The sequence below is a fragment of the Ruegeria sp. I1 genome, assembly GCF_056532675.1.
Map to the genome: position 1 here is coordinate 111,039 of NZ_JBQFNM010000010.1, position 57,235 is coordinate 168,273.

Annotated in this window: 52 protein-coding genes, 2 tRNA genes and 1 riboswitch (2 of these 55 only partly in view); of the genes, 33 read left to right on the top strand and 21 right to left on the bottom strand. The window is 59.2% G+C overall.

The window, feature by feature from the left end; translation table 11 throughout:
* A protein-coding gene (gene recQ, locus ACR0DH_RS17380) for a DNA helicase RecQ (RefSeq protein WP_480550976.1) crosses the window boundary here: on the top strand, positions 1–1,139 show its 3' portion. The gene continues 901 nt to the left of window position 1, outside the view; only the last 1,139 of its 2,040 coding nucleotides appear in the window; its start codon lies beyond the left edge, outside the window; the stop codon is at positions 1,137–1,139.
* Between the two features lie 133 nt (positions 1,140–1,272).
* Complete coding sequence (gene yaaA / locus ACR0DH_RS17385) at positions 1,273–2,043, top strand: peroxide stress protein YaaA (RefSeq protein ID WP_480550974.1); 771 nt, start codon at positions 1,273–1,275, stop codon at positions 2,041–2,043.
* 82 nt (positions 2,044–2,125) lie between these two features.
* Here the strand turns inward: yaaA and ACR0DH_RS17390 are convergent, their stop codons facing one another.
* Positions 2,126–4,315, bottom strand: a complete 2,190-nt coding sequence (locus ACR0DH_RS17390) for a response regulator (RefSeq protein ID WP_480550972.1) — start codon at positions 4,313–4,315, stop codon at positions 2,126–2,128.
* Positions 4,316–4,430: 115 nt separating this feature from the next.
* Between ACR0DH_RS17390 and ACR0DH_RS17395 the strand changes: the two genes are divergently transcribed.
* Positions 4,431–9,854 carry an alpha-2-macroglobulin family protein gene (locus ACR0DH_RS17395; protein WP_480550970.1) on the top strand — a complete coding sequence of 1,808 codons (5,424 nt, stop codon included), beginning with the start codon at positions 4,431–4,433 and terminating at the stop codon, positions 9,852–9,854.
* A gap of 36 nt (positions 9,855–9,890) precedes the next feature.
* Positions 9,891–11,927, top strand: a complete 2,037-nt coding sequence (pbpC, locus tag ACR0DH_RS17400) for a penicillin-binding protein 1C (RefSeq protein WP_480550968.1) — start codon at positions 9,891–9,893, stop codon at positions 11,925–11,927.
* Positions 11,928–11,938: 11 nt separating this feature from the next.
* Here the strand turns inward: pbpC and ACR0DH_RS17405 are convergent, their stop codons facing one another.
* From ACR0DH_RS17405 to ACR0DH_RS17420, 4 genes are read right to left on the bottom strand one after another with little or no spacing between them, the layout of a single operon-like run.
* Positions 11,939–13,981: a hypothetical protein gene (locus tag ACR0DH_RS17405; RefSeq protein ID WP_480550966.1), complete on the bottom strand. Its 2,043-nt coding sequence runs from the start codon at positions 13,979–13,981 to the stop codon at positions 11,939–11,941.
* Positions 13,978–16,740, bottom strand: a complete 2,763-nt coding sequence (locus ACR0DH_RS17410; protein WP_480550964.1) for a DUF4159 domain-containing protein — start codon at positions 16,738–16,740, stop codon at positions 13,978–13,980. The genes ACR0DH_RS17405 and ACR0DH_RS17410 overlap by 4 nt, the downstream gene beginning before the upstream one ends.
* Entirely contained in the window at positions 16,737–17,612 is an 876-nt protein-coding gene (locus tag ACR0DH_RS17415) for a DUF58 domain-containing protein (protein WP_480550962.1), read from the bottom strand. Before ACR0DH_RS17415 ends, ACR0DH_RS17410 begins: the two co-directional genes overlap by 4 nt.
* Positions 17,609–18,616 carry an AAA family ATPase gene (locus ACR0DH_RS17420; RefSeq protein ID WP_480550960.1) on the bottom strand — a complete coding sequence of 336 codons (1,008 nt, stop codon included), beginning with the start codon at positions 18,614–18,616 and terminating at the stop codon, positions 17,609–17,611. The genes ACR0DH_RS17415 and ACR0DH_RS17420 overlap by 4 nt, the downstream gene beginning before the upstream one ends.
* 64 nt (positions 18,617–18,680) lie before the next feature.
* Here ACR0DH_RS17420 and ACR0DH_RS17425 point away from each other — a divergent pair, with 64 nt between their 5' ends.
* Entirely contained in the window at positions 18,681–19,259 is a 579-nt protein-coding gene (locus ACR0DH_RS17425) for a DUF1285 domain-containing protein (RefSeq protein WP_480543484.1), read from the top strand.
* On the opposite strand, the gene ACR0DH_RS17430 is transcribed toward ACR0DH_RS17425, so the two are convergent.
* On the bottom strand, positions 19,256–20,197 hold the full coding sequence (locus tag ACR0DH_RS17430; RefSeq protein ID WP_480550958.1) for a DMT family transporter: 942 nt from the start codon (positions 20,195–20,197) through the stop codon (positions 19,256–19,258). The genes ACR0DH_RS17425 and ACR0DH_RS17430 overlap by 4 nt on opposite strands.
* Before the next feature lie 172 nt (positions 20,198–20,369).
* Here ACR0DH_RS17430 and ACR0DH_RS17435 point away from each other — a divergent pair, with 172 nt between their 5' ends.
* On the top strand, positions 20,370–21,125 hold the full coding sequence (locus ACR0DH_RS17435; protein WP_480550956.1) for a hydroxypyruvate isomerase family protein: 756 nt from the start codon (positions 20,370–20,372) through the stop codon (positions 21,123–21,125).
* 70 nt (positions 21,126–21,195) lie between these two features.
* Positions 21,196–21,426, top strand: coding sequence for a DUF2798 domain-containing protein (locus ACR0DH_RS17440; RefSeq protein ID WP_480550954.1), 231 nt, complete (start codon positions 21,196–21,198; stop codon positions 21,424–21,426).
* 13 nt (positions 21,427–21,439) lie between these two features.
* Here the strand turns inward: ACR0DH_RS17440 and polA are convergent, their stop codons facing one another.
* From polA to ACR0DH_RS17455, 3 genes are all read right to left on the bottom strand, one after another.
* Positions 21,440–24,235, bottom strand: a complete 2,796-nt coding sequence (polA, locus tag ACR0DH_RS17445; RefSeq protein ID WP_480550952.1) for a DNA polymerase I — start codon at positions 24,233–24,235, stop codon at positions 21,440–21,442.
* A gap of 70 nt (positions 24,236–24,305) precedes the next feature.
* A complete protein-coding gene (locus ACR0DH_RS17450) occupies positions 24,306–24,776 on the bottom strand; it encodes a hypothetical protein (protein ID WP_480550950.1) in 471 nt (156 codons plus the stop codon).
* Between the two features lie 82 nt (positions 24,777–24,858).
* Positions 24,859–25,035 carry a zinc-finger domain-containing protein gene (locus ACR0DH_RS17455; RefSeq protein ID WP_170533977.1) on the bottom strand — a complete coding sequence of 59 codons (177 nt, stop codon included), beginning with the start codon at positions 25,033–25,035 and terminating at the stop codon, positions 24,859–24,861.
* A gap of 87 nt (positions 25,036–25,122) precedes the next feature.
* Between ACR0DH_RS17455 and ACR0DH_RS17460 the strand changes: the two genes are divergently transcribed.
* Positions 25,123–26,064 carry an ABC transporter ATP-binding protein gene (locus ACR0DH_RS17460; protein ID WP_480551159.1) on the top strand — a complete coding sequence of 314 codons (942 nt, stop codon included), beginning with the start codon at positions 25,123–25,125 and terminating at the stop codon, positions 26,062–26,064.
* A 20-nt stretch (positions 26,065–26,084) separates the two neighbouring features.
* Here ACR0DH_RS17460 and ACR0DH_RS17465 read toward each other — a convergent pair whose 3' ends face one another.
* On the bottom strand, positions 26,085–26,549 hold the full coding sequence (locus ACR0DH_RS17465) for a DUF1203 domain-containing protein (RefSeq protein ID WP_480550948.1): 465 nt from the start codon (positions 26,547–26,549) through the stop codon (positions 26,085–26,087).
* Between the two features lie 153 nt (positions 26,550–26,702).
* Here ACR0DH_RS17465 and ACR0DH_RS17470 point away from each other — a divergent pair, with 153 nt between their 5' ends.
* Together ACR0DH_RS17470 and ACR0DH_RS17475 are read left to right on the top strand one after the other, a co-directional pair.
* Positions 26,703–27,116, top strand: a complete 414-nt coding sequence (locus tag ACR0DH_RS17470; RefSeq protein WP_480550946.1) for a group III truncated hemoglobin — start codon at positions 26,703–26,705, stop codon at positions 27,114–27,116.
* Positions 27,117–27,261: 145 nt separating this feature from the next.
* Complete coding sequence (locus ACR0DH_RS17475; RefSeq protein WP_480550944.1) at positions 27,262–28,200, top strand: DMT family transporter; 939 nt, start codon at positions 27,262–27,264, stop codon at positions 28,198–28,200.
* A gap of 45 nt (positions 28,201–28,245) precedes the next feature.
* On the opposite strand, the gene ACR0DH_RS17480 is transcribed toward ACR0DH_RS17475, so the two are convergent.
* Both ACR0DH_RS17480 and ACR0DH_RS17485 read right to left on the bottom strand, forming a co-directional pair.
* Positions 28,246–28,971 (bottom strand): NYN domain-containing protein, encoded by a 726-nt coding sequence (locus ACR0DH_RS17480; RefSeq protein WP_480550942.1) that lies wholly within the window; start codon positions 28,969–28,971, stop codon positions 28,246–28,248.
* Positions 28,972–29,066: 95 nt separating this feature from the next.
* The gene (locus ACR0DH_RS17485) at positions 29,067–30,179 is read right to left on the bottom strand and encodes an S-(hydroxymethyl)glutathione dehydrogenase/class III alcohol dehydrogenase (RefSeq protein WP_480550940.1); all 1,113 of its coding nucleotides are present in this window, start codon (positions 30,177–30,179) and stop codon (positions 29,067–29,069) included.
* Between the two features lie 130 nt (positions 30,180–30,309).
* On the opposite strand from ACR0DH_RS17485, the gene ACR0DH_RS17490 reads away from it, so the two are divergent.
* Entirely contained in the window at positions 30,310–30,597 is a 288-nt protein-coding gene (locus ACR0DH_RS17490; RefSeq protein ID WP_480550938.1) for an I78 family peptidase inhibitor, read from the top strand.
* 13 nt (positions 30,598–30,610) lie between these two features.
* Here ACR0DH_RS17490 and ACR0DH_RS17495 read toward each other — a convergent pair whose 3' ends face one another.
* On the bottom strand, positions 30,611–31,336 hold the full coding sequence (locus tag ACR0DH_RS17495; RefSeq protein ID WP_480550936.1) for an SDR family NAD(P)-dependent oxidoreductase: 726 nt from the start codon (positions 31,334–31,336) through the stop codon (positions 30,611–30,613).
* A 186-nt stretch (positions 31,337–31,522) separates the two neighbouring features.
* Between ACR0DH_RS17495 and ACR0DH_RS17500 the strand changes: the two genes are divergently transcribed.
* Genes ACR0DH_RS17500 through ACR0DH_RS17520 form a run of 5 tightly spaced genes read left to right on the top strand, consistent with a single transcriptional unit; the run spans position 31,523 to position 35,732 of the window.
* Positions 31,523–32,857 carry an NAD(P)/FAD-dependent oxidoreductase gene (locus ACR0DH_RS17500; protein WP_480550935.1) on the top strand — a complete coding sequence of 445 codons (1,335 nt, stop codon included), beginning with the start codon at positions 31,523–31,525 and terminating at the stop codon, positions 32,855–32,857.
* Positions 32,808–33,356, top strand: a complete 549-nt coding sequence (locus ACR0DH_RS17505) for a hypothetical protein (protein ID WP_480543509.1) — start codon at positions 32,808–32,810, stop codon at positions 33,354–33,356. The genes ACR0DH_RS17500 and ACR0DH_RS17505 overlap by 50 nt, the downstream gene beginning before the upstream one ends.
* Complete coding sequence (locus ACR0DH_RS17510) at positions 33,356–34,579, top strand: MFS transporter (protein ID WP_480550933.1); 1,224 nt, start codon at positions 33,356–33,358, stop codon at positions 34,577–34,579. The genes ACR0DH_RS17505 and ACR0DH_RS17510 overlap by 1 nt, the downstream gene beginning before the upstream one ends.
* Positions 34,576–35,193, top strand: a complete 618-nt coding sequence (locus tag ACR0DH_RS17515) for a DUF3833 domain-containing protein (protein ID WP_480550931.1) — start codon at positions 34,576–34,578, stop codon at positions 35,191–35,193. Before ACR0DH_RS17510 ends, ACR0DH_RS17515 begins: the two co-directional genes overlap by 4 nt.
* Positions 35,190–35,732 (top strand): DUF3833 domain-containing protein, encoded by a 543-nt coding sequence (locus tag ACR0DH_RS17520; RefSeq protein ID WP_480543515.1) that lies wholly within the window; start codon positions 35,190–35,192, stop codon positions 35,730–35,732. The genes ACR0DH_RS17515 and ACR0DH_RS17520 overlap by 4 nt, the downstream gene beginning before the upstream one ends.
* A 17-nt stretch (positions 35,733–35,749) precedes the next feature.
* Here ACR0DH_RS17520 and ACR0DH_RS17525 read toward each other — a convergent pair whose 3' ends face one another.
* Complete coding sequence (locus tag ACR0DH_RS17525; protein ID WP_480550929.1) at positions 35,750–36,361, bottom strand: FMN-binding negative transcriptional regulator; 612 nt, start codon at positions 36,359–36,361, stop codon at positions 35,750–35,752.
* A 54-nt stretch (positions 36,362–36,415) separates the two neighbouring features.
* A riboswitch (FMN riboswitch) is annotated at positions 36,416–36,563 on the top strand.
* A gap of 70 nt (positions 36,564–36,633) precedes the next feature.
* Between ACR0DH_RS17525 and ACR0DH_RS17530 the strand changes: the two genes are divergently transcribed.
* From ACR0DH_RS17530 to cobO, 5 genes are all read left to right on the top strand, one after another.
* Complete coding sequence (locus ACR0DH_RS17530; protein WP_480550927.1) at positions 36,634–37,074, top strand: 6,7-dimethyl-8-ribityllumazine synthase; 441 nt, start codon at positions 36,634–36,636, stop codon at positions 37,072–37,074.
* Between the two features lie 143 nt (positions 37,075–37,217).
* Positions 37,218–38,318 (top strand): chorismate synthase, encoded by a 1,101-nt coding sequence (aroC, locus tag ACR0DH_RS17535; RefSeq protein WP_480550925.1) that lies wholly within the window; start codon positions 37,218–37,220, stop codon positions 38,316–38,318.
* Complete coding sequence (locus ACR0DH_RS17540) at positions 38,302–38,964, top strand: HD domain-containing protein (RefSeq protein ID WP_480550923.1); 663 nt, start codon at positions 38,302–38,304, stop codon at positions 38,962–38,964. The genes aroC and ACR0DH_RS17540 overlap by 17 nt, the downstream gene beginning before the upstream one ends.
* 54 nt (positions 38,965–39,018) lie before the next feature.
* A complete protein-coding gene (locus ACR0DH_RS17545; RefSeq protein WP_480550921.1) occupies positions 39,019–39,954 on the top strand; it encodes a DMT family transporter in 936 nt (311 codons plus the stop codon).
* A gap of 57 nt (positions 39,955–40,011) precedes the next feature.
* A complete protein-coding gene (gene cobO, locus ACR0DH_RS17550; RefSeq protein ID WP_480550919.1) occupies positions 40,012–40,611 on the top strand; it encodes a cob(I)yrinic acid a,c-diamide adenosyltransferase in 600 nt (199 codons plus the stop codon).
* Between the two features lie 42 nt (positions 40,612–40,653).
* On the opposite strand, the gene ACR0DH_RS17555 is transcribed toward cobO, so the two are convergent.
* The 5 genes from ACR0DH_RS17555 to ACR0DH_RS17575 form a co-directional block, all read right to left on the bottom strand.
* On the bottom strand, positions 40,654–40,875 hold the full coding sequence (locus ACR0DH_RS17555) for a hypothetical protein (RefSeq protein WP_480550917.1): 222 nt from the start codon (positions 40,873–40,875) through the stop codon (positions 40,654–40,656).
* Between the two features lie 200 nt (positions 40,876–41,075).
* A complete protein-coding gene (locus ACR0DH_RS17560; protein ID WP_480852697.1) occupies positions 41,076–42,644 on the bottom strand; it encodes an alkaline phosphatase D family protein in 1,569 nt (522 codons plus the stop codon).
* Positions 42,645–42,778: 134 nt separating this feature from the next.
* Positions 42,779–43,144, bottom strand: coding sequence for an SPW repeat domain-containing protein (locus ACR0DH_RS17565; protein ID WP_480550914.1), 366 nt, complete (start codon positions 43,142–43,144; stop codon positions 42,779–42,781).
* A gap of 109 nt (positions 43,145–43,253) precedes the next feature.
* Positions 43,254–44,204, bottom strand: a complete 951-nt coding sequence (locus ACR0DH_RS17570) for an AraC family transcriptional regulator (RefSeq protein ID WP_480550912.1) — start codon at positions 44,202–44,204, stop codon at positions 43,254–43,256.
* Between the two features lie 126 nt (positions 44,205–44,330).
* Positions 44,331–45,197 carry a branched-chain amino acid aminotransferase gene (locus tag ACR0DH_RS17575; RefSeq protein ID WP_480550910.1) on the bottom strand — a complete coding sequence of 289 codons (867 nt, stop codon included), beginning with the start codon at positions 45,195–45,197 and terminating at the stop codon, positions 44,331–44,333.
* A 159-nt stretch (positions 45,198–45,356) separates the two neighbouring features.
* Between ACR0DH_RS17575 and ACR0DH_RS17580 the strand changes: the two genes are divergently transcribed.
* From ACR0DH_RS17580 to dxs, 6 genes are all read left to right on the top strand, one after another.
* Positions 45,357–45,869 carry a MarR family winged helix-turn-helix transcriptional regulator gene (locus ACR0DH_RS17580; RefSeq protein ID WP_480550908.1) on the top strand — a complete coding sequence of 171 codons (513 nt, stop codon included), beginning with the start codon at positions 45,357–45,359 and terminating at the stop codon, positions 45,867–45,869.
* Entirely contained in the window at positions 45,866–46,567 is a 702-nt protein-coding gene (locus tag ACR0DH_RS17585) for a response regulator (protein ID WP_480550906.1), read from the top strand. The genes ACR0DH_RS17580 and ACR0DH_RS17585 overlap by 4 nt, the downstream gene beginning before the upstream one ends.
* 69 nt (positions 46,568–46,636) lie before the next feature.
* Complete coding sequence (locus ACR0DH_RS17590) at positions 46,637–47,563, top strand: histone deacetylase family protein (protein ID WP_480550904.1); 927 nt, start codon at positions 46,637–46,639, stop codon at positions 47,561–47,563.
* Positions 47,560–47,802 (top strand): exodeoxyribonuclease VII small subunit, encoded by a 243-nt coding sequence (locus ACR0DH_RS17595; RefSeq protein ID WP_170534025.1) that lies wholly within the window; start codon positions 47,560–47,562, stop codon positions 47,800–47,802. Before ACR0DH_RS17590 ends, ACR0DH_RS17595 begins: the two co-directional genes overlap by 4 nt.
* Entirely contained in the window at positions 47,803–48,669 is an 867-nt protein-coding gene (locus tag ACR0DH_RS17600; RefSeq protein WP_480550902.1) for a polyprenyl synthetase family protein, read from the top strand.
* A gap of 16 nt (positions 48,670–48,685) precedes the next feature.
* Positions 48,686–50,614 carry a 1-deoxy-D-xylulose-5-phosphate synthase gene (gene dxs, locus ACR0DH_RS17605; RefSeq protein WP_480550900.1) on the top strand — a complete coding sequence of 643 codons (1,929 nt, stop codon included), beginning with the start codon at positions 48,686–48,688 and terminating at the stop codon, positions 50,612–50,614.
* Positions 50,615–51,150: 536 nt separating this feature from the next.
* Here the strand turns inward: dxs and ACR0DH_RS17610 are convergent.
* Positions 51,151–51,226, bottom strand: a tRNA-Thr gene (locus ACR0DH_RS17610).
* 181 nt (positions 51,227–51,407) lie between these two features.
* Between ACR0DH_RS17610 and ACR0DH_RS17615 the strand changes: the two genes are divergently transcribed.
* The 4 genes from ACR0DH_RS17615 to arsB are packed head-to-tail and all read left to right on the top strand — an operon-like array spanning position 51,408 to position 55,516.
* Positions 51,408–52,235 (top strand): arsenate reductase/protein-tyrosine-phosphatase family protein, encoded by an 828-nt coding sequence (locus ACR0DH_RS17615; protein WP_480550898.1) that lies wholly within the window; start codon positions 51,408–51,410, stop codon positions 52,233–52,235.
* Between the two features lies 1 nt (position 52,236).
* Positions 52,237–53,235: an ArsJ-associated glyceraldehyde-3-phosphate dehydrogenase gene (locus ACR0DH_RS17620; protein WP_480550896.1), complete on the top strand. Its 999-nt coding sequence runs from the start codon at positions 52,237–52,239 to the stop codon at positions 53,233–53,235.
* A complete protein-coding gene (gene arsJ, locus ACR0DH_RS17625; protein WP_480550894.1) occupies positions 53,232–54,497 on the top strand; it encodes an organoarsenical effux MFS transporter ArsJ in 1,266 nt (421 codons plus the stop codon). Before ACR0DH_RS17620 ends, arsJ begins: the two co-directional genes overlap by 4 nt.
* Positions 54,494–55,516, top strand: coding sequence for an ACR3 family arsenite efflux transporter (gene arsB / locus ACR0DH_RS17630; protein ID WP_480550892.1), 1,023 nt, complete (start codon positions 54,494–54,496; stop codon positions 55,514–55,516). The genes arsJ and arsB overlap by 4 nt, the downstream gene beginning before the upstream one ends.
* Before the next feature lie 3 nt (positions 55,517–55,519).
* Here arsB and ACR0DH_RS17635 read toward each other — a convergent pair.
* A tRNA-Arg gene (locus ACR0DH_RS17635) sits at positions 55,520–55,596 on the bottom strand.
* A gap of 115 nt (positions 55,597–55,711) precedes the next feature.
* On the opposite strand from ACR0DH_RS17635, the gene ACR0DH_RS17640 reads away from it, so the two are divergent.
* Together ACR0DH_RS17640 and ACR0DH_RS17645 are read left to right on the top strand one after the other, a co-directional pair.
* Positions 55,712–56,737 carry a LacI family DNA-binding transcriptional regulator gene (locus tag ACR0DH_RS17640; protein WP_480550890.1) on the top strand — a complete coding sequence of 342 codons (1,026 nt, stop codon included), beginning with the start codon at positions 55,712–55,714 and terminating at the stop codon, positions 56,735–56,737.
* A 4-nt stretch (positions 56,738–56,741) separates the two neighbouring features.
* Positions 56,742–57,235 carry the 5' end (the start) of a winged helix-turn-helix domain-containing protein gene (locus tag ACR0DH_RS17645; RefSeq protein ID WP_480550888.1) on the top strand. Its footprint extends 721 nt past the window's final position, so only the first 494 of its 1,215 coding nucleotides appear in the window; its start codon is at positions 56,742–56,744; its stop codon lies beyond the right edge, outside the window.

The window sequence follows — 57,235 nt, forward strand, 5'->3', positions numbered from 1 at the left end:
ATGCGGACCTGCCCAAATCCATCGAAGCCTATTATCAAGAGATCGGACGTGCAGGCCGCGATGGTGGCCCGGCCGAAACGCTCACGTTGTTCGGCCCCGACGACATCCGCCTGCGCCGGTCGCAGATCGATGAAGGGCTGGCCCCGTCTGAAAGGCGCATGGCCGATCACGCGCGTTTGAATGCACTGCTGGGGTTGGCTGAAGCTTTGAAGTGTCGCCGTCAAACCCTGCTGGGCTATTTCGGAGAACAGGCCGAACCCTGCGGCAAATGCGATCTGTGCGATACCCCGCCTGAGGTTTTCGATGGCACGACACCGGTGCGCATGGCCCTATCTGCGATCTTGCGCACTGAGGAATGGTTCGGTTCAGGCCATCTGATCGACATTCTTTTGGGCAATGAAACTGACAAAACACGCGCGCGCCGCCATGACACGTTGTCCACTTGGGGGATCGGCAAGGACTGGTCCCGACCACAATGGCAAGCGATCTTCCGGCAGATGATGGGGCATGATCTGGTGCGCCCCGACCCCGAACGCCACGGCGCGCTGCGTATGACCGAGGCAGCGAAACCCATCCTGAAGGGTGAGGCGCAGATTGATCTGCGCAAAGACACGATCCGCAAAGCCACGCGCCGTCCTGCGGTCAAGGCGATGGTGACCGAGGAAGACGCGCCATTGCTGAGCGCGCTCAAAGCCAAACGCCGGGCCTTGGCGGAATCCGCTCGTGTTCCGGCTTATGTCATCTTCCCGGATCGAACCCTGATCGAAATGGCCGAAAAGCGCCCGATGACGCTGGATGATATGGCCCGGATTGGCGGGGTCGGTGCGAAGAAGCTGGAACGCTATGGCGACACGTTTCTTGAGGTAATCGCGGGCGAGGCCGCTGCAGTTCACCCCGCGCGCCGCAAATTGGCGGGCCGAGATCAGGGTGAGATTTATGACCGTTTGCTAGAGGTACAGTCCCAGTTGTCACGTGGTCCGGATGGAATCGACAAACCACTGACTTGCTCTGCCTCGCAACTGGCGAAGGTGGCGCAGCTACGCCCGGATGACCCGCGCGGGATCGAACAGGTGCTGGGCGACCGCCGTCACGAAAGGTTTGGTGCGGCCTTTCTGGACGTGCTGAGGGATGCGAGCTAGGTCGTTTCGCGTTTCAATGGCGTCTAAAGACGCTGCCTCTCCCTGCGGTCGACCGCGCCTTTCGACAAAAGCTCTTTTGGTAAAACGCAAAACGACCTAGATACCGCAGGACAGGCAAGGAAAGAGGGCGGATATGCTGGTAGTGATTTCCCCGGCCAAGCGGCTGGACTGGGCAGAGCGGGATGTTGAGGTCACGTCACCCGATTTTCAGGACGACGCAATCCGACTGTCAAAAACCACCCGCAACCTAACCCTTGGCGATCTGAAAAAGCTGATGGACCTCAGTGATGATCTGGCGCGTCTGAACCGCGACCGCTATCGCGCCTTTGCCGACGCGCCTGAGGCTGACACCACCCGCCCCGCCGCGCTGGCGTTTGCTGGCGACACCTATCAGGGGCTTGAAGCTGCGTCACTGGATGCGGATGAGATGGCCTGGGCGCAGGATCACCTGCGCATTCTGTCCGGCCTCTATGGCGTGTTGCGCCCCTTGGATGCAATTCAACCTTATCGATTGGAGATGGGCAGCAAACTGAAGACGCGCCGTGGCAAAAACCTTTATGAATATTGGCGCGACCAGCTGAGCAAGGCGCTGAATACGCAGGCCGAAGAGGTTGGCAGCGGTATTCTAGTCAATTGCGCCAGTCAGGAGTATTTTGGCGCAGTGGACCTGAAAGCCCTGAAACTACGCGTCATCACGCCGGTCTTTATGGAAGACAAGGCGGGCAGCCCGAAAATCGTGAGCTTCTTTGCAAAGAAAGCCCGCGGTGCGATGGCGCGATACATTGTTCAACACCGCCTGACCGATCCGCAGGCGTTGCTGGAGTTTGACAGCGGTGGATATGCTTATCGTGCGGATTTGTCGGAGGCGGACAAACCGGTTTTTGTACGGCCTTATCAGGCCTGATACGTCGGGCAAGCGGTTGGAGCGAGGGGCCAGCCCCTCGCGCTCCCCGAGGTATTTTTGAACAGAAGAATGCGAGGCAATTTCAGTCCGTTTCAGGTGTGATCGGAGCAACGCCACCGGGGAGATGATCCAGGATCATCTGATGGATCAACTTTTTATGCAGCGGTTTGGTCAGGTAGTGATCAAGCCCCGCTGACAGAATACCTTGATCATCCCCCGCCATGGCATGGGCAGTCAGCGCGACGATAGGCACATGCCGCCCGGTTTCAATCTCTTGCCTGCGGATCTCAGCGGTGGCCTGTTTGCCATCCATTTTCGGCATCGAAATATCCATGAAGATCAAGTCGGGGGTAAAATCGTGATAGGCCTCAACCGCCTCGATCCCGTTTCCGGCAAAGCGCAGTTCGATATTCAGATCCTTTACCATCTTCTTCAGGATCAGTTGGTTGGTGCGATTGTCCTCGGCTGCCAGAACACGCATCAACCTGCCCCCTTCGGCGCGGAGTTCGGGGTCTGGCTCGGCTGAGGGGTCGGGGTTGAGCGCCGCGCTGCCCAGTGCGATCAGGCGGCTATACAGTTCGGAGCGAGGGATGGGTTTTTGCAAAACGCCTTCGATCAGCTGCCGGGCGGGATTGGCGTGGATGACACCCGGATTGGCTGACATGATCACCAGTGGTAGATCGGCCCAACCGCGATTTTTCAGCGTTGTTGCCAATTCCAGCCCGTCCATATCTGGTAGATCGTGATCGCAAAGGATCAGATCGATCGATCGATCCAGTTTTGACAGCGCTTCGCTACCTGATGCGCAGACGGTGACCTTAGCGCCCATCCGGCTGAGTTGTTTTTCAAGGATCGCCCGGTTCACGGCCAGATCCTCGACCACCATGACGTTCTTCAGACGTCCGTCCAGATCAGGCGGCACGGGTTGCGGACCTTCCGCTGCAGGCAGAGAGATACGGAACCCAAAGCACGAGCCCTGCCCCAGCTCACTTTCTACCCAGACCGTGCCGCCCATCATCGTGATCAGACGTTTGGTGATGGCCAGGCCCAGACCTGTGCCCTCAAACTGGCGGTTGCGTTCGTCTTCGACCTGATTGAACTCTCCAAAAATATGCCCGATTTTGTCGGCTTCGATCCCGATCCCGGTATCCTCGATCGCAATGTGGATGTCGCAGTGCTGCTGATCGGGATGGGGCACGCCGGTGACGCGGATCAGCACATGCCCTTCGGTCGTGAACTTGACTGCATTGCCCACCAGGTTGGTCAGCACCTGCCGCACCCGCCCCGGATCACCGACAAAAAGCGTGGGCAGGAACAGGTCATAATCCACCAGCAGGGTCAGGCCTTTGTCGCGCACGCTGGGCTGCAACAGCATCGCAACCTCAAGAATACAGCGTTCCAGATCGAACTTTTCAGGATGCAGGATCAGCTTGTCGGCTTCGATTTTCGAGTAATCCAGAACATCGTTGATAATGACCAGCAAAGCCTCACCTGAGTTGCGGATCGTATTGACGTAAAGGCGTTGTTCTTCGTCCATCGGCGTCTCGGAGAGCAACTCGGTCATGCCGACGATACCGTTCATCGGCGTGCGAATCTCATGGCTCATATTCGCAAGGAAAGCCGATTTGGCGCGGTTCGCAGCTTCGGCCCTGTCGCGGGCGGCCTGCAACTCGGCCTCATGCCGTACCGAGGCGGTGATGTTCAGCGCCAGGCTCACCACATCGCCCCCGCTGCCGCGTTGGTCGATCAGGCGGATGTACTGGCCGTTCCACAGCTGGACCACCTCGGGCGGAGGGTTGGAACGCGTCCAACGCCTTTGCATACGGGAACACCATTCGGTTGCGCTTTCCCGACCAATATCCACAATCCCTTCGCTGGTCAGCAGCTCCAGAATACGCATGTATGAGATACCCGGCGTGACCTCATCCAACCCTTCGAACACGCTCAGATAGGAGGTATTGGCACTGATTAGCCGGCTGCCGCCATCAAAAAAGGCAAACCCGTCCTGAATGGTCTGGATCGAATGCCACAAGCGCCGTTCAGCCACTTCGATCTTGGCATTGGCGACCGTCAGGTCGGATTTGACCTTTTCATTCTCGTCCCGGACCGTCTCAACCTCGGCCTGGGTTTCGCCAATGCGCTTGGTCAGGGCCATGGCGTGGCGACCCAACTTGCGATTGGCCGAGGACAATTCCGCCTGTTTCAGTTCCAGCATCCGCTCGGCCGCAAGGCGCGCGCGTCGTTCTTGTGCCAGCTTCTGTGCAAGACTCATTGCGTTCGATCCCGTTCGTTCCATGCGCAGCATCCCGCCAACCGGTGAAAAAGTGTTTAAGCCGTTGCGTGACTGGCAGGCCGCGTGCGAGGCTACGTTGGAATAGGAGGTCGTCATGCACCGCTTTGTTTTGATTTCAATTGCTTACATCATTTCGTTCCTGATCCTGCCGATAGCGTCCTTTGCCCAAACCGCAATTCCTGAATTTCGCTATGTCACCACGCGGGATGCTGATTTCTATGGCTCGGATCTGGATGCGCTGTTCGATACAGATCTGGCGTCCTGCATTCGGGCCTGCTCGGCCAATCAAAGCTGTACGGCCTTTACCTATAACACCCGGTCGGATGCCTGTTTTCCCAAAAGCGGCGTCAACCGACAGGAAGAGTATCAGGGCGCTTTATCAGCGCAGAAAGTTCCAACCTCGGATCAGATCCTAATATTGGGGAAAACGCGGACTGAGGCGCTGGACTTCCTTAGTCGGAAAGACCTTAACCGAGCGGCAAAACAGGCCCGGGACCTGGGGTTTACTCACAACGCGGGGGGCCGCGATCTGCAGACTTTGCTGGAGGCCGCGCGAACCGCCGAAAACAATCGCTTGGCGATGCTGTGGACCGGGGCCGGCGTATCGCTGAGCGACGCGCCGGACCTGTGGGTCGAATATGCCCGGTTGCTGCAGGTCGCCAATCCGCCCGCGAATGGCAGTCGATTTGAACAGCGTCAGCGCGCGGTCGATGCCGCAATCAACGGGTATCTTCGGGCCGATGCACCGGCCACACAGATTGCCGCCCTGATGACACTTGCCAACGCGCTGGAAGCCGTGGATCGCGGGCGCGACATGGTCTCGGCCCTGCGGCTGGCCGAACAGGTGCAACCGCGCGAGGATGTGCTGGCCGCCCTGGACCACGCCATTGGAAAGTATGGCTTTCGTGTCATCGACAGTACCGTTGAAAGCAACGCCGCCGCGCCGCGCATCTGCGTTGAATTTTCCGAGCCTCTGGTCAAGGCCGGGGTCGACTATGACCCGTATGTGCAGCGCAGCGATGAGGGGCTGGTGGTTCAACTGGACGGCAAATCCCTGTGCGTCGATGGCGTGGCCCACGGTCAGCGCTATCGCCTTGCGTTGCGTGAGGGGCTTCCTGCCGCATCCGGAGAGGTTCTGAACCGCACGGTTGAGCTGACGCATTATGTGCGAGACCGCGCGCCATCGGTTCGGTTTCCGGGCCGCAGTTATGTTTTGCCCAAGGCCGCAGATGCCGCGCTGCCGGTTGAAACCGTCAACACGCCGACGCTGGACCTGACCCTGCGGCGCGTCAGTGACCGCAACCTGATCCGCGCGGTGCAGCAGGATTTCTTTGGCCGTCCGCTCAGCGAGTGGCAGGAACGGGCGTTCTCGGATGAAATCGCCGAGGATATCTGGAGCGGAACCGCCGAAGTTGCGAACCAGCTGAACCAGACCATGACCGCCCGCCTGCCCATGGCTGAAGCGATTGCCGATCAACCAGCCGGAATCTATGCGCTAACAGCGCGCGTACCGGGGGCTGATCCCTACGACGATCCCGGCGCGACCCAGTGGTTTGTGCTGACCGACCTGGGGATCAGCACTGCGCTGGGCATCGATGGGCTGCATGTCACTGTGCGTGGGTTGGCAGACGCCATGCCGAGGGAGGGGATCGATGTTTCGCTGATCTCAAACGCCAATGCGGTGATTGCCAAAGGTCAGACCGATGGCGGCGGCTATATTCGGTTCGAACCCGGTCTGACACGCGGTACGGGCGGCAGCGCGCCTGCGCTGGTTATGGTATCCAATGGCGACGCGGATTTCAGCTTTCTGTCCCTGACCGACCCGGCCTTTGACCTGTCGGATCGCGGGGTCGAGGGGCGCGCACCTGCCGGACCCGTCGATGTGTTCCTGACGACCGACCGTGGGGCCTATCGCGCTGGTGAGGTAATTCATGTCACCGCCCTGTCGCGGGACAGCACCGCGCAGGCGATTGACGGCCTGCCGCTGACAGTGATCCTGTCTCGCCCGGATGGGGTTGAATATCGACGCGCCGTCTCAGATGGCGGGGTTGCTGGTGGGCACGTCTTTGCCCTGCCCGTTGCCGCAGATGTACCGCGTGGGGCGTGGAAAATCGAGGTCAAATCTGACCCCAAAGGCGATGCACTGGCCCGCCAGACCATTCTGGTCGAAGACTTTTTGCCCGAACGCATCGACTTTGACCTGTCGCTGCCGGATGCGCCGTTGCGCCCGGGCGACACGCCTCCCTTGCAGATCGACGCGCGGTATCTGTTCGGCGCGCCTGGGTCGGATCTGAGCATTGATGGTCAGGTGATCGCCCGCCCTGCTAACACCGTTCCCGGCTATGAGGCGTATCGCTTTGGCCGCTACGATGCCGAGACATCAACCCGCAGCAGCTATTTCGGCGATGCCCGCACCGACGCAGCGGGACAAGCCACCATTGCCGTGGAAATCCCCGTGTTAGAGACTGATGGTGCACCCGTCGAGGCTGTGGTCATTGCGCGCCTTGCCGATGGATCGGGCCGCCCGGTCGAACGCCGCCTGACCGCGCCTGTGCAATCTGCGCAGGCGATGATCGGGGTCAGACCACTCTTTGAGGATGTGCTGCAACAGGGTACCGAGGCGGCGTTTCAGATCATCGGTCTGTCACCCGATCTGACGCCGGAACCCATGCGCCTGCGCTGGACGCTGAACAAGGTCGAGACCCGCTATCAATGGTATCAGCTTTATGGAAACTGGAATTGGGAACCGACCACGCGTCGCACGCGCATCGCCACCGGCGAGATTGAGACGACAGCAGACCCGATAAACCTGTCGCAACCTGTCGATTGGGGTCATTATGAGCTGGTCGTCCAGCGCCTGGATGGCGCTTACGCGGAAACGGCGGTCGAGTTCTCCGCGGGTTGGTATCAGGCCGCGGATGCCTCGGTCTCACCCGACCGGCTTGAGATGTCGCTGGACCGCAACAGCTATCGCCCCGGTGAGACCGCGCAGCTGCGCATCGTTCCTCGGATGGCCGGAGTGGCGCAAATTGAGGTTCTATCCAACCGGGTAATCCATCGCCAGATGGTCGAGGTGTCCGAAGGCGAAACCGTGATCCCGCTCGAGGTGAACGAGGACTGGGGTGCAGGTGCCTATGTCACCGCAACAGTGATCCGCCCAATGGATGTCGCCGATGGCCAGAACCCTGCGCGCGCCATGGGCGTGGCCCATGCAACGGTCGAACCGGTGGGCCGTACACTGGAGGTGGCAATTGACGTGCCCAGTGTGACCTCACCTCGACAAGCGCAAAAGGCTATTGTTAGGGTCGAAAATACTCGCGAGGACGATCCTGTTTGGCTGAGTTTGGCCGCTGTGGACGTGGGTATCCTGAACCTGACCGGGTTCGAAAGCCCGGACCCGCAGGGCTACTATTTTGGCCAGCGACGTCTGGGCGTTGATCTGCGAGATGTTTATGGTCGATTGATCGACGGTATGAACGGCGCGATGGGAACCGTGCGTTCGGGCGGAGACAGTTCGGGAATGCGGCGGCAATCCCCTCCGCCAACACAGGACCTGATGGCTGTGTTCAGCGGGCCGGTTCAGGTCGACGCCAACGGCGAGGTCGAAATCGACATCCCGCTGCCCGCCTTTAACGGCTCCGTGCGCCTGATGGCGGTGGCCTGGTCCAACGCCGCCGTAGGTCAGGCCGAGGCCGAAATGATCGTCCGCGACCCGGTTGTTGTCACCGCCAGCCTGCCGCGTTTTCTGGCCCCCGGCGATGAAAGCCGGATGTTGCTGGAGGTCGTGCATGCCGATGGCCCCTCGGGCGAAATGGCGTTGGGGCTGACATCCTCTGCCAGATTGGAACTGGGCGATGCACCCACCAGCTTTGTCCTGGACGAAGGCGGCAGGGCGACATTCGAAATCCCCATCCGCGCTCTTGCGGTCGGAGACCCGGAGGTCAGCGTTGCAATCTCGACACCGGATGGACGTGATCTGGAACAGACCCTGCGGATGCCAATCCGCGCAAATGACCCTGTTGTGGCTCAAACACGGCGGTTTTCGCTGGGTGAAGGCGACAGCTTCCTGTTCACGCAGGATGTCTTTGACGGCTTCCAACCGGGATCGGCCAAGGCGATCCTCTCCGCAGGCGCTTTGGCGAGGTTCGACACGCCCGGCCTGTTGGATCAGTTGAACCGCTACCCCTATGGCTGCACCGAGCAGATCACCAGCAAGGCGCTGCCGCTGCTCTATCTGTCATCGGTCGCGCAGGCGACCGGGCTGGGCGATGGGCCGCTGGTGGATCAGCGCATCAACGACTCGATCCGCAGCATCCTGACGCGGCAATCGTCGAACGGTGCTTTCGGCCTCTGGCGCGCGAACAGTGGGGATTTCTGGCTGGACGCTTATGTCACCGACTTCCTGTCGCGCGCCCGTGCACAAGGTCACGCAGTACCCGACCGGGCCTTTGCACAGGCCATGGATAACCTGCGCAACCGCATCAACTATGCCCCCGACTTCGACAAGGGTGGTCAGGACATTGCCTACGCTCTGATGGTGCTCGCGCGTGAAGGAGCCGCCTCGATGGGAGACCTGCGGTATTATGCCGACGCCAAGGGGGACGCATTCGATACCCCACTGGCAGCGGCGCAATTGGGAGCCGCTCTGGCGTCATACGGCGATCAGACCCGCGCGGATGCCATGTTCACCCGTGCGGCCCAAATACTGGACCAACGACCTGAACAAGGGCAATCCCTCTGGCGTGCGGATTATGGCACCAATTTGCGCGATGCTGCCGGTCTACTGACGCTGGCTGTGAATGCGGGCAGTCAGGCTGTGGACCGCAACGCCCTGATCCAGCGTGTCAGCGCTGGCAGGCAGTATCTGTCCACGCAAGAGGCCTCTTGGTCGCTGCTGGCCGCCCATGCGCTGGTCTCGGACCCGTCCGGGTCTGGGTTGAGTGTGAATGGCGCTCCGGTCTCAGGCCCATTTGTTCAGGTTCTGGAAAGCGTGCTGGCGGATGAGTTGAACATCACCGCCACGGACGCGAACCCAACCGACATCACCCTGACCGTCACGGGCATTCCGACCATACAGCCGCAGGCGGGCGGCACCGGCTATGCGATCGACCGGGCCTACTATTCGATGGACGGCGATCCGCTTGACCCGACCTCGTTCACCACTGGCGACCGGTTCGTCACCGTTCTGACGGTCACGCCCTTTGAAAATGGCGGCGCGAGGCTGATGGTGGATGATCCGCTGGCCGCCGGTATCGAGATCGACAACCCAAGCCTGCTGCGCTCAGGCGATGTGCGGGCGCTGGACTGGTTGGACCTGTCTGAGGCCAGACATACCGAGTTCCGCTCGGACCGTTTCCTGGCGGCTGTTGATCTGTCCGGCGGCGAGACTGTGACGCTGGCCTATGTTGCCCGCGCGGTCACGCCCGGCACCTTCCACCACCCGGCAGCATCGGTCGAGGACATGTATCGCCCGCAAAACCGTGCTCGGACCGAGACGGGTCGGGTCGAAGTTAAGTGATCCCGCGTCAAGCATATCAAAACGCAAGGCACCGAGATGCCTAGACGCGCCACATTGCTAATGGCGTTGGCTGGTGCGCTCTACCTGACCGCCTTTGCGCGAGATCGAGCAGCGGACTGGGTAGACGCGACCATCCTGCCCCCGGTGCTGACCGAAACCTCGGTCGAGATGCTGGACCGCAATGGCGCTTTGCTGCGCGCCTTCCCGGTCGAGGATGGCATCTGGCGGATGCAGCCCGGCCCGGTTGATCCTCGCTTTGTCGACATGTTGATCCGGTATGAGGATAAGCGGTTCTGGTCTCATTCCGGCGTCGATCCAGCTGCGATGATCCGCGCTGCGGGTCAAGCACTCTGGAATGGCCGCGCAGTCTCGGGCGGATCGACCCTGACCATGCAGGTTGCGCGGCTGATCGAGGATGGCCCCACTGGACGATGGAACGGCAAACTCCGCCAGGTTAGGGTCGCATTGGCGCTGGAGCAGCGCCTGACCAAGCAGCAGATTCTGGACCTTTATCTGGTCCACGCTCCCTACGGCGGCAATCTGGAGGGTATCCGCGCAGGCGCGCGGGCGTGGTTCGGGAAAGACCCGACGCGATTGACGGCTGCGCAAGCCGCCCTGCTGGTGGCCCTGCCGCAAGCGCCTGAAACCCGCCGGCCGGATCGGGCAAATACGAATGCGGAAAAAGCCCGCAATCGCGTTTTACACCGGATGCAGCGGCATGGAGTTCTGTCGCCAGACGACATGCAGGCGGCGCTGATTGAAGCGGTTCCCACGCTGATGCGCCCCTTCCCACGCCATGCGCCGCATCTGACCGATCACGCGTTACGCGCGCGTCCCGAGGCCCAGACCCACGATCTGACCCTGGATGCGCGCCTTCAATCCCGGCTAGAGGGATTGGTGGCTCAAACGGCCTCCGAAGTGGGTCCGCGTATCTCGGGCGCGCTGATCGTGGCCGATCATCGCAGCGGTGACATACTCGCCTCGGTCGGATCAGCGGGCTATCAGGACGCGCGCCAGGGATTTGTCGATATGACCCGCGCGGTGCGTTCGCCCGGATCGACGCTCAAGCCCCTGATCTATGGCATGGCCTTTGATCAGGGGTTGGCCCATCCTGAAACCCTGATCAGCGACAGCCCGGTGATGTTCGGACGCTACGCCCCGCGCAATTTCGACGGTATGTTTCGTGGCGATATCCGGGTTCGCGACGCGCTGCAATTGTCGCTGAACATCCCCGTCGTGCGGCTGACCAATGAACTGGGCCCAGCCCGTGTCATGGCCGCCCTGCGCGATGCTGGAACGCAGCCGAAACTAAGTGGTGGAGCTCCGGGTTTGGCGATCTCGCTGGGCGGCGTCGGGCTCAGCCTGCGGGATCTGGTACAGCTCTATGCGACGCTGGCAGCGGGGGGTCAGGGGCCAGTTCTATATCACGATATGCTGTCTAGCCGGGCACAGACCACGCGCACCCTGTCAGATGTCGCCGCGTGGCAAGTGGCCGATATTCTGTCCGGGCTGGCACCCCCTTCGGGTGCTGCAGCGCAGGGGTTGGCTTACAAAACCGGCACGTCTTACGGGCATCGTGACGCTTGGGCGGTCGGCTTTGACGGGCAGCATGTCATCGGGGTTTGGTTGGGCCGTGCTGATGGCACCCCGGTGCCCGGCGCCTTTGGCGGAGAGCTGGCGGCCCCCCTGTTGTTTGAAGCCTTCGGGCATCTGAAACCCGCCCCCACACCCTTGCGCCCGCCGCCGCCATCCACTTTGATCCTTGGCGCGGCTGAATTGCCCCAGCCTTTGCAACGGTTCCAACCGCGCAGCGCCGCGTTTGAGAAAGATCCAAGCGCGCCTGATCTGGTATTTCCGCCCAACAACGCCATGTTAGAGACGAACGGAGCCCCCCTGACCGTCAAACTGCGCGGCGGAGTTGGCCCGTTTTCCCTGTTGGCTGATGGGGTTCCGGTGCTGACAGATCAACGGCAACGAGAGTTTGATATCCCAAATCCCGGTCGCGGGTTTTCACACTTGGTGGTGGTAGATGCACGCGGCGCGTCTGATCAGGTCTCGATCCAGGTCGATTAAGGTGTGAACACTTACCGGCGACCTTCGCGCAGCCAGCCGCCCAACAGGAACCCACCCGCCAGCAGCAGCACCAACCAGGGGGGCAGCAGCCCGGCCTGGGTAACATCGCGCGTTTCATACGCCTCGCGCGGCGTCAGACCAATCCAGCCGCGCCCGGCCGCCGGTCGCCCGGCCCGGACGTTGCGGACCGTAGGCACACCATCCTCCAAACGGATGACGCCGCCACGCATCTGATCAATCACCGGTTCCAGAACGTCGCCCGTTGCGATGGTCTGCTCAAACTCCTTTGGTGCGGCGGGGCCCAGCCCGATCACAGCCATCAGGTCGCCCTCCTGCAAGCGATAAAGACCAATCTCAGGCCCGAAATACTGCGCTTCAAACCGACCGGGCGTGACCTCATCAAGTGTCATCTCAAGCGTTTCGCCATTAGGGCGGGTGATCGTCACCGGGCCAACCTCTTCTTCGAGGGTCTGACGGATGATGCGCATCGACTGGCCATTGGCCTCGGCCCATAGCGCCTCTTCCTCCAGCTCGGGCTCTTTCATCATCCAATGAGCCAGACGGCGCAGCAATTCCAGCTGCGGCCCGCCGCCCTCGAACCCCCGGCTCCAGAGCCAGGCGTGATCCGATGCCAGCATGGCAACGCGCCCTTCACCCACCCTGTTCAGAACCAGCAGCGGGCGCTCCTCGACCCCTGTCATCAAAACCTGACCCTCGCGATGCTTCACGTCGATCTGGCGCAGCCATGCGCCCCAATCCTCGGAATCACCCAGATTGGTGGTCACGGGATGGCGATGCCCCAGATCGCTGACCATAGGCACATAGCGTTCTTCGATCACGCGCGCGGTTGGCTGCGCCGGTAAGATCGACGCGAGCGGTGAGCGAAAAATACTGTCCGCAGTGGCAAAATCAGGACCCGCTGCAATCAGCACTGCGCCGCCATCGTTGATATAATCGGTCACGTTGTCCAGATAGATCGCGGGCAAGATGCCGCGTCGTTTGTAACGATCAAAGATGATCAGATCGAAATCGTTGATCTTTTCCAGAAACAGCTCTCGGGTCGGGAAGGCAATCAGCGACAACTCATCGACCGGCACGCCATCCTGCTTCTCCGGAGGGCGCAAGATGGTAAAGTGAACCAGATCAACGGAACTGTCTGATTTCAACAGGTTCCGCCACGTGCGACCGCCCGGATGCGGTTCACCCGACACCAGCAGCACCCGCAGCCGATCACGGACACCATTCATCTGGATCAGCGCGGTGTTATTGCGATCCGTCAGCTCACCCTCGGCCTCGGGAACCGTGAACTGGATGACATTGCGCCCGCCATGGGGCAGCGTGATGGGCAGTTCCACATCCATGCCAATCGGAATGGTGAACTGCTGCGGTTCACCGCCGTCGACGGAAATCTCAAGCGGTGCATTTGCGGCACCAACCGGTGCGGCGCCACTGTCTTCGACCCGCAAAGTCAGTGTTACAGGTTCGCCGATAATAGCAAAGGCAGGCGCGTTGCGGACGATCAGCCTGCGGTCCCAATCGTTTTCGCGCCCGGTTTGTAGCAGATGCATCGGTGAAGGCAGGTCGGGCGCTTGATCGACGTCGTGCACGATCCCATCCGAGACAACAAGGATACCGGCAATCCGCGCACGCGGTTCTTCGGCCAGCGCCGTGTTCACCGCGGCCATCACCTGCGTGCCTTCATCCCCATCCCCGTCGCCAACACGGATGCGGCGCAGCTCGGTATTGTCGCGCGAGTCGATCTCGGCGGCCAGCGCCTCAGCGGCCTCGGCGGTCTGATCCGCACGATCTGAGAGTGTCTGACTGGCGCTTTCATCTTCGATCATAAGAACGATATCGGTCAGCGGCGCGCGATCTTCGACCTGATACACCGGACCGGCCAGAGCAGCGATCACGACCAGAGCGGCCAAGCCGCGCAGCGCCCAACCGGACAGGCCGCGCCAAAGGGCCAGAACGATCCCGCAGACCGCAATCGCGGCAACAACGGCCAGCACGGGCCATGGTATCAGCGGATCAAAGATGACGGTTCCGGTCATTGTCCCAACCTGTCCAGCAGAGCAGGCACGTGGACCTGATCGGATTTGTAGTTTCCAGTCAGCACATGCATCACCAGATTGACCCCAAAGCGGTTGGCCAGTTCGCGCTGCCGCTCGCCCGCATAACCGCGTCCCACCGGCAGCAACGCCTGCCCGTTACGGTCCACCGCCCAGGCCCCGGCCCAGTCGTTGCCGCCGATCACCACCGGCGTCACGTTGTCATTGAGGTTACGGAAGGGCATCCCCTCAATTTGTTCTGCATCCAGCGGCGCAGCTTCAACCCAGACCTCAGTGCCCGCATAGCGGCCCGGAAAATCCTGTAACAGATAGAAGGTCCGGGTCAGGACGTGGTCGCGGGGAATAGGCTCTAGCGCCGGGATATTTAGCGGGGCGGCCAGCTGTTGCAGCTTGCGCCCATTTGGGCTGGAAGCGCCGAACCCGGCAATATCCGCATCGCGCGTATCGAACAGGATCATGCCACCTGACCGCAGATAAGCGTTCAGCTTGGCATAGGCCTCGGCTGAAGGTTGCGACTGATCGGGGGTGATCGGCCAATAGAGCAATGGGAAAAAGGCCAGCTCATCGCGTTCCAGATCCACGCCAAACGGCTCTGCCGGCTCCACAGATGTGCGGAAGAACAGCGTCTGCCCTAAGCCACGCAGACCTGCCTGCGCGATGTCGTCCACCCGCGCATCGCCGGTCAGAACATGTGCCAGAACCAACTCTTGTGTCGCGGCGAGAGCGAAATCCGTATCATCCGGCGTTTGCGCCTGCGCCTCGGGCACCAAAAGCAAGGCCCCCAACGCAACAGCCGTTGCTTTGGCCAGACCCAACCGGCCTGACAGGGCAAGCGAGGCAATCACATCCACGGTCAGAAGGATCAGCGCAAGGCTGAGCAGCAAACCACCCAATGGCGTCTCGGTCGTTACTTCCTGTCCTTTGATTGGAACACCAGCGGGCCAGACAACCGGGCGCAGGGTTGCATCCTCGGCCAATACATTGCGGGCCAGCTTTTGCTTACCGCTTTCGTAGAGACCGGGGCGGATATCAGGACCAATTTGCCCAGAGACCAGTTCAACACCATCCACACCCGCCAGGGTGCCCGCGTCGGACAACGTACCAAAGCCGTCCATGATTTGCACAGGCTCCCACGTGGTGCCTTGTAGCTGATCCACCTGCCGTGATTTCGCCGCCGAGGCCACCGCCAGACGATCCAGCATTTCCACGAACAGACCCGAGAGTGGCAGGCTGGACCATTCAGCATCTGCGGTCACATGGAATAGAACCACCTGCCCCAATCCCAATGCCTTGCGGGTGACCAGAGGCGTGCCATCCGACAACGACGCAATCACCCGATCCGCCAAGTTAGGGTCAGGTTGTGCCATGACTTGGGTCGAAACGACAACGTCACCGGGTATCTGCAGCCCGTAAAAGGGCGACGCTTCTGGAAATGGCGCCAGTGTCTTGGCCTCGCCCCAACTCATCGCGCCGCCGACAGTGCGCCCACCGCTGCGCAGGCGCACAGGCAGCAACGTGTCCTCTTCGTCGCGGCCCAGATCGCTGGCTGCCATGCGCGGTCCGGCAAAGCGCAGCAACAGGCCACCCTGTTCGACCCAGTCGATCAGACCCGCCTGTTCGGTGTCGGACATCTGCGCCACGTCGGACAGAACGATCACATCCGGGTTTGCAGGCAGAACCTCTAGCAACCCACCCTCGACAAAATCCGCCGTGGGGATCAGAACTTGGGTTAGATAGTGTAGCGGCGACAGCAGCTCCAGCCCTTCGCGGTTCACCGTTCCGGCAATCAGCGCGACCTCGCGCCGGCGCAGGCTGTCATCGGTTAGTGTGACTGCCCCTGCCGATTTCTGGCCCTGAATCTCGAACCGAGTGATCCGAGCGCGCAGTTCCGATGGCAGCGCAAGTTCGATCTGCGCGTCAGTCGCGCCTGCCTCAAAAGCCAGTTCTACAGATTGTAGAACGCGCGCGGTGCCCGCAGGGTCACGGCCCTGCGCCAGAATGGTCACGGTTTCCTCGGGGCCCGGCTCGGCCCGCAACACCGTGATCTGAATGACACCATCCTGATAGGCCGCCGGAAGGATGGCCAATGCATCCGATGGGGATTGGTAAACTGTCACGTCACCGCGCGATTGCAGCGCTGACACCAAACCCTCATGGCCGTCATAGGTCAGCCGATCACTGAACCAATGCGTGTCAAATCCTCCCTCGACCTGATCCAGCCCGGCTATGACCTGTTCGATCTGCGCCTCAGTCGGCTGCCATGGGTTGGGAACCAGGCCGGGCAGGCGGTTGCGCCATGCCTCTGCCGCCTGAAACACGGGCGGTACCGGTTCGGTCAATCGCAGGATCGAGACAGGACGGCTTGAGCGGCCCGCCTCGGTCAATTGCGCATCGATCTGGTCAAGCGTCGAGGACCACCGTGTAGCCCCGCCCCAGCTGGCATCCAACACCAGCAACAAAGGCCCGGTGCCCGTTTCATCGCGTGAAGGGTTCAGGACCGGACCCGCCAATCCAATAATGATCGCTGCCGCTGCCAGCATACGTAACAAGAGCAGCCACCACGGGGTGCGGTCCGAGACGCTCTCGTCATCCTTCAACCCCAGCAGCAATGTCACCGCCGGGAACAAGCGCCGGATCGGCGCGGGGGGCACGGCACGCAGGATCAACCACAGGATCGGCAAGGTCAGCAGACCCAACAGCACCCATGGCGCGGTAAAGCCGATGCCCGCCAGAACCGTCATCGCGTGCCCCCGTCCAACGCGCGATAGAGCCAAAGCAGCGCCGCCTGCGCGCTATCGCTGGTGTGATGCAGACCCAACTGCCACCCCGTCGCGCGGCACAGCCGCGTCAACGCATCCTTGCGCTGCGCCAATCGGTTCAGATAGCGATCGCGCAGGTCTCCGGCTTTTAGTGTTTCATGGCGAGCTGTTCCACCAACGCTTTCGAAAATGGTACGGCCGAGATAAGGAAAGCTCTCCTCGCTTGGGTCCAGCACCTGCAAGATCACACCGCGTACACCGCGGTCAGCGGCTTTGGTCAGCGCCAGTTCAACCTCGTCCATCGGGCCAAGGAAATCCGAGATAAACACCGCACGCGCATGCGGGATCATGGCACGGTGTTCAGGCGGGGCATAGTCTGCCTGATCATCCTCGGACCAGGCTTGAGCCAAGCGGATGATCTGCGCATTGCCGCGTCGGGGCGGCAAGGTCGTCCCCGTTAGCCCAACACGTTCACCGCCGCGCACCAGCAAGATAGCCGTAGCCAGACCCAACAGACGCGCCCTGTCCGATTTCGTCGGCAAGCCTTTATCAGAAGCAAACCGCATTGACGCGCCCTGATCGACCCACAGCATCACCGATTGCGCAATCTGCCATTCGCGCTCCCGCACAAATTGCTGGTCCCCTCGCGCTGATCGGCGGTGGTCGATCATCCGGCGGCTATCTCCGATCTGAGCCGGGCGATATTGCCAGAAATCATCGCCCATACCTGATCGCCGCCGACCATGGTCGCCCAATAAAACGGTTCCGGCCAGATGTTCGGCGCGCGCCAACAGCGGCGGCAGCCGGGACGCCTCGGCCTCAGATCGCTCTCGAAGGGTTAGCGCAGCATTCACGCCGCAGCCTCGGTTCGGATCAAACTGGCAGCGGTAGACTCGATGAGGTCTGACAAGCTGTCGCCCCGCGCCCGCGCCGCAAAGTTCAGTGCCATCCGGTGGCAAAGCACCGGGCGGGCCATATCCAATACATCTTCGGCATTCGGCGCTAAACGCCCTTGAAGCATGGCCCGCGCTCGAACTGTCATCATCAGCGCCTGCGCCGCACGAGGGCCGGGCCCCCAAGCAACGGTTTCCTTGACCCGCTCGGACACGCCCGCTTCATCCGGGCGGAACGCGCGAACCAGATCGAGGATCAGTTCGACAACTGACTCCCCCACCGGCATACGACGCAACAGGACTTGCGCGGCCAGCAGTTCCTCTTTGGTGAAAATCTGATGCGCATCATCTTCTTCGACGCCTGTAGTGGCCAGCAGAATGTCCCGCTCGGTCTGACGATCTGGGTATTCGACGTCGACCTGAACAAGAAAACGGTCCAGCTGCGCCTCGGGCAGCGGATAGGTGCCCTCCTGTTCAATCGGGTTCTGTGTCGCCAGCACATGGAATGGTGTCCCGAGTGAGCGATCCTCGCCCGCCACGGTCACAGTCCGCTCCTGCATCGCCTGAAGCAGGGCCGATTGCGTCCGAGGGCTGGCGCGGTTGATCTCATCCGCCATCAGCAACTGGCAAAAGATCGGGCCTGAAATGAACCGGAAATGACGGCTGCCGTCATCAGCGGTATCCAGAACCTCGGACCCCAGAATATCGGCAGGCATCAGATCGGGCGTGAATTGGATGCGATTGCCGTGCAGGCCCATCACTGTTGACAGAGTCTCGACCAATCGCGTTTTACCAAGACCCGGCAAACCGATCAGCAGGGCATGTCCACCGCACAACAGAGCCGTCAGGGTCAGGTCCACGACCCTCTCCTGCCCGATGAAGCGGCGGGTGATCGAGGCCTTGGCCTCTTGCAACTTGGTTTCCAGCGCTTCGATCTCGGATACGAGGTCGGCAGGTTCGGTCATGACTTTCCCTTCCGTGGACTATTATAGATGAAGTGTATCGCGCTAAGAGGAAATGGCAAAAGCAATGAGCGGACAAAAACCCGTGAAACCTTCGCCGGATGGTTTGGCTGCATCAGTCAAAGCGGCCAAAACCAAGGGTTTACCGCCCGTTCACCTGTGGAATCCTCCGTTTTGCGGCGATCTGGACATCAAGATCGCCAAAGATGGTTCTTGGAGTTACTTAGGGTCGCCCATCAACCGGTTCGAGCTTGTGAAGCTTTTTTCCTCAATTCTTAAGAAAGAAGACGGCAAATACTACCTCGTCACCCCGGTCGAGAAGGTGGGAATCACTGTCGAGGATGCGCCGTTTCTTGCGGTCGACTTCGACCAGACAGGGGATGGCCTGTCGCAAGACCTGACATTTACCACCCATGTGGGCGATACGGCCATCGCCGGGCCGGATCACCCGATCCGCATTGTCATCGATGCGGAAACAGAGGAACCCGCACCCTACGTATTGATCCGAAACAACCTTGAAGCACGCATTGACCGCAAAAGCTTCTACCGACTCGTGGATATTGGTACCAAGCATGATGGCTGGTTTGGCGTCTGGTCGGGTGGGCAGTTCTTTCCGCTAATCTCAGCCTCAGATCTACCGGACTAAACGGTATGCGCCACCTTGCGGTCCTGCGCCAGCACCACAGCCACGGCCACGATCCCTGCGCCCAGCGCGCGAGTCCAGTTCCAGTCATCCCCCAACATCAGCATGATCAGCATCACGTAGAAAGGCGCTATGTTGATGTGGAATGAGGCCAATGCAACGCCCAGCTTCCCAACGGATCCAACGAACAGTACCTGACTGAGGCCCATTGCAACCAACGCATAAATTCCGAGCATTCCGATCTGTTGAACATCGATCTGTGCCGTTGGCATTACATCCACACCCAATTGTCGCGCAACGAAGAACAGCAATACAGCAACAATCAATCCGCCAAAAAATGTGATGGTACTGCGGCCTGTCTGGCTAAGGTCAGGGAAATCTCTCGCAGTTGCCATTGTCGCCCAGCAGAACAGCCCGGTCGAGGCTACGGCACAAATAGCGCCCAACCCCAGCTGCGCCGGGGCCACCGCACTGGTGGCGATCAGACCGCCTATGATGGACACCACCACACCCAACGCAAAATTCCAGCGTAACCGCCGTGTTCCAGTTGCCAACTCGATCAATGTGGCAAACAACGGTGCGCAGGATGCGATGATGGCCACTGTTACCGGATCTGTCAGCTTTTGCGCCAAAATGATCAGGAACATACCGGCGCCAAGCATCCCCCCAACAAACATTGCATGCCCCCATCGGGCACGCAAGACGCGCGATTGGCCGTCGATCAGAATCCAAATTGGCAACATGACAGCCACAGCGAGCGCCAGTCGTGCAACGAGCAACGCAACTGGTGGCCAAGTTTGTAACAAGACCTCAGCCGCGGGAAACCCGGCAGCCCATGTCAACATAGACGCAACCGCCAGCCCATTGCCTGGCAAGGCCGAGCTGCGCCCACCAGACACAGGTAAAGATGTCCCGCGCACGGGGTCTGGGCTCATCGCCATTGGATCGAACCTTCATAAAAAACGGCGCTCGAAAATGATTCGCCGTGTCGCCTAGAATTTCGATGATTTGCGCGGTCCGTTCTGGTCGATTTTCGACAATCTGTCGTTTTCAGTCTCTTTCCTGAAAACCACCCGCCCGTTAGAGTTTGCGAACCAAACCCCGGGACCACTCATGCCCAGATTTGCCGCCAATCTTTCGCTGCTCTTTACCGAGTTGCCGTATCTCGACCGTTTCGAAGCCGCCGCACAGGCCGGCTTCAAGGCCGTCGAGATTCTGTTTCCCTATGATCTGGCAGCCAAGGAAACCCGCCGCGCCTTGCTGGCGAACGGGCTGGAGCTGGTTCTGATCAATGCCCCTCCGCCCAACTACACGGGCGGCCAGCCGGGCTATGCGGCGGTGCCGAAGGGCGAGGCTCGGTTCCAATCTGACATCCGGCGCGTCCTGCGCTATGCAGAGCTGTTGCGCCCTCAGACGATACATATCATGTCCGGATATGCCTCCGGGCCTAAGGCCATGGAGCGTCTCATACAAAACCTGCAATGGGCAGCAGACGTCGCACCAAACCAGCAATTCACCATCGAACCGCTGAACCCGGTGTCACAACCCGACTACTTTCTGAACGACTACGCGCTCGCGGCTGAGGTGCTGGATCAGGTGGACCGTCCCAATATTGGCCTGCAATTTGACAGCTTCCACGCGCAGATGATCCATGGGGATGCGCTTGCCATATGGCAGAAATATCAGGACCGCGTGACCCACGCCCAGATCGGCGCCGCCCCAAACCGGTCAGAGCCGGGCGATGGCTCGATCGACTTTCCCGCCCTGTTCAACGCCATCGACAACAGCGGATACGACGGCTGGGTCAGCGCCGAATACAATCCAACGACGCCCCGCACCGTGGACTCGCTGGGCTGGATGGCGCGCTAACATACCCGTTACTGGCATTTTCTGCGAAGATATCGCACAGCTTGGCGCGGTGAATGAACGGATGATACCGATGACCCACGCCCGACTGTCACATATTATGTTCTGCCTGATCATGTCAGGACTGATGTCCTGCATCGTGACCGGGATTGCCACGGTCAAGGCCATCGGATTTGGGCCGGGCACCTTTGGGGATTGGATGGCGGCCTGGGCCTTTTGCTGGCCTATCGCCTTCACCGTCATCGTGATCCTTGGACCCAGTGTCAAACGGCTGGTCGATCGTCTGGTCAGGCCCAAGGCCTGATGAGCGGCGTGCCCTAGTGCGCTTCGGCCCAGTTTGCCCCGCGCCCGGCATCGACATCCAGCTTCACATCCAGCTTCACCGCCGGGTCCGAGGCCCCCTCCATCACATCGCGCGCCACCTCGATCAGCCGATCAACACCGTCCTCAGACACTTCGAACAGCAATTCGTCATGCACCTGCAACAGCATCTTGGCGGGCAACCCTTGAATCGCATCCGGCATCCGCACCATCGCGCGCCGGATCACATCCGCCGCCGTACCTTGGATCGGCGCGTTGATCGCAGCCCGGCGCGAGAAACCCGCATGCGGCCCTTTGGCATTGATCTCAGGCGTGTGGATTTTGCGCCCAAACAGGGTCTGCACATAGCCGTGCTCTTTCGCAAAGGCGATGGTGTCGTCCATATAGGCGCGAATACCAGGGAAGCGTTCGAAATAGCGGTCGATGAATCCCTGTGCCTCGGCCCGCGGAATACGAAGGTTGCGCGCCAGGCCAAAGCCCGAGATGCCGTAGATCACACCAAAGTTGATCGCCTTGGCCTGACGACGGATATCCGGCGTCATCTCATCCAATGGCACATCGAACATCTCGGACGCGGTCATCGCGTGAATGTCCAACCCGTCGGCAAACGCCTGTTTCAAGGCGTCAATCCCGGCAATATGTGCCAGAATGCGCAGCTCGATCTGGCTATAGTCGAGGCTCACCATCACATTGCCCGGCTCGGCGATGAACGCCTCACGAATGCGGCGGCCTTCCTCGGTCCGGACGGGAATGTTCTGCAGGTTCGGATCGGTCGAGGCCAAACGGCCCGTGTTCGCCCCAGTGATCGAATAAGACGTATGCACGCGGCCCGTGTCCGGATTGATATGGGTCTGCAGCGCATCCGTGTAGGTCGATTTCAACTTCGACAGTTGCCGCCAGTCCAGTACCCGGCGCGGCAATTCATGCTCGGTCGCCAGATCCTCAAGAATATCCGCCCCGGTCGAGTACTTCCCGGTTTTCCCCTTCTTGCCGCCTTCCAGACCCATCTTGTCGAACAGGATCTCACCCAACTGTGCGGGCGAGCCGACATTGAAGTTCTGACCGGCCAACCCGTGAATTTCAGCCTCTAGTCCGGCCATTTTCTGCGCAAAGGCATTCGACATCCGACTGAGGACATCGCGGTCCACCTTGATACCGTGCATCTCCATTTCTTTGAGAACCGGCACCAGCGGGCGTTCCAGCGTTTCATAAACCGTCGTCACCTGAACCTGATGCAGCTGCGGCTTGAACAATCGCCACAGGCGCAGAGTAATATCCGCGTCCTCGGCGGCATAAGCGGTGGCCTCATCAATCGGCACCTTGTCGAAGGTGATCGCCGATTTGCCCGAGCCCAGCAGCGGTTTGATCGGGATAGGAGTATGGCTTAGATAGCGCTCGGACAGAGTATCCATCCCATGTCCATGCTCACCGCCATGCATGGCGTTGGACATCAGCATCGTGTCATCGATCGGAGCGATATCGATGCCATAGCGCGCAAAGATCTTGGCATCGTATTTCATGTTCTGCCCGATCTTGAGGATCGAGGGGTCCTCGAACAGCGGTCTCAGCAGTGTTAGAGCCTCATCTAGCGGCATCTGCCCCTCGGCCAGCGCATCCGAGCCGAACAGATCATCCGCCGATCCGTCGCGGTGGGTCAGCGGGATGTAGCAGGCCTCCCCTGCTTCGATACAAAGCGAAATGCCGACCAGATCGGCGATCATCTCGTTCAGGCCGGTGGTTTCCGTATCAACGGCGATCCAGCCGGTTTCATAGGCCCGGTCGACCCAGACTTGTAGCGCAGCCGCATCCCGAACACATTCGTGTTTCGAGGCGTCAAATGGTATTGCTTCGACTTCGGGCGCTGCTTCGGCCGCGGGAGCATCGGGGATTACTGGCGAGTCCACGCCCAGTTTATCCGCAATGCGCTTGGTCAGCGTACGGAACTCCATCTGAGCCAGAAAACTCATCAAGACGTCGGCCTCAGGGTCCTTCACTTCCAGATCATCGAGCGTGAAATCAAGAGGGGTCTGTTCATCCAGCTGCACCAGCTTCTTCGACAGCTCGATCTGATCGCGCTTTTCGATCAGGGTCTGGCGGCGCTTGGGCTGTTTGATCTCTCCCGCACGGTCCAGCAGGGTTTCGAGATCACCATATTCGTTGATCAGCAAGGCTGCCGTTTTGACGCCGATTCCCGGTGCCCCGGGTACGTTGTCAACGCTATCCCCAGCCAGCGCCTGCACATCAACCACGCGCTCCGGGCCAACGCCGAATTTCTCGATCACCCCGTCCCGGTCGATGCGCTTGTTCTTCATCGCATCCAGCATCTCGACGCCGCCGCCGACCAACTGCATCAGGTCCTTGTCGGAACTCACAATAGTCACACGTCCGCCAGCCTCACGTGCCTGAACGGCAAGAGTGGCAATGATGTCGTCAGCCTCATACCCCTCCAACTCTTTGCAAGCGATGTTGAAGGCCTTTGTCGCCTCGCGGGTCAGCGGCATCTGCGGGCGCAGGTCCTCGGGCATCGCCTCACGATTGGCTTTGTACAGGTCATAGAGGTCATTGCGGAAGGTGTGAGAGCCCTTGTCGAAGATCACCGCCACATGGGTCGGTGCATCCGGGCCATCGTTCCCCTCGACATATTTTTGCAGCATGTTGCAAAAGCCCGAAACCGCCCCGATCGGCAAGCCATCGGATTTCCGCGTCAGCGGCGGCAGCGCGTGATAGGCCCTGAAAATAAAGGCCGATCCATCGATGAGATGCAGGTGACACCCTTTTCCGAAATTGCTCATGCGCACGCTCCCTGTCGGTCAGAGATGGTTCTGCCACAGGGTCGCTCGGGTGACCAGTCTTGAACTTGGGCTAACCGCCGAAGAGGCCGCTGAAAACGTCCGAAAAGCTGTTGAGCAAAGCCATAATGACCAACACACCAAGGAAGGCAAAAAACGCGAAGGCAAAGAACTGGAACAGGATTGCGCCGACGCCAACCGCAATCCCGGCGATGGCAGGGCGGCGCTTTTCGTGACGCAGGATGCCGACAACAGACAGAACAACTGCCAGTGCACCCAACATGGCGACACCGATCTGCAGGAAATCATCCAGATCGCGCGCACGCGCAACAGGCTCGGGCTGTTCCAGCCCTGCCGCAGATCGAAGGGTGGATTTGCCGATTTCAGCCGCTAGCTCACCCAGCGACACACCCGCGGATTGCTGAGGTGCGAAGGGTCCGGCCCAAAAGACGAACAAGGCAGCAAACAGCGCCAAAGAGGCAATGCAAAAGCCGATCCATCCGAATATCGGGTTGGCAGAGTCATTAGGTGCAATGTCAGTCATCACGCTCGCCTACGCTGTATGCACCACCGAAATAGCATAAAAAACACGGCGAGATTTGGGCGAAACCCGATTGGACGGGCAATTAGCCTTGCTCTGTGCCTTTCAGAACATATTTGCAGTCGCAATACGGGCACTCGACCCAGCCCGTATCTTCAGGGATTTGCAGCCACACGCGCGGATGGCCCAGCGCACCTTCGCCGCCGTCACAAGCGACGCGGGTGGTTTCGACGATCTTGGTTTCCGGCGCTTCGATTGTCACGGCTGGCGATCCTTCACTGGTTGTCGGCCTCGCGGGCATGCATTAGGTGCGTTTATGAGCGATGAGCAATCCGGGGGCAAGAGCCACATGAGCGATGCGGCAATCAGGATCGAAGGTCTGCGCAAGACCTATCGGGCAAGCAAGGGCCAGCCCGAGAAGCACGCACTGAAGGGGATTGACCTGACCATTCCCAGCGGCTCGGTTTTTGGGCTTTTGGGGCCGAACGGCGCGGGTAAGTCGACCCTGATCAACATTCTTGCCGGGCTGGTGATCAAAACCTCCGGGAAGGTTTCGATCTGGGGCTTCGATCAGGATCAGAACCCACGCCAGTCGCGCGCCGCCATCGGTGTGATGCCGCAAGAGCTGAACCTGGACCCGTTCTTTACCCCGCGCGGCGCGTTGGAGGTACAGGCTGGCCTTTATGGCGTGCCCAAGGCCCAGCGCCGCAGCGATGAGATTCTGGAGCTCGTCGGCCTCAGCGACAAGGCCGAAGCTTATGCCCGCACGCTATCAGGCGGGATGCGGCGGCGGCTGCTGCTGGCCAAGGCGTTGGTGCATCACCCCAGGATTTTGGTTCTGGATGAACCGACTGCGGGTGTCGATATCGAGTTGCGCCAGATGCTTTGGACCAATGTGCGCAAGCTGAACGAACAGGGGATGACGATCATCCTGACCACGCATTACCTGGAAGAAGCGCAGGAAATGTGTGATCAAATCGCCATCATCAACCATGGTGAAAAGATCACCCAAGACAGCACCGCCAACTTGCTGAGCCGCATGGACCGGCGCACCATGGTGATCATGCCCGATAGCCCGGTTGCGGACCTTCCGTCCGCTGACGGGGTCGAGGCCACATTGCGCGACGATGGCAGCCTGCTGCTGCAGTATCGCAGCGCCCAGACCAGTGCCGAGCAGGTACTGGAATCTGTTCGCGCTGCGGGTATCCGCATCCGCGATGTGCGCACAGAAGAAGCAGATCTTGAGGATGTGTTCCTTGCGCTGACCTCGTCTCAGGCTCGGGCGACGTAAGCGCGGCCCAGAACCAGCCCTTAGCCCCGGTCGATCCGCGCTTGATAGCAATTGTTGCGCGCGGATCGCACGTGGATATAGGCCACATCGGGGCGTTCAAAGATATCTTTGACCTTTGCACCAATCTGATCCGTTGGGGTGATTGCTCCGGTGCCATAAACGATCCGGTCATCCTGCCCGTATCCCTTGATCAGATAGTCAGGAGAGCTGGTCAGAATCTCGGGCAATTCATCCCCTTCATAGCGCTCGCAGGGTTCGGCACACAAAAATATCGGCCCGGTTTCCGCATAAGGATGCGTCTTGGCAAAGGGCCTATGCGCCAGAACCAGCATCGGCGCCCCTTCGGGTATGTTTTGCAGACAATGACGGCAAGGATTGCCCGCGCCGGTTGAAACAGCGTGCTCTGGCGTGACTCCATAGGCATCCGGACCACCCTGTTGCAGGGTGCGGACTTCGTCAGTGGGCAATGCAGTGATTTTGAACATATCAATCCTCCGGTTTTCCGAACCATGCCCAATCATGACCACGCCGCGCGACCCGATTCCTGCGCAAATCGCATGTCGCCGTTGGCCGTAAGGATGAGCGCGACAAAACCACGCCTGTAGAACCGCCGGGATTCTGGTTAGGACCCAAACATTATGACCCGACCAATCCTTCCACCGCGTTTTCCGGCCACGTCTGATCAGATCAATGCGCAAGTGTGCGCCTTTTACGCCCGTGTCCGGACCGACCCGGTACTGGGCCCCGTTTTTGCGCAACATGTCGATGACTGGCCCGCGCATGAGGAAAAGATCGCCTCATTCTGGCGCAATGCGATCCTGTATGAGCGCGGGTATGACGGCAATCCGCAGCGGGTTCATATTGAACGGCCGGCAGTTCAGCCCGACATGTTCGCCCATTGGCTGGACCTGTTCGAAGAGGTCGCAGCCCAGACGTTGCCAGCCGAAACCGCGACGCCCTGGGCCGCCCTGGCGCGACGCATCGGGGTGGGGATGAAGGCCGGCGTGCAATCGGCGCGTCAGCCCAAGGATGCGCCACCGATCCTGCGTTGATCTGAAGACATGGCAGCTTTGCACTGTTAGCGGTAAAATAGGGGCTATGCGCGCTGGCAGAATGGGTTTACTCAGGGGCAAGACAGCCCTTTTTGCGCTGCGACGGCACAGTGCCACCACACCGACATCACCCGAGGCCACAGCGATGAGCACTCAAAACACCACCCTAAGGGGACTTGGTTTCGCGTTTCTTGGATTCGCGGTTTTCGCCAGCCATGACGCGTTGATCAAGGTGCTGGGCGGGACCTATTCGGTGATGCAGATCATCTTTTTCGCCACTCTGTTTTCCTTTGTCCCCATGGCGGTGACAATCCTGACAGACCGGACCACCGGGAACTTTCTGCCGCACCATCCCTGGCTAGTGCTGCTGCGGTCGGCCCTGATGGTTACGGCCATGGTCTGCGCCTTCTACGCCTTTTCGGTGCTGCCACTGGCCGAGGTCTACTCGTTGCTCTTCTCCTTCCCATTGATCGTGACCGTTCTGTCGATCCCAATTTTGGGAGAGGTCGTCCGTGTCCAGCGCTGGGCCGCCGTTGGTGTTGGCCTGATCGGTGTTCTGATCGTCCTGCGCCCGGGTTCAACGGACATCACACTGGGCCACCTGGCCGCTCTGGCTGCCGCGTTTTGCAGCGCATTCGGGTCTGTTCTGGTGCGCAAGATCGGGAATGAGGAACGATCCGCCGTCCTGATCCTCTATCCCATGTTGTTGGCCATTCTGGTCATGAGCCTGATGCAACCCGCCGTCTATCAACCGCCCTCGCTGCTGCATCTGGCAATGATGGCGCTGGTTGGTGTGTTTTCGGTCATCGCGCAACACCTGATCATCCTCGCCTACCGCGCCGCGCCCGCCGGGGTCGTCGCGCCCAGCCAATACAGTCAGATCATCTGGGCCACTTTGTTCGGCATGATCTTCTTTGGCGAGCGCCCGGATGGCTGGGTCGCCGTCGGCGCAGGTATCATCATCGCGTCTGGTGTTTTTGTGGTCTGGCGCGAGAGCCGGTCCAACACCACATCCGTGAACACTCCGGTCCTGCGGGTACGGTCGCCACGCGCAGATACCGGGGCGTCGCGACCGGGGGAGTAGCTCAAGACCAAAAGTGGAATTCATCAGAACGACAAATTTACGTGATCAGCTGGCTTTGAGTCTAATCCTGTAACCGCCGTTTATTCCGTCTTCTTCGAATTTTCCCGTCGCGCGCACCAAATCGCTCAGCTTCGCGTAGCCATAGGAACGAGCATCAAAATCCGGGTAGATCTTGCTAAGCTGACTTCCTACTTGCCCTAGCTTAACCCACCCATCTGGTTCATCAGCGTTTTGAACAACATTGCGAACAAGCTGATAGGCATGGTTCAATTCTTGCCTTGGCTTTGCGCTTTCGGTTTTCTTTGCCTGCGGGATGTCCTCGGGCTGTTTCTCAATATTCTCGATATAAATAAATCGATTACACGCGGCTACAAACGCCTTGGGTGCCTTGCGCTCTCCGATACCATAGACGTCCAGCCCTTGTTCGCGAATGCGGCTGGCGAGACGCGTGAAATCGCTGTCTGAGGACACTAGAACAAACCCGCTGAACCTGCCGGAATGCAGGATATCCATGGCATCAATGACCAAGGCAATATCGCTGGAGTTCTTTTTGGACGTATTGGCAAACTGCTGATGGGGCACGATGGCGTATTCGGCCAGGGACTTGGCCTCCCATCCCTGCGGCGGTCCATTGGCGAAGTCGCCGTATATCCGTCGTAGGCCAGCCTCTCCCAACGTTGCGATTTCTTCAAAAATTTCTGCTGCATGTTTTGCGGAGACATTGTCCGCGTCAATCAGAACTGCAAGGCGGTCTGTTCGTCCTGTCGTCACCTGAATTCCTCAACCTTAAATTTAATTCATGGTGAGGAATGTAAGGGTCAAAAAGGGCGAGCAAAAGCCCGCCCTTGGAAAGTATTTTTGTCTTGTCAGTAAACCACCACCGACCGGATGCTCTCACCCTTGTGCATCAGGTCGAAGCCGTGGTTGATGTCGTCCAGACCCATGGTGTGGGTGATCATCGGATCGATCTCGATCTTGCCGTCCATATACCAGTCAACGATCTTGGGCACATCTGTCCGGCCCCGCGCGCCGCCAAAGGCCGTGCCGCGCCACGAGCGGCCGGTGACCAGCTGGAACGGGCGCGTCGAGATCTCGGCACCCGCAGGGGCCACGCCGATGATGATCGACTCACCCCAGCCTTTATGCGCCGATTCCAGCGCGTCGCGCATCACGCCAACATTGCCGGTGGCGTCGAAAGTATAATCGGCACCGCCCTTGGTCAGGTTCACCAGGTAGGGAACAAGATCGCCTTCAACCTCTTTTGGGTTCACGAAATCGGTCATCCCGAACTTGGTCGCCATTTCCACCTTCGACGGGTTCAGATCGACACCAACGATCTGATCGGCCCCGGCCAGACGCAGGCCCTGGATCACGTTCAGGCCAATACCGCCCAGACCGAACACGATGGCGCGACTGCCGATTTCCACTTTGGCGGTGTTGATCACAGCGCCGATGCCGGTGGTTACACCGCAACCGATATAGCAAATCTTGTCAAACGGCGCGTCCTCGCGCACTTTGGCCAGCGCGATTTCTGGCAGAACCGTGTGGTTCGAGAAGGTCGAGCAGCCCATGTAGTGCAGGATCGGATCGCCATCCAGCGTCGAGAACCGCGAGGTGCCATCCGGCATCAGGCCCTTGCCTTGTGTTTCACGGATTGCCTGACACAGGTTCGTTTTGGGATGCAGACAATATTCACACTCGCGGCATTCCGGGGTGTAAAGCGGGATCACATGATCGCCGGGTTTCAGGCTGGTCACGCCCGGCCCGACTTCGACCACCACGCCAGCGCCTTCGTGGCCCAGAATTGCCGGGAACAGGCCTTCGGGGTCTGCCCCCGACAAGGTGAACTCATCTGTGTGGCAAATACCGGTGGCCTTGATCTCAACCAGAACCTCACCCGCCTTGGGGCCTTCGAGGTTCACATCCATAATTTCCAAAGGCTTGCCAGCCTGAACGGCGACGGCTGCACGGGTGCGCATAGTGCTTGTCTCCCAGTCTTGTTTGTCCAAACCCTGCGTCAAAAACGGGGTTCTTTCAACTATGCATTCATGACAGAGTGGCTAAACTTTTGATATTGAAGAAACGACATTGTCCGAATGAGGAACGCCAATGCACCGAATTTTTCCGATCCTGATCCTTCTGGCGGCCTGTTCAGAACCACCCCCACCCGAAGATATTCCGATTGAGCCAGAGGCCGCGCCTGTCGATCTGGCCTTTTGTCAGGGTGATCCATTTGCCGAGACGATTGGCCAGCCGGTTTCAACCATTCAAGCCAATCTGCCCGAACGCAGTCGCGTACTGGGGCCAAACGACATTGCAACCCAGGATTATCGGATCGACCGACTGAATGTGTTTGTGGATGATACCGGCGTGATCCAACGCCTGACCTGCGGTTGACCCTGGATCAGCGCTATTTCCCGCGATAGATCAGCCAATCCGGAAGGTAGTCCAGCAACCGGATGACCCATGAAAACGGGGCCGGGAAGTCAGTCCGGAAACGACGGCGCGACATCGCTTTGATCACCCGGTCTGCCGCGTCCTCAGCCGTCATCAACATCGGCATCTTGAAATTGTTTTTCTCGGTCAGACGGGTCTTAATGAAGCCCGGGTTGACGATGCGCACAGTGACCCCGGTACCCGCAAGATCAAAGCGCATGGTTTCCGCCAGCGACACCAAAGCCGCCTTGCTGGCCGCATAGCCCACAGCCGCGGGCAACCCACGATAGCCAGACAGGGACCCGATCAGGGTGATATCGCCGCGGCCTGTACGCACGAAAGACGGCACCGTTTCACCCAACACCCGTAACGCACCGGTGTAGTTCACGTCGGTCATGGCCAGTACCGCCTCGGTCTCCCAATCGGCGCTGCGCATCGGCTCGTAGGCCCCGGCATTATAAACCAGCCCGTCGACCGCACCGGCCTCTGCCACAGCACGGCGCACAGCATCCAGATCGGTGACGTCAAAAGGAACCGCGCGGGCATTCGGCAGGCTCGCGCAGATATCGGCCAGCCGATCCGCATTGCGCGCCGACAGGATCAGATGCGCACCCCGGCGGCTGAGCCCCTCGGCCAAAGCGCGGCCCAGGCCCTCGCTGGCGCCAACGATCCAATAGGTTTTTCCGTCAAAGCAGCTCATGTCTGGGCCGTATTGTGTTCTGATGCTTATTTTACGGTCGGGCACGGGTGCTGGATCACGCCGCCATACTGGAAAATCAGCACAGACCTCACAACATAGAGCAACGTGGAAATTAATCTAATCTGATTGATCCGACATCAAACCTGCTACGTATCCCCTTGTAAAATGTCGCACTAAGGGGATCACATGTTCGACGAAACGCGAGGCGAACGCAAGAAAATCGCAATCGTAGGTGCAGGCATTTCCGGTCTATCCGCAGCCTATTATCTGTCAGAAGATCACGACATCACTATTTACGAGGCCGAACCCCGGCTGGGGGGACATGCGCGTACCGTCATGGCCGGCAAGAATGGCGATCAGCCTGTCGATACCGGGTTTATCGTCTTCAACTATGCGACCTATCCCCATCTGACCAAGCTGTTTGACGAGTTGAACGTGCCGGTCATCAAATCCGAGATGAGCTTTGGCGCAACCATCGACAACGGTCGGATCGAGTATGGGCTGAACAACCTGCGCACCCTGACCGCGCAGAAACGGAATCTGGCGCGCCCGTCCTACTACAAGATGATCGCCGACATCCTGCGGTTCAGCAAAGAAGCACCCGAGGCTGCCAAGGATGATGACACCACAATCGGAGAGTTGGTGGATCAGATGCGTCTGGGCCATTGGTTCCGCCACAACTATCTGATGCCGATGTGCGGCGCGATCTGGTCGACCCCGGTGGAGTTTGTCGATCAGTTCCCGGCGCGCTCGCTGGTACAATTCTTCCGCAATCATGCGTTGCTGGCCAGTGGCCGAGCCAATCAGCATCAGTGGTATACGGTCAAAGGTGGCAGCATCGAGTATGTTCGCCGCATCGACGCCGCCCTGCGCGAACGGGGCTGCGATATTCGACTGGCTGCCCCGGTCGATCTCGTTCAGCGCGACGACATGGGCGTTTCGGTGACCAGTCAGGGCCACACCGACCAGTTTGATGAGATCATTCTAGCCACTCATTCCGACCAGTCCCGCGCCATTCTGGGCGACAATGCCACGACCGCCGAAGCTGCAGCATTGGAAGCGATCCGCTATCAGCCCAACAGCGCCATTCTACATTGCGATCCCAGCCAGATGCCGAAGCGCCGTGCTTGCTGGTCCAGCTGGACCTATCGCTCGCAAGCCGGAAATGTTGGCGTCACCTACTGGATGAACCGGCTGCAAAATATCCCGGACAGCGACCCGCTGTTCGTGACGCTGAACGCGTCGTCAGAGATTGCCGCGGATAAAATCTATGATCAGGTCGAATTTGCCCATCCGGTGTTCGACAAGGCCGCCCTGAAAGCACAAGGGCAAATCCGCGAGATGCAGGGACAGAACCGGACCTGGTTTGCCGGAGCGTATAACCGGCACGGGTTTCACGAAGACGGGATTGCCAGCGCGATGCACGTTGTGGATCGCATCAAGGGCACCTCGCAAACGATCGGAGCTGACCATGGCACTTTGGAACAAGACCCGGCCATCCCTGCTGTTGCGGCTGAATAGACGCCTGTGGCGCGCTGGGCTTCTGTCCTTGACGCTGCTGGCCCCCGGTGGGCTGGCGGCTGATCCGCTGGCAAGCGAATTGCAAGATCCCAAACAGATCGGCAGCGGGACCTTTCGGTTTCTCGGCCTGCCGCTGTATGATGCGAAACTCTACACACCAAGCGGAGCCGCGTTCAGTTGGAGCCAGGATTTTGGCCTGAAACTGACCTACCGCAAAAACCTGAAACAAAAGGCGCTGGTAGAATCGACGCTGGAAGAAATGGCCCGTCAGGGCAATCCGCAGCCCACGCAGGCGCAGCTTGAAAAGTGCTTTCAGGCTGTCAGCAAAGGGGACAGCTATCTGGCAATCTCAGAGGGGCCAAACAAGGTTGGCTTCTGGCGGAATGGTACCCAGACCTGCACATTGGCGAGCAACGACATCAAGAAGTCCTTCATGTCGATCTTTCTGGGCAACAACACCCGCTCGGCCAGCTTTACGCAAAGCTTGAAGGGCCAGTGATGCTGTACCCCCGTGTCAGCCTGTATGCGCTGATGCTCGCTGCGGCGGGTATTCCGCTTTATATTCACCTGCCACGCTTTGCGGCGGTGAATCTGGGCATCGGCCTTGGGGTGATTGGTACGGTTCTGCTTGTGATCCGGCTGGTCGATCTGGTGCAGGACCCGCTGATCGGCTGGGCCATCGACCGCTGGCCAGGCAGGCAGCTTTTGTTCGCCGCCTTGGCCGCGCTGGGTCTGGCCATCGGCTTCCCCCTGCTGTTTGGCCTGCCCGCAGGCGCCAGTATTGCCACTTTGGTGGCGGTCCTGATCTTGCTGTTCTCGGCCTACAGCCTCGGTACGATCCTTTTATATGGTCGCAGCGCAACGCTTGCAAAAAAGGCCGATGCCAAAGAGCTGATGACGCTCGCCGCCTTCCGCGAAGGCGGGCAATTGACAGGCGTCGTGATCGCCGCCAGCGCCCCGGCCCTGTTCGTGGCCTTGGGTGCATCCGCACAAGGATACCCCGCCTTTGGCCTGTTTCTGGGCTTTTTGGCGCTGTTGACCCTAATCCTGACCATTCCAATCTGGCGACGCACGCCGATCACCGGTCAGGGCTTGTCTTTTGCCGGACTTGGGCAGGCCGGAGCGCTGCGTCTACTGGCATTGGCACTGGTCAACAGCCTGCCGGTCGCCATCACATCCACACTGTTCCTGTTCTTTGTCGAAGATCGCCTGCAACTGCCCGGCAAGGCGGGGCCGCTGCTGATCCTGTTCTTCCTCTGCGCAGGCGCAAGCGTTCCGCTTTGGGCCAAGCTCAGCAATCGGATCGGCCCGAAAAAGACCCTGATCATCGCCATGCCGCTCTCCATCGCGGGCTTCATCGGTGCCGCAACGCTATCCTCCGGAGACCTCACCGGTTTCGCCATCATCTGCATCGCGTCTGGCGCGGCGCTTGGGGCGGATATGGTTGTTCTGCCTGCCATGTTTTCCGTGGTGCTGACACGCGCGGGGCTGAACGCCTCGGCCGCTTTTGGCATCTGGTCTTTTGCCGGCAAGCTGGGCCTTGCCCTCGCTGCCTTTTTCACTCTGCCACTGCTGGAGCGCAGCGGCTTTACACCCGGTCAAACCAATAGTGTCGAGGCTTTGAAAACACTCAACCTCGCCTATGCCGTACTGCCCTGCATCCTCAAGCTTGGCGCGTTCGGGATGGTTCTGACCCTGCCCACGGAGGTTACAGCCAAATGAATACACTTGTCGTGCTTCTACTCGCCATCCTCGCTGTTCTGGCGGCCAAGGGGCGTTTCCTCAGCTTTCGCTCACAATCGCCTGCCGATTATGCGGGCACGGGCCCCAACTTCTCGCTGAAAGAGCACTTGAATGGCGAAATCCTGTCCGAAGGCCTGATCTATGGCCCGAATGGCAAGATGTCGAACAGCTTTGTCGCGCGCATGGTCGGCGAATGGGACGGCAACTCGGGCACATTGGCCGAATGGTTCACCTATTCCAATGGCAAACAGATGACCCGCAAATGGTATCTGACACTGGGCACCGGCAACACGTTCATCGCCACGGCGGATGACATTGTCGGTGAAGGAAAGGGAGAGATCTCGGGCTCGACCGTCAAACTGACCTATCGGATCATCCTGCCTGAAGATGCAGGCGGGCATACGCTGGATGTCACCGACTGGATGTACCTGACGGAAAATGGCGCGATCATGAACCGCTCGGAAATGCGCAAGTTCGGCATCAAAGTGGCCGAGCTGGTCGCCACGATGCGCCCCGCGCCCGAGGTCAAGACCGCGCATCTGAACGGCGCAAATGGCTATGATGCCAAGGCTGCGGAAAGACCACTTCAATGATCCGCGCCCGCTTTGTCATCACCTTTGCCGCCATCGCGTGCCTTGTGGTTCTGGCCGCCTGCTCGGCCAAGCCCCGCGTGCCAAAGACCTTCCTTTCGGACCGTGAATTGAACCTCGAGGAGTTTTTCGAAGGCAAAACCGTCGCTTATGGTCAGTTTCAGGACATCCTCGGCAACGTTCCGCGCCGCTTTACCGTGGATATCGACGGCACCTGGGACGGCGAAACGCTCACCTTGGTTGAGGATTTCGTCTATGACGACGGCGCAACCGAGCAGCGTATCTGGACACTGACCAAAACCGGCGCCGATACCTGGACCGGCACCGCCCCCGGCGTGCTTGGCACCGCTGAAGGGATCGAGCGCGGTGACACCTTCAACTGGAAATACAAGATCGACCTGCCGATCAAGGACGGCACCATGCGCGTGAAGTTCGACGACTGGATGTGGCTGCTGGAGGATGACCGCCTGCTAAACCGCGCCTATGTCTCGCGTTTTGGGGTCCGCATTGGCGAGGTGATCCTGTTTTTTGAGAAAAAGTAGGCTCTAAACAGGGTCTTCTACACCTCACGCATCAGCGCGGCCAGCTGATCGGTTTCAGCGCCAAAACCGGTCGCCACCTGATCCGCCGCAGCGCGTCGCACCTCATCGGGCTTGTTCTGACCCAGTTTCCAGGTGCCCTGAATATCCTCAACCTGCATCCGGCAAGGCACGATCATCCGCATCATCCGGGCCAGCGCATCCTTTGACATCTTACCTGTGACCCAAGGGGGTTTCGGCAGCAGTTTCTGTTCGTAGAAGGCAGATTGCCGGTTCAGCAGATCCAACAATTCCTCCTGCGGGCGCAGCTCAAGGCGACCGATCAGATGAACCGCCACATAGTTCCAGGTGGGCACCTGGTCATCCACCGCATACCAATCGGGCGAGATATACGCATCCGGCCCAGTTACAGCGATCCGCACCGCGCGCGGTTGCTTGAGCAGCCTGACAATCGGGTTCGACCGCACCAGATGCAACTCGGCCAGCTCACCTGTTTCATCCAGCAGAAACGGGACATGACTCATGATCGGCGCGGTATCGCCTGACACAGCCAAAACGCCAAAGCCACGGTCACGGGCAAAGGTGATATGCCGGTCGCGCTCTTCGGCACGAAATGCGGGATTGGGGTGCATAAAAATCCTCCTGTCAAATCTCTTGCAGATCAGGTGGGTTCTATGCAAGGTCGCGCCTGTTCTCAGGGCGGGGCGAAATTCCCCACCGGCGGTATGCGGGCGAAGACCCGTAAGCCCGCGAGCGGCCCCTAATTCCGGGGTGTCAGCAGATCTGGTGAGAGGCCAGAGCCGACGGTTACAGTCCGGATGAAAGAGAACGTGCATCGTGCCGCCCAGCGGCGCGCCTGCTCGTGATCGCCTTGGGTGACGTGTCTGTAACTCAGGAGGCCCGAATGACACACACCCGCTATGCCTTCATCAAAGCCAACTGGCACTCCGATATTGTCGACCGTGCACTGGATGGGTTTCTGCAACTCATCCCCAGCGATCAGGTTGATGTCTTCGATGTCCCTGGTGCGTTCGAACTGCCGCTACTGGCCCGTGATCTGGCCCAAACCGGACGCTACGCTGCAATCGCCTGTGCGGCGTTTGTGGTGGATGGTGGCATCTACCGGCACGATTTTGTGGCTCAAGCCGTAGTTGATGGGCTAATGCGGGCCGGGCTTGATACGGGCGTTCCCGTCCTCTCGGTCTCACTGACCCCACATCAGTATCAGGAAACCGATCACCACAACGCCATCTATCGCGACCACTTCGTGCAAAAAGGCCGCGAGGCTGCACACGCTGCGCTTGCGATCACCAAAACCCGCCAGTCCTTGAAAGCGCAAGCCTGATCCACTTCATCTGGCCAAAAACATCCCGGGGGTGAATTGAGCCAACGGCTCAATAGGGGGCTGGCCCCCTCCCCCCTTATCCGAAATCCGCTTGAGGCCAAGCCCTGTGCCCGCTAATCACAACCCACAAAGGAGCATGCCCCATGTCGATGAACAGCTTTGGACACCTCTTCCGCGTCACCACCTGGGGTGAAAGCCATGGGCCCGCATTGGGTGCAACCGTTGATGGCTGCCCTCCGGGTGTGACAGTCGACGCCGCGATGATCCAACACTGGCTGGACAGGCGCAAACCGGGGCAGAACAAATTCACCACCCAGCGGCGCGAGCCCGATCAGGTGAAAATCCTGTCCGGCGTGTTCGAAGGTCAGACCACCGGCACGCCCGTTCAGCTGATGATCGAGAACACGGACCAGCGCTCGAAAGACTACGGCGATATCATCGACAAGTTTCGCCCGGGACATGCCGATATCACCTACTGGCAGAAATACGGCATCCGCGACTATCGCGGCGGCGGGCGCAGCTCGGCCCGTGAAACCGCCTCGCGCGTCGCGGCCGGAGGGCTGGCCCGCGAGGCGATCAAACAAATCGCGCCGAATGTGCAGATCACCGGCTACATGACCCAGATCGGCCCGCACAGGATCGACCGCGCCAATTTCGACTGGTCGCAGATCGAACAGAACCCCTTCTGGACACCTGACCCCCAAGCCGCCGAGGACTGGGCCGCCTATCTGGACGATCTGCGCAAATCCGGCAACTCGGTCGGCGCCGTGGTTGAGGTCGTGGCGCGCGGTGTCCCTGCTGGGATCGGAGCACCCGTTTACGCCAAGTTAGACACTGATCTGGCCGCTGCGATGATGTCGATCAACGCGGTCAAAGGCGTTGAAATTGGAGAAGGCATGGCCGCCGCCGAACTGACCGGCGAGGCCAATGCAGATGAGATCTTCATGGGCCAGAAAGGCCCCCAATACAGCTCGAACCATGCGGGCGGCATTCTGGGCGGCATCTCGACCGGACAGGACATCGTGGTGCGCTTTGCCGTCAAACCGACCTCATCGATTTTGACCACCCGCAAGACGATTACCAAATCCGGTGAGGAAACCGAGATCATCACCAAAGGCCGCCACGACCCTTGCGTCGGAATCCGAGCCGTGCCGGTAGGCGAGGCGATGATGGCCTGCGTGATCCTGGATCACCTGCTGTTGCATCGCGGTCAGATCGGTGAGAACCGTGGCCATATTGGCTGATCTCCGCACCCAGCTGCGCGGCATCGTCGCGCAGCGCATGCAGGCTGACCCAGCCCATGATCTGGCGCATCTGGACCGCGTCTGGTGCAACGCACAGGCCATTGCAGATGATCAGGCCAATATGCAGGTTCTCATGGCCGCGTGCTATCTGCACGATCTGGTCAACCTGCCGAAAAACGATCCGAACCGGCATCTCGCATCTCGTAAATCGGCACAGATATCAGAGTCTATATTGGACGATTTGGGCTTTGACGCCCCCTCGATCCATGCCACCCAACATGCAATCGAAGCGCACAGCTACTCGGCCAATATCCCGCCTCGCTCACCCGAGGCCCGCATCCTGCGCGATGCGGATCGCCTCGATGCGCTTGGGGCAATTGGGATTGCCCGGTGTTTCACCGTGGCCGGTGCTCTGGACCGGACGCTTTACGATCTTGATGACCCATTTGCAGAAAACCGCGATCTGGACGATCTGACATTCGCGATCGATCATTGGAAGATCAAGTTGCTCGACTTACCGTCCGGCATGCTTACGCAGGGCGGGCGGGATCTGGCGAGCACGCGCGTGTCAATGATGCTGGGGTATCTTGAGGCCCTGGCAGAGGAAATCGGCCACCCCGTTCCAGATCACTGGAAAACTGCATAATTGGTACAATCCCGTCGTTGATCTTTCCACGCCAAAGGCGCAGGTTCGCGGCACATGGCACAATCCTTAACATCGCATCGACCCATGCTTGCCGTGGGTCTGAAACTGGCCGCGCTGATGCTGTTCACAGCGATGTCGGCACTGGTCAAAGCCCTGTCCGAGGATTTCCCGCCGGGTGAGCTGGTGTTTTTTCGCTCACTCTTTGCCGTTCCGGTGATCATTGCCTGGCTGATCTGGCGCGGAGAGTTGGCGCAAGGCTTTGTCGTCAAGAAGCCTATGGGCCATTTCTGGCGTGGTGTGTTGGGCACCAGCGCCATGGGCTTGACCTTTACCGGCCTCAGCCTGCTGCCCCTGCCTGAGGTCACGGCCATTGGCTACGCCACCCCGATCTTCACCCTGATTCTGGCCGCCGTGATGCTGGGCGAGCGCATTCGCATGATCCGCATTGGTGCGGTTGCATTGGGGCTGCTGGGCGTTTTGATCATGATCTGGCCCCGGCTGGGCAGCACCCAGATGGAAATGGCGGCAACCATAGGCGCGCTATGCGTCTTAGCCGCAACGCTGGCCCGCGCCTTTGTACAGATCCATATCCGCCAACTGGTTAAGGTCGACCATCCCGCCGCCATCGTGTTCTATTTCTCGATGACCGCGACGCTACTCTCCTCGTTGACTGCGTTCTGGGGATGGACAATGCCAACCCTTAATCAGGCTCTAATACTGATTGCAATGGGCCTTATTGGCGGAGTGGCTCAGATATTGGTCACCTCATCCTATCGGTTCGGGCAAGCCTCAATGCTGGCACCTTATGACTATACGACGATGCTGTTTGCCATCTTCATTGGCTATGTCTGGTTTGATGAACTGCCAACACTGGCCATTCTGCTGGGGGCTACTCTGGTGATCGCGGGCAATGTAGTCGTGATTTGGCGCGAGCATCAGCTTGGGCTGGAACGAGGCAAGGCCCGTTCGGTCACGGACCCCAAAGCCTGATCTTTACCTTTCGCAAACTTCGCCTAGGTTGGGCGGAACAATCAATGAGGGTGCCCCATGAGCGACGCGCAGGATCACAAGGAAAAGATGCAGAAGGTGCAGGCCAAGCACCGCAAGAAAGTGTCCGAGGCGGTCGATCCGGGGCGCGGCCTGGTTCTGATCAATACTGGTAAGGGTAAGGGGAAGTCCTCGGCAGCCTTTGGTGTTGTGATCCGTGCGCTGGGCTGGCGGCAAAAGGTTGCCGTTGTTCAGTTCATCAAAGGCAAGTGGAAGACGGGCGAGCGCCGGTTCTTTCAAGACCGCGATCTGGTGACGTGGCACACGATGGGCGAAGGCTTTACCTGGGACACACAAGATCGCGAACGCGATATTGCCGCCGCTACCGCTGCCTTTGACAAAGCCTGCGATCTGATGGCCAGCGGGGATTATGATCTGGTAGTTCTGGACGAGATTAATATCGCGCTGCGGTATGAATACCTGTCGGTCGAGCGTGTACTAGACGGTCTCAAGGCGCGGTCGGATAAGACTAGCGTTTTCCTGACGGGCCGCGACGCGCCGCAAGCACTGCGTGACTATGCCGATCTGGTCACTGAAATGACCGAAGAAAAACACCCTTTCCAATCAGGCATCAAGGCACAGCGGGGCGTTGATTACTAAGGGGTTTCGTGACGGGCAGGATGTGAGAGGGCCACACCTGCCTTATTCGAAGCGCCTTAGAAGTACATTTTCGAAGATGTAGCGTATCGAATCCATGCGGCAGGTGGCGCTTTCAGGTGGTGTCGCGTCCTCGGGCCGTTCAGAAATCGCGCTCTCGCGTTTCGTGCAGTCGAAATAGGCTGCAAAGTCAGTGTCGCAGCAGCTGCAGCCACAAGCGGTTGCAGCGTCATGCCGTGCAATGATCTCTTCAAGCGGATCGCCCATGCCAGAACCCAACGCGGTCGTTTTCGGAGCGGCGACACGCCATCACCAAGTTGCGCGCTAAGCCTGCAAACCGCCCCGAAACCCATGGCCGGACAAGGTACAATCCGGCGTTGGCTTTTATCTGACTATTTTTGTATACTATTGCAAGGAAAAAACGCCCTCGAAAAACAACGAGGGCGCAAGTCACAGGGAAACAAGTATCAGATGGACTGACCTTGCGGATCCAAAGTCACCGACCAAAGCTCGGTATCGGCACGATCCATCAGGCGCACCGTCATCTGTTGCGTAGCACCATCAATGTCGACCAGACCAAAGAACTGCAAACCAGCGCTTGGGGGAAGGTTGACGCCCTGCCCTTCGGCGGGGGCTTTGGCAAATTTCACCTCGGGACCGAAGGTGCCATCCAGCGCATTCGGGCCAAAGGTTCCCGCGTGCAGAGGGCCGGACACAAACTCCCAAAACGGTTCAAAATCTTGGAATTGAGCTTTGTTAGGGTCATAGTAGTGCGCCGCGGTATAGTGCACATCCGCGGTGAACCAGACAGTGTTGGTGACGCCTGCGGTTTTGATGAACCGCAGCAGATCGGCAATCTCTAGCTCGCGCCCCTTGGCTGGTCCACTATCACCGTTCGAGATCGCCTCTGCCCCGGCCTGTTCCTTCCAGTTGTCCCAGACAATCAAGCCAATCGGCATGTCCGAGGCGATGACTTTCCAGGTCGCTTGTGATGCTGCAAGCTCGCGCTTTAGCCAATCCAACTGTGCCGCGCCCAGAATGCGGGACTGGTCGGTGATCTCATCTTCCATCGCCGGGCCGTTCGGGCCGCGATAGCTACGAAGATCCAAGAAGAACACCTCAAGCATCGGACCGTATGAAATCTTGCGATAAACCCGACCGGGTTCAGCCGGTGTGATCCGAAGCGGCGTCATCTCATGAAAGGCGCGTCCCGCGCGCGCTTGCAGAACATGCACCGATTTCTCGGAATACCGGTCATCGGAAATCAGGTCTTTGGCATCCGACCAGTTGTTCACCACCTCATGGTCATCCCACTGGAAAAAGGTCGGGCATACCGCATTCATCGCCCGCACATGTTCGTCCATCATGTTGTATTTCCACTGGGCGCGGAATTCATCCAGTGTTTCCGCAACCTTGCGTTTCTCATCGATCAGAGTGGCGTTCTTCCAGATCACCTGCCCGTCTTTTTCAACCTCGTCCTGCATCGGGCCATCGGCGTAGACGGTATCGCCAGAATGGATGAAGAAATCGGGCCGGTGCTGGCTCATGGTCGCATAGGTGCGCATTCCATCGTCGTCGATGCCCCAGCCCTGACCGGCGGTATCCCCTGACCAGGCGAACCGAATATTGCGCCTTGCGGTCGGCGCGGTGCGGAACTGGCCTATAATAGGCTCTGATATGGTGTTGATATCGCTCAGATCAGCGGCCACAAAACGATAGAAGATATCCTGATCCGAGGGCAGCCCATCGATGAGACGCTTAACCGCAAAATCGCTGTTTGGGATCGCATCCATTGGCGGCAATTGGCGGGCATCAGCAAAGCTCTCGGTGGTCGAAACCTCCATCATCACGCGCGCCGGACGATCTGTACGGGTCCAGATCATGCCAGAGCTTGTGTCCACATCGCCCGACTGAACGCCGTGGGTAAACACCGGGCGCGAAGCGGCGCGGCTGATCGCTGGCGTCGACAGCGAGGCTGCAACAGCGGTGCTGCCAGCCAGAAACATGCGGCGGTTGGGGCGAAGGAATTTGGTCATGGGGGCTCTCCTGTCTAGACACCTGTTCGAAGGCACGCGATTGGTAAGCCGCAGTGAGCCGCCCATTTGTAAAACGGGCGGCTCAGTTTCTTGAAACTATCACGATGATATTGTGAAGCCCTGTGGATAAATGCTCAGGCAGCTGCGCGTTGCTCGGGCGCGCTGAGCGAGATAACCGCGACAACTGCAGCCCCGTTCAGCCAATAAAATGCTGCGTCCAGACCCGAAAACCCAAACATGCTGGGCGCAAACAGGAATGTAATGCCGACCAGAAGATCGACAGCCAGATGAAATTTGTAGGGCAACACGCGCCAGATACCGAGGTGGTGATCCGTCAGGACAGTCAGCACGAAGGCAGCCGCCCCGGTGACGACAGACAGCCACAAAGCCAGCGGATTGGATTGACCCAGCCCAAGCACGAAGGGCAGCACCATCAAGGCAATAGCGACAGGATAGTCCAGATATGCGTGGACGGAGCGGGTGACAAAGCGAACAGACATTGCGATTTCCTTTCCTGGGTTGGTATGGCCCCAAGTTAGGTGCAGGTATTCGGTCGCAGAATTCCGGATCGTACGCGAAATCGTGCAGGTCGTTCAGAAACCTGATCGATCAGTGCATCGATCGATAGGCTGCCGGGGACAAGCCAATCTGTTTTTTAAACACACGGGAAAAGGCTGCTTCGGAAGCATATCCAACCTCTGCCGCAGCATCAGCCACATTCCAGCGCGCCTCGGTCAGGCCATGGCAAGCGATTTGCATGCGCCAATCGGTCAGATATTGCATTGGCGTGGTCGCCATCTTCTCAGCAAAAAGCTGCGCGAAGGCAGTGCGTGACATCCCCGCCTCGCGCGCCAGAGACTCAACGCTCCACTCTTGCGCGGGCGCTTGATGAAATGCAGTCAAAGCGCGCGAGATACGAGGGTCAGCAAACCCCGCAATGGCCGAATCCGTAGGGCTTTGATGTTCAAGATGGGCGCGGATCGCCTGCGCAAACAGAACTTCCGAAAGCTTCAGAGCGATCAAGTCACCGCCAATCCGCGCACCGCTAACCTCAGACCCGATCATGCGAAGCGTGGCTTCGATCCAGGCCCCGGCCTCTTCGCCATAGTTCTCGATCAGGATGTAAGGTGGCAGGCGGTCGATCAGCATATGGCCGGTACCTTGGCGCCCCGGCGGACCTGTGAATGAGAAATGACCGCAGATCAGCTGAGTGTCACGCCCGGTCTCTTCACCGCCGTGGACCAGCACACCGTCCCCCTGGTAGCCCGACTCCTTCAGCACCTGTTCAAGCGGCAACGCATCGACCGGTTGGACCTGGTTGCATAGCAGTGCATGGGCAGAACCGTGGGGGATCAGGATCAGGTCGCCTTGCTTAAGTCGCACAGTTTCGCCTGTGTTAGAGACGAATACCTTCAGCTCACCCCGCTGCACGAAGTGGAAGCGCGCCACATTCTGATAGGACGGCACCTGGACACCGAAGGGTGGCGTGAAAGAGGTTCGGAAGTAGAACGTTCCCCTTAGGGACAGACGTGTCAGGATATCGCTCAGCAGGTCTAGCATGGGTGTAACCTACAGCGGCCCATGCATTCGTCCAGCTGTCTGAACGATCTGCACAAGAACTTGAACGATGCGCAAAGAAAAACCCCCGCTTAACGCGAGGGTTCAGGGCTGATGCTTCAACATCGCTTAGGCGCGCACCAGTTTCTCATAGTCCTCGGCGATCTCACGCGTGATGTCGCCCACCTCAAACGTGTAGTCACCGATTTGGCCTACAGGCGTGACCTCGGCCGCTGTGCCGGTCAGCCAACACTGTTCAAAATCCGCCATTTCTTCGGGCTTGATACGGCGTTCATGGACGGTGAGACCTTTGTCTTTCAGCATCTGAATCACGGTCTGACGTGTAATGCCGTTCAGGAAGCAATCGGCCAGCGGGGTGTGCACCTCTCCGTCCTTGACGAAGAACACGTTCGCACCGGTTGCCTCGGCCACATAGCCGCGCCAGTCCATGAACAGCGCGTCAGAACACCCTTTGGCTTCGGCCTTGTGCTTTGAGATCGTGCAGATCATGTACAGGCCTGCCGCTTTGGCGTGTACTGGGATGGTTTCCGGGCTGGGGCGCTTCCATTCCGCGATGTCCAGCTTGGCACCCTGCATCTTGGCATCCCCATAATAGGCACCCCAAGGCCAGACCGCGATGGCCATGCGCACTGGGTTCTTGGCCGAGGCGACACCCATATCCTCACCCGAGCCGCGCCAGACCAGCGCCCGCACATAAGCGTCCGTCAGACCGCTGGCTTTCAGGGCTTCTTCCTTGGCGGCTTCGATATCATCGACCGAGTAGGGCATCGGCATGTCTAAAGCCTCTGCCGAGGCGATCAGACGCTCGGAGTGTTCGCGGCTTTTGAAGATTTTGCCGTTATAGGCACGCTCACCTTCGAACACCGAGGACGCATAATGCATCGCGTGGGTCAGAATATGTACGTTCGCCTCACGCCAGGGCACCAGTTTGCCATCCATCCAGATGGTGCCATCACGATCATCATACCCCGCCATGCGAAACCTCCAGCCTTGGGTTGAATTTCCGATTGTTGCGCTATTTAGGTCCGATGCGGACACAATCTTGCGCAAAAACTGCGATTCGATACCTGTCTGCCCTTGGAATGTCAATAACGCTGACATAAAGTGAACGGCGTGTAACGCATGAGGCATGATATGTCCGAAATCCGTCCCGCTCCGAAGTTTGGGGGCGAAAGCCTGTTGTTTCTTACTGATGAGCAGTTGCGACAGGGGATCGAGGCCATGTTCTTTGCCTATCGCGGCTTTACTGCTGATCCCGATCGCATCCTGTCCGAGATGTCTTATGGCCGCGCCCACCATCGGGCGATCCATTTCGTCAATCGCGCACCGGGGACCACGGTGAACAACCTGCTGGCCATACTGGGCGTGACAAAACAATCCCTGAACCGTGTGCTACGGACATTGATCGAGGATGGTATGGTCGAAAGCCGGGTGGGTACTGTCGACAAGCGCGAACGGCATCTTTTCCTGACTGACAAGGGTCGCGCGCTAGAGGCGACACTGTCCGATGCCCAGCGCGCCCGGATGCGTGCGGCGTATAAGGATGCGGGGCCCGAAGCCGTCGCTGGATTTCGTAAAGTTCTTGAAGCGATGATGGATGCTGATATGCGTCATGCTTATACGAAGTTGCGGGATACGACCTCATGAGCGATATGGACGTCCATCTGCTGATCGTCGATGATGACGAACGCATTCGCGATCTGTTAAAGAAGTTTCTGATGCGGAACGGGTTTCTGGTGACGGCGGCCCGCGACGCGGCGCATGCGCGGCGGGTTCTGTCCGGGTTGGATTTCGACATGATCGTGCTGGACGTAATGATGCCGGGCGAGGATGGCGTGAGCCTGACAAAGGCGCTGCGCGAAACCCATACGACTCCGATCCTGCTGCTGACCGCGCGGGGCGAGACCGAGCATCGGATTGCCGGGCTTGAGGCCGGGGCCGATGACTATCTGGCCAAACCGTTTGAGCCGAAAGAGCTGTTGCTGCGCATCAACGCCATTCTGCGGCGGATGCCCGAAGCTCCGGCTCAGGATGCGGCAGCGAAAATCCTGACCCTTGGCCCGATCCGCTATGATATTGAGCGAGGAGAGATGTGGCAGGGGGAGGACCCGGTGCGTCTGACCGCAACCGAAAGCCAGTTGATGAAGATCTTCTCGGCCAAGCCGGGTGAGCCGATCAGCCGGGCAAAACTGGTCGAGGATCTGGGCCGCGACAAGGGGCAGGCGCAGGAGCGGGCAGTCGACGTGCAGATCACGCGGTTACGTCGGAAGATCGAGCAAGACCCAAAGCAGCCTCGGTATTTGCAGACGGTACGCGGCGCCGGGTATATGCTGGCCCCGGATTGATTGGGCCGCTGCGCGGCGATTTTATGCCTTCGGCGAGGATATTTTTAGCCAGATGAACAGGGGATCCCGATGAAGACTGCCTTGCTGACCCATGCCGATTGTCTGGGGCATGTGACACCGGACGGGCATCCCGAGCGGGTGGCGCGGTTGGAGTATATTCTTCATGCGCTGGAGCCTTTGGATCTGGATCGCAGAACTGCGCCGATGGCAGCGGATGATGATTTGCTGCGAGTCCATCCCGAAGACCACATCCGGGATATTCGCGCAGCGCGTCCAGCTGATGGCTATACGCAGATTGATGGGGATACCTTTATGTCTCCGGGCTCGGTCGATGCGGCCTATCGCGCGGCGGGCGCCGTGGTGCGGGCGGTCGATCTGGTGCTTGGGGGAGAGGTTTCGAACGCGTTTTGCGCGATCCGGCCGCCGGGCCATCACGCGGAAACAGACAAGGCGATGGGGTTTTGCCTGTTCGGCAATGCGGCGCTTGCAGCAAAACATGCGCTGGATCATCACGGGTTAAGCCGCGTCGCCGTGGTTGATTTCGATGTGCATCATGGCAATGGTACGCAGGATCTGCTGTGGGACGAGAAGCGCGCGTTGGTGATTACCAGCCAGCAGATGCCCCTATGGCCCGGATCGGGACGACCGGATGAGACTGGTGCATATGAAACCATTGTGAACATACCACTGGCCCCGGGCACGGGTGGGTCTGAGATGCGGGCGGCTTATGAAGCGCAGGCGTTTTCGCGTCTGCGTGCGTTCAGGCCTGAGTTGATCATCATCTCAGCCGGGTTTGACGCCCATCAGGACGATCCGCTGGCCAATCTGAACTGGTCCACCGGCGATTTTGCATGGATCACCGCTGAGCTGTGCAAGATCGCCGATGAGGTTTGTGAAGGCCGTATCGTCTCGACTCTGGAAGGCGGGTATGATCTGAACGCACTGGCCGAGGCGACGCGCGCCCATGTGGAAGAACTGATGAAGGCAGCACAATGACCGATACTCCCGTTGAACAGATGACGTTTGAACAGGCGATGAAAGAGCTTGAAGCTGTAGTCGGCCAGTTGGAACGCGGCGACGTGGCTCTGGATCAGTCAATTGCGCTCTATGAACGCGGAGCGGCCCTGAAGAAACGCTGCGAAGATGAGTTGAAGCGGGCCGAAGAGAAGGTCGCCGCGATCACTTTGGACGCGGGCGGCCAGCCGACCGGGACGACACCTGTCGACGGTCAGTAAATGTTTCGGGAAAGGCTGGCACAGGACGCCGCGCAGATTCAGGCGCAGTTTGAACATGTGCTGAAGGGCTTCGATGATTTCGACGTGACGCGGGCCATGGGCTATGCCACTCGTGGCGGTAAGCGCTTGCGGGGGTTTTTGGTGCTGGAAAGCGCCCGCTTGCATGACGTGGACGAGGCGCGCGCGATCTGGCCCGCCGCGGCGATTGAAGCACTGCACGCTTATTCACTGGTCCACGACGATCTGCCCTGCATGGATGATGATGACCTGCGGCGCGGGCGCCCCACAACCCATGTGAAATGGGATGAAGGAACGGCGGTTCTGGCCGGAGACGCGCTGCAGACACTGGCCTTTGAGCTGTGCACACGCCCTGAGGTGGGCAATGCCGAAATTCGTGCGGATCTGGCCCTGACGCTGGCCAAAGCCAGCGGTGCGCAGGGCATGGTTATGGGTCAGGCGCTGGATATCGCTGCTGAATCGGCGGCGGAGCCTTTGTCGCTTGAGGCGATCACCCATTTGCAAGCAGGCAAAACTGGCGCCTTGATTGAATGGTCTGCCTGTGCCGGTGCACGGCTGGCACAGGCCGATCCGTCCGCCTTGCGCCAATATGCCCAAGCCCTTGGCCTTGCTTTTCAAATTGCAGATGACATCTTGGATGTGGAAGGTGATGCGGAGCGCGCCGGAAAACGGCTGCAGAAAGATGCGGATGCGGGCAAAGCCACGTTTGTGTCGCTGCTTGGGTTGGGCCCCGCCAAAACCCGTGCGGCAGAACTGGTGGATCGGGCTTGCGCCGCGCTGGATGGATATGGACCAAGGGCCGAAACCTTGAAGGATGCCGCCCGCTTCGTTATTGCCCGGGACAGCTAAGTCAGGAACGCGCTAAATGTCTGATCGCCCGAACACGCCTCTGCTGGATCTTGTGAGCCGTCCTGCCGACCTCAAGCAGTTCTCGGACACGCAGTTGCATCAGGTGGCGCAGGAATTGCGGGCCGAGACGATTTCCGCCGTGTCCGTCACTGGCGGGCATCTGGGTGCGGGATTGGGCGTTGTGGAACTGACCACCGCGCTGCATGCAGTGTTCGACACACCCCGCGACAAGATTGTCTGGGATGTGGGGCACCAGTGCTATCCGCATAAGATCCTGACCGAACGACGTGATCGCATTCGAACGTTGCGCATGAAAGATGGCCTCAGCGGATTCACCAAACGCAGCGAGAGCCCCTATGACCCCTTTGGGGCTGCGCATAGCTCAACCTCGATCAGTGCAGCGCTTGGTTTTGCGGTTGCGCGCGATCTGGGCGGCGTCACGCCCGAAGGGCTGGGCGATGCGATTGCGGTGATCGGCGATGGCTCGATGTCGGCGGGTATGGCCTTTGAGGCGATGAACAATGCGGGCCACCTGAAAAAGCGCCTGATCGTGATTCTGAACGACAATGAGATGAGTATCGCGCCGCCCGTTGGCGCGCTGTCCAACTACCTATCGCGCATCTATGCCGAGGAACCGTTTCACGATCTGAAAGCCGCTGCTAAGGGTGCGGTGTCGCTGCTGCCCGAGCCATTCCGCGAAGGGGCCAAGCGCGCCAAGGAGATGCTGAAAGGCATGGCCGTTGGCGGCACTTTGTTTGAGGAGCTTGGCTTTTCCTATCTCGGTCCAATCGACGGGCATGATCTGGACCAATTGCTGCCGGTGCTCCGCACGGTCAAAGCGCGTGCGACGGGTCCGATCCTTATTCATGTTCTGACCAAGAAGGGCAAAGGCTACGCCCCCGCCGAGCAAGCCCGCGACAAGGGTCACGCCACCGCCAAGTTCGATGTGGTGACGGGTGAGCAGAAAAAGGCGCCATCGAACGCACCATCTTATACGTCGGTCTTTGGTAAGACGCTGGTGGAAGAGGCCGCGCGCGATGACAAGATCGTCGCCGTCACGGCGGCGATGCCAGACGGCACCGGGCTGAACCTGTTTGCGGAACGCTACCCATCGCGCTGTTTCGACGTGGCGATTGCAGAACAGCACGGGGTGACCTTCTCGGCAGCGCTGGCGGCGGGCGGGATGAAACCCTTCTGCGCGATCTATTCGACTTTCTTACAGCGCGGATACGATCAGGTGGTGCATGATGTGGCGATCCAGCGCCTACCTGTCCGCTTTGCCATCGACCGCGCCGGGCTGGTCGGTGCCGATGGCGCAACCCATGCAGGGTCCTTTGACATTGCCTACCTATCAAACCTTCCAGGTATGGTTGTCATGGCCGCCGCAGATGAGGCGGAACTGATGCATATGGTGGCCACCGCAGTCGCACATGACGAAGGCCCCATCGCGTTCCGCTATCCACGTGGCGAAGGTGTGGGCGTTGACCTGCCCGAACGCGGAGAGGTGCTGGAGATCGGCAAAGGCCGCATGATCCAGGAAGGCGCGCGCGTGGCATTGCTCTCCTTTGGCACACGCCTCGCAGAGGTGCAGAAAGCCGCCGAGTCGCTGGCCGCGCGGGGGATCACACCCACCATCGCAGATGCCCGTTTCGCTAAGCCACTGGATCGCGATCTGATTCTGGGTCTGGCGGAAACGCACGAGGCGCTGATCACTATTGAAGAAGGCGCTGTGGGCGGGTTCGGCAGCCACGTAGCGCAATTGTTGGCGGATGAAGGGGTGTTTGATCGGGGCCTGAAATACCGATCAATGGTTTTGCCCGACATCTTTGTCGATCAGGCCAGCCCGGCTGACATGTATGCCGTGGCGGGTATGAATGCCGAGCATATCGAGGCGAAAGTCTTAGATGTTCTGGGCGTCGCATCGATCGGCGAAAAACGCGCGTAAGCGCTAAGCTGAGCTTGGGTGCAACGCTCGCAGGCTTATCTGCGACCGTCAATTCCATCGTTTTGCTTCTCATGGAGCACGCTATGAAAAAGAGCTTTGGTTTCCGACTGGTCCAGACCCCCATCGAAACGCTCGTCATCAGATGAGTCCGGAGCAAGATTTCCCGGTATGGAAATACGGACTGATTTGTTTTCCAACCATTGGTTCAGAAGCGACTTAATCGACATTTTTAAACTCCAGCGCGTGTATTTCTTAATCAATGAGGTCGCTGCGGGTCGTTTCCGAACCGTGAGGGGGAGGTGGCTCAAGGAAATTTTGTGAGTGAGCGGAACCCGCAGCGACACGGCGCATCTACGAGTTTTATTTGACCGTGGAAGGTATGGAATTCCGCCAGTTTTTGCGTTTGTTGACCGGTCAGTCAAAATTTTCGTTCGCAAGCTTACGTTTACGTCAACTTTCTAACCAAGCGGTCTTAGATCTGGACGTTGCGTCACATTCGTTCGATCGCTTCTGTGAGTACTTTAGTGCCAGTTTTTTGGTGCCGCTGAAGGGACTCGAACCCCCGACCCCATCATTACGAATGACGTGCTCTACCAGCTGAGCTACAGCGGCACCTATGGTCGCCCTGACAGGATACGCCCGGGTGCGGAGCGTCATTTAGACCGTCATGATCGGGCCCGCAGGTCCAGATGCATATGCATGGGAAATCAGCGGGCACCTCGGTTTATGAAAGTTCTGTAAAAAGGTCGAACTTGGATTGATCGGCCAACATTATTTCGATAATTCATGAAATATGATAGAAAGAATCACAGATCAGCTGGCCATTCTGGGCCACCCACAACGCATCACCGTGTTTCGCATGTTAATGCGTCGGTTTCCTGACACCGTGCCGGCAGGTGAGCTGGCATCTGAGCTGGATATTAAGCCCAGCACCATGTCGAACTATCTGAACGCGCTGCAACGGTGCGGGTTGGTGACACAGCAACGTTCTGGCACGTCGCTGCTCTACTCCATCGACATGAAGAATGTGCAGGGGATGCTGGATTTCCTGATCGTCGATTGCTGCCGAGGGCGGCCCGATCTCTGTATGCCTTCAACAAAAGGAAAAGGCGAAATGACTGACCGCAAGTTCAACGTTCTGTTTCTGTGCGTGGGAAACTCTGCGCGCTCGATCTTTGCTGAATCGCTGCTGCGCCAGATGGGTGGGGATCGGTTCACCGTCTATTCCGCAGGAACGCAACCCGCGTCCGAGCTGAACCCATTTGCCGTGCAGGTCTTGCACGATAAGGGTCACGATACCTCGGTCCTGCGTTCAAAGCATATGTCCGAGTTCGCCACGGCTGAGGCACCACAGATGGATTTTGTCTTTACCGTCTGTAACAGGGCAGCGAACGAGGAATGCCCCGCCTGGGAGGGTCAACCGATCAGCGGCCATTGGGGCATGGAAGACCCAGTCAAAGCAACCGGAACAGATGCCGAGAAAAGCCTAGCTTTCCAAACAGCCTATGGCGCGCTGAAGCACCGGATCGAGGCGTTCACCTCCTTGCCAGTCGAAAACCTTGACCGGATCGCCCTACAATCTGCTGTCGATGAAATCGGCAGAACCTCTGTCGGAGACTGAAATGACCACATATGCTGTGAATGGCTTGGGCCGTATAGGAAAGCTGGCCCTGAAACCGCTGTTGGAAAAAGGCGCCAAGATCGCCTGGATCAATGACGCGGTCGGAGACGCCGAGATGCACGCGCATCTGTTGGAATTCGACACCGTCCATGGCCGCTGGGATGCCACTTTCGAGCATGATGACGACAGCGTCACCATCAACGGCACCCGGCTGCCCTTCATCGGTACCAAGGACCTGAGCGCCCTGCCGCTGGACGGCGTTGATGTGGTGATCGACTGCACCGGTGTCTTCAAGACCGAGGCAAAGCTGGCCCCTTATTTCGAAGCTGGTGCGAAAAAAGTTGTCGTCTCAGCCCCAGTCAAGGACGGCCCGACCGCCAATATCGTGATGGGTGTGAATGACAACATCTACGATCCGGCGACCCATCAGATCGTAACTGCAGCCTCCTGCACGACGAACTGTCTGGCCCCGGTGGTGAAGGTCATCCACGAGAACCTGGGCATCCGCCACGGCTCGATGACCACAATCCATGACGTGACCAACACACAGACCATCGTGGACCGCCCCGCCAAGGACCTCCGCCGGGCGCGGTCTGCGCTGAACTCTCTGATCCCGACCACAACCGGCTCGGCCACGGCGATCACGCTGATCTACCCTGAACTCAAGGGGCGTCTGAACGGCCATGCGGTGCGGGTGCCGCTGTTGAACGCCTCACTGACCGACTGCGTGTTCGAGGTTGAGCGTGAAACCACCGTCGAAGAGGTCAACGCCTTCTTCAAAGCCGCCGCCGAAGGTGAGTTGAACGGCATTCTGGGCTATGAGACCCGGCCGCTGGTCTCGACCGACTACACCAATGACGAACGCTCCTCGATCGTGGATGCGCCATCGACCATGGTTGTGAACGGTACGCAGGTGAAAATCTATGCCTGGTATGACAACGAGATGGGCTATGCGCATCGTCTGGTCGATGTGGCGCTGATGGTTGGGGCCTCGCTGTGACCGACCGGCCCGAGGGGCTGTCGGCCTATATCGCGGTCACGGCGGCCTATTGGGCCTTTATGCTGACCGACGGGGCCTTGCGGATGTTGGTGCTGTTGCACTTTCATACGCTGGGCTTCTCACCGGTGCAGCTGGCCTATCTGTTCGTTCTATATGAGATCGCCGGAATGGTGACCAACCTTGCGGCGGGTTGGATCGCGGCGCGGTTTGGCCTGACCTCGACGCTCTATGCCGGGCTTGGGTTGCAGGTGGTCGCGCTGCTGGCGCTGACGCAACTCGACCCTAACTGGGCGATTGGAGCATCCGTGGCCTTTGTCATGATCGTGCAAGGCGCCAGCGGAGTGGCCAAGGATCTGGCCAAGATGTCTTCGAAATCTGCGGTGAAACTGCTGGCCCCGACCGAGGGCAGCGGGCTGTTTCGCTGGGTGGCGCTGTTGACCGGCTCAAAAAACGCCGTCAAAGGGCTGGGCTTTTTGCTTGGTGCGGCGATGCTGGCAACGCTGGGCTTTCAGGCGGCGATCATCGTGATGGCAGTCGTTCTGGCGGTGATCCTATTCGCCGTCATCCGCTTCATGCCCCCCGGCCTGCCCAAAGGGCGCAAGGGCGCGAAGTTCTCTGAGGTCTTTTCGAAATCTGCCAACGTCAACTGGCTGTCCGCCGCGCGGGTTTTCCTGTTCGGTGCCCGCGACGTGTGGTTCGTGGTCGGCATCCCGATCTATTTCTACGCCGTCCTCTCGGATGGCACCGAAGAGGGCAACCGCGCTGCCTTTTTCATGATCGGCACCTTTATGGCCTTCTGGATCATCCTCTACGGCGTCATTCAGGCCAACGCGCCCAAAATCCTGCGGGCCTCAGACCGATCCGAAGGCGATTTGATCCGCGCCGCACGCAGCTGGGCCGCGATGCTTTTCTGCGTACCTGCGGCTCTAACACTGGCAGTTTTGCTGTCTTCCGGGCCGGAGACATGGCTGACAATCACTTTGGTCGTAGGCCTTCTGGTGTTTGGGGCAATCTTTGCCGTCAACTCATCCCTGCATTCCTATCTGATCCTCGCCTTCACCAAGTCCGAACGGGTCACGATGGATGTCGGCTTCTACTACATGGCCAACGCGACGGGGCGCCTTTTGGGCACCGTGCTGTCCGGCTTTACCTATCAGGTCGGCGGCCTGCCCCTTGTGCTGGGCACAGCGGCTGTCATGGTGGCCCTTGCAGCGCTCACTTCGGGCAAGCTGACCGACCAAACAACTGAGGCATATTCATGAGCATCTTCGAGCGCTATCTGACCATCTGGGTCGCCCTCGCCATGGTCGGCGGCGTGCTGATCGGATTGGCAGCACCCGGTCTGGTCGGGTTGGTCGCCTCAGCCGAATTCGCAAGCGTCAACCTGGTTGTCGCCGTTCTGATCTGGGCAATGGTCTACCCGATGATGGTTGGCGTGGATTTCCGAGCGGTCGCCGGTGTCGCACGCCAACCAAAAGGCCTGATTGTGACGCTAGTGGTCAACTGGTTGATCAAACCTTTCACTATGGCCCTCCTGGCCGTTCTGTTCTTTGACTATGTCTTTGCGCCTTGGATCGCACCCGAGGATGCCGCCCAATACACTGCAGGCTTGATCCTGCTGGGCGCAGCGCCTTGTACCGCGATGGTCTTCGTCTGGTCACAGCTGACCAAGGGCGATGCGACCTATACGCTGGTGCAGGTCTCAGTGAACGATCTGATCATGGTGGTAGCCTTCGCGCCGATTGTGGCCTTTCTGCTTGGTGTGACCGACATATCTGTCCCATGGCAGACATTGGTACTGGCCACTGTCCTCTATGTCGTTCTGCCACTGATGGCCGGGCTGCTCACACGCCGGAAGCTGGGATCAAAAGACGCAATCGACACGTTTTCTGCACGGGTAAAACCATGGTCCATCATGGGCCTAATCGCTACCGTGGTCATCCTGTTTGGCCTTCAGGGCCAGACGATCCTGTCCAAGCCCATGGTCATCGTCCTGATCGCCATACCGATCCTAATTCAAAGCTACGTCATCTTTGCGCTGGCCTACGGCGCGGCCTATGCTCTGAAAGTCCCCCACCGCATCGCGGCACCCTGTGCCATGATAGGCACATCCAACTTCTTCGAACTGGCCGTCGCAGTGGCCATCAGCCTGTTTGGTCTGAACTCTGGCGCGGCATTGGCAACGGTCGTTGGTGTCCTCGTCGAAGTCCCGGTGATGCTGTCCCTGGTCGCCTTCGCCAACCGGACCCGCGGTAGGTTTGCTGAGCCTGTGGTGCAGTAACAATGGCGACCCCGGCAGGATTCGAACCTGCAACCTGCCCCTTAGGAGGGGGCTGCTCTATCCAGTTGAGCCACGGGGCCGCTTGGGGCCTTCTGTAACCGGGAATTTCGGGGTTGTCATTGCCTTTGCACAATTGTTGTACACGTCGACCTGTTCACGCTACCATCGGGCAAAACAACAACGCAGGTGCCTCTCGTGAACACAGAAACCAAACGCCCGCTGACCCTTCGAGATGTATCCGAGGCTTCGGGGGTCTCAGAGATGACGGTCAGTCGGGTCCTGCGCAATCGTGGGGATGTGTCTGATGCCACCCGCACACGTGTTTTGGCCGCCGCGAAAGAGCTGGGATATGTCCCCAACAAAATAGCAGGTGCACTGGCGTCCAGCCGGGTTAACCTGGTTGCCGTTATCATCCCGTCGTTGTCAAACATGGTGTTCCCCGAGGTTCTGACCGGCATCAACCAGGTGCTGGAAGATACCGAACTCCAGCCTGTGGTCGGCGTCACCGACTATCTGCCCGAGAAAGAAGAGAAGGTGCTGTACGAGATGCTCTCGTGGCGACCTTCAGGCGTGATCATTGCGGGACTGGAGCATACCGAGGCCGCCCGCGCCATGCTGGATTCCTCTGGCATTCCGGTGGTCGAGATCATGGATACCGACGGCAAACCGGTGGATGCGATGGTCGGAATCTCTCATCGTCGTGCGGGCCGCGAGATGGCGCAGGCGATCCTGAAAGCGGGCTATGAACATATCGGTTTCATGGGCACCAAGATGCCATTGGACCATCGCGCGCGAAAGCGGTTCGAAGGCTTCACCGAAGTGCTCGGCAAGAAAGGGATCGAGATCGAGGATCGGGAATTCTATTCCGGCGGTTCAGCGCTCGCCAAGGGCCGCGAGATGACACAGACCATGCTGGAACGCTCACCCGATTTGGATTTTCTTTATTATTCCAACGACATGATCGGGGCGGGTGGTCTATTGTATCTGCTGGAGCAGGGCATCGATGTTCCCGGACAGATTGGTCTGGCCGGGTTTAACAATGTGGAACTGTTGCAAGGCCTACCGCGCAAACTGGCAACGATGGATGCCTGTCGGTTGGAGATTGGTCGGCAAGCGGCCGAAATCATCGCGGAACGGCTCAAGGACCCGGAATCTGAGATTGAGACCCGCGTGACTCTGACCCCCAAAATTAGCTTTGGCGATACGCTGAAACGGCGCTAGGCCGATGGCACTGCGGCAACTGGATAACCGCACAGCGCGGACGATCTTTATGGATCGTCATGCGCTGGCCGAGCCGCCTGCGGGACGTTCCAAAGGGGCAGACCTGTTGGAGCTAATCCAGCGGCTGGGCTTTGTTCAGCTCGACAGTATCAACACCGTCGCCCGCGCCCATGACATGATCTTGTTCTCGCGCAGGCCCAGCTATCGCAGCGGGAATCTGAAACGCCTCTATGAACACGATCGGGCGTTGTTTGAACATTGGACCCATGACGCCGCTGTCATCCCGATGGAGTATTACCGTCATTGGCATCTGCGGTTTCTGCGTGATGCTGATCTGTTGAAGTCGCGGTGGAAGAATTGGCGCCGGGATGGGTTCGAACAGCAGTTCGAGACGGTGCTGAACCATATCCGAGATCATGGTGCGGTGTCCTCATCCGATGTCGGGAAGGGCGAAAAGAAAGGGTCCGGCGGGTGGTGGGATTGGCATCCCTCCAAGAC

Bases quoted from the DNA above. Each gene is read 5' to 3' on its own strand.
- yaaA (WP_480550974.1), top strand. From the start codon at position 1,273: ATGCTGGTAGTGATTTCCCCGGCCAAGCGGCTGGACTGGGCAGAGCGG.
- ACR0DH_RS17390 (WP_480550972.1), bottom strand. From the start codon at position 4,315: ATGAGTCTTGCACAGAAGCTGGCACAAGAACGACGCGCGCGCCTTGCG.
- ACR0DH_RS17395 (WP_480550970.1), top strand. From the start codon at position 4,431: ATGCACCGCTTTGTTTTGATTTCAATTGCTTACATCATTTCGTTCCTG.
- pbpC (WP_480550968.1), top strand. From the start codon at position 9,891: ATGCCTAGACGCGCCACATTGCTAATGGCGTTGGCTGGTGCGCTCTAC.
- ACR0DH_RS17405 (WP_480550966.1), bottom strand. From the start codon at position 13,981: ATGACCGGAACCGTCATCTTTGATCCGCTGATACCATGGCCCGTGCTG.
- ACR0DH_RS17410 (WP_480550964.1), bottom strand. From the start codon at position 16,740: ATGACGGTTCTGGCGGGCATCGGCTTTACCGCGCCATGGGTGCTGTTG.
- ACR0DH_RS17420 (WP_480550960.1), bottom strand. From the start codon at position 18,616: ATGACCGAACCTGCCGACCTCGTATCCGAGATCGAAGCGCTGGAAACC.
- ACR0DH_RS17425 (WP_480543484.1), top strand. From the start codon at position 18,681: ATGAGCGGACAAAAACCCGTGAAACCTTCGCCGGATGGTTTGGCTGCA.
- ACR0DH_RS17430 (WP_480550958.1), bottom strand. From the start codon at position 20,197: ATGGCGATGAGCCCAGACCCCGTGCGCGGGACATCTTTACCTGTGTCT.
- ACR0DH_RS17435 (WP_480550956.1), top strand. From the start codon at position 20,370: ATGCCCAGATTTGCCGCCAATCTTTCGCTGCTCTTTACCGAGTTGCCG.
- ACR0DH_RS17440 (WP_480550954.1), top strand. From the start codon at position 21,196: ATGACCCACGCCCGACTGTCACATATTATGTTCTGCCTGATCATGTCA.
- polA (WP_480550952.1), bottom strand. From the start codon at position 24,235: ATGAGCAATTTCGGAAAAGGGTGTCACCTGCATCTCATCGATGGATCG.
- ACR0DH_RS17450 (WP_480550950.1), bottom strand. From the start codon at position 24,776: ATGACTGACATTGCACCTAATGACTCTGCCAACCCGATATTCGGATGG.
- ACR0DH_RS17460 (WP_480551159.1), top strand. From the start codon at position 25,123: ATGAGCGATGCGGCAATCAGGATCGAAGGTCTGCGCAAGACCTATCGG.
- ACR0DH_RS17465 (WP_480550948.1), bottom strand. From the start codon at position 26,549: ATGTTCAAAATCACTGCATTGCCCACTGACGAAGTCCGCACCCTGCAA.
- ACR0DH_RS17470 (WP_480550946.1), top strand. From the start codon at position 26,703: ATGACCCGACCAATCCTTCCACCGCGTTTTCCGGCCACGTCTGATCAG.
- ACR0DH_RS17475 (WP_480550944.1), top strand. From the start codon at position 27,262: ATGAGCACTCAAAACACCACCCTAAGGGGACTTGGTTTCGCGTTTCTT.
- ACR0DH_RS17485 (WP_480550940.1), bottom strand. From the start codon at position 30,179: ATGCGCACCCGTGCAGCCGTCGCCGTTCAGGCTGGCAAGCCTTTGGAA.
- ACR0DH_RS17490 (WP_480550938.1), top strand. From the start codon at position 30,310: ATGCACCGAATTTTTCCGATCCTGATCCTTCTGGCGGCCTGTTCAGAA.
- ACR0DH_RS17495 (WP_480550936.1), bottom strand. From the start codon at position 31,336: ATGAGCTGCTTTGACGGAAAAACCTATTGGATCGTTGGCGCCAGCGAG.
- ACR0DH_RS17500 (WP_480550935.1), top strand. From the start codon at position 31,523: ATGTTCGACGAAACGCGAGGCGAACGCAAGAAAATCGCAATCGTAGGT.
- ACR0DH_RS17505 (WP_480543509.1), top strand. From the start codon at position 32,808: ATGGCACTTTGGAACAAGACCCGGCCATCCCTGCTGTTGCGGCTGAAT.
- ACR0DH_RS17510 (WP_480550933.1), top strand. From the start codon at position 33,356: ATGCTGTACCCCCGTGTCAGCCTGTATGCGCTGATGCTCGCTGCGGCG.
- ACR0DH_RS17515 (WP_480550931.1), top strand. From the start codon at position 34,576: ATGAATACACTTGTCGTGCTTCTACTCGCCATCCTCGCTGTTCTGGCG.
- ACR0DH_RS17520 (WP_480543515.1), top strand. From the start codon at position 35,190: ATGATCCGCGCCCGCTTTGTCATCACCTTTGCCGCCATCGCGTGCCTT.
- ACR0DH_RS17525 (WP_480550929.1), bottom strand. From the start codon at position 36,361: ATGCACCCCAATCCCGCATTTCGTGCCGAAGAGCGCGACCGGCATATC.
- ACR0DH_RS17530 (WP_480550927.1), top strand. From the start codon at position 36,634: ATGACACACACCCGCTATGCCTTCATCAAAGCCAACTGGCACTCCGAT.
- aroC (WP_480550925.1), top strand. From the start codon at position 37,218: ATGTCGATGAACAGCTTTGGACACCTCTTCCGCGTCACCACCTGGGGT.
- ACR0DH_RS17545 (WP_480550921.1), top strand. From the start codon at position 39,019: ATGGCACAATCCTTAACATCGCATCGACCCATGCTTGCCGTGGGTCTG.
- cobO (WP_480550919.1), top strand. From the start codon at position 40,012: ATGAGCGACGCGCAGGATCACAAGGAAAAGATGCAGAAGGTGCAGGCC.
- ACR0DH_RS17555 (WP_480550917.1), bottom strand. From the start codon at position 40,875: ATGGGCGATCCGCTTGAAGAGATCATTGCACGGCATGACGCTGCAACC.
- ACR0DH_RS17560 (WP_480852697.1), bottom strand. From the start codon at position 42,644: ATGACCAAATTCCTTCGCCCCAACCGCCGCATGTTTCTGGCTGGCAGC.
- ACR0DH_RS17565 (WP_480550914.1), bottom strand. From the start codon at position 43,144: ATGTCTGTTCGCTTTGTCACCCGCTCCGTCCACGCATATCTGGACTAT.
- ACR0DH_RS17570 (WP_480550912.1), bottom strand. From the start codon at position 44,204: ATGCTAGACCTGCTGAGCGATATCCTGACACGTCTGTCCCTAAGGGGA.
- ACR0DH_RS17575 (WP_480550910.1), bottom strand. From the start codon at position 45,197: ATGGCGGGGTATGATGATCGTGATGGCACCATCTGGATGGATGGCAAA.
- ACR0DH_RS17580 (WP_480550908.1), top strand. From the start codon at position 45,357: ATGTCCGAAATCCGTCCCGCTCCGAAGTTTGGGGGCGAAAGCCTGTTG.
- ACR0DH_RS17585 (WP_480550906.1), top strand. From the start codon at position 45,866: ATGAGCGATATGGACGTCCATCTGCTGATCGTCGATGATGACGAACGC.
- ACR0DH_RS17590 (WP_480550904.1), top strand. From the start codon at position 46,637: ATGAAGACTGCCTTGCTGACCCATGCCGATTGTCTGGGGCATGTGACA.
- ACR0DH_RS17595 (WP_170534025.1), top strand. From the start codon at position 47,560: ATGACCGATACTCCCGTTGAACAGATGACGTTTGAACAGGCGATGAAA.
- ACR0DH_RS17600 (WP_480550902.1), top strand. From the start codon at position 47,803: ATGTTTCGGGAAAGGCTGGCACAGGACGCCGCGCAGATTCAGGCGCAG.
- dxs (WP_480550900.1), top strand. From the start codon at position 48,686: ATGTCTGATCGCCCGAACACGCCTCTGCTGGATCTTGTGAGCCGTCCT.
- ACR0DH_RS17615 (WP_480550898.1), top strand. From the start codon at position 51,408: ATGATAGAAAGAATCACAGATCAGCTGGCCATTCTGGGCCACCCACAA.
- ACR0DH_RS17620 (WP_480550896.1), top strand. From the start codon at position 52,237: ATGACCACATATGCTGTGAATGGCTTGGGCCGTATAGGAAAGCTGGCC.
- arsB (WP_480550892.1), top strand. From the start codon at position 54,494: ATGAGCATCTTCGAGCGCTATCTGACCATCTGGGTCGCCCTCGCCATG.